The following is a 57671-nucleotide window of genomic DNA, read 5'->3' as shown; positions in this document are numbered from 1 at the left end:
GCGAGGACGCCCACCGCGCCCCGGTGACGTGGCGCACCCGGACGTCGGAGGTGACCGTCGCCGAACTCACCGGTGCCGACGCCCTGGTGGACCGGGACGATCTGGTGGCCGCGCTCGAGCGGCCGGGCGGGCGGCGGCTGGTCGGGAGCACGTTCACGCTGTTCGAGCGCGACGACCTCGGCGGCGCCCTGCCCCCCGGGGACCTGGGCACGCGGGGACTGGCCCACGAGGTGTACCGACTCGTCCTGACGCCGGAGCTGGTGACATCGGCGTTCGGCGCGCGCGTGGACGAGGCGGTGCTGACAGCGGCCGGTCACCGCCAGGTGGACGGCGGTTGGTGGGCGCCCTCGGGCATCGTGCGGTACGCCCCACCGGACATCACGGATGCCGTGGACGTGGCGGCGCACGCGCGGGCGCACTTCGTCATCCCCCGGCAGGCGGTCGACCCGTTCGGCGGGAGCTCCGCCGTGGTGCTGGACCGCTACGACCTGCAGGCGCTCGAGAGCACCGACGCCGTCGGGAACGCCACTACGGCCAGACCCGACTACCGCGTGCTCGCCCCGACCGCGGTCACCGACCCGAACGGCAACCGCGTGGAGGCCCTCGTCGACGCACTCGGCCTCGTCGTCGCGACCGCCGTCGTCGGGTCGACGGCGGATGACACCCTCGACCGGGTCGCGGGCCTGGACCCGGAGCCGACCACGGCAGCGTTCTGGCGCGACCCCGACGCCCAGGCCCAGGCGCTGCTCGGCACCGCCTCCACCCGAGTCGTGTACGACCTCGACGCTTACCTGCGCACCCGGGACGACGCCGATCCGCAGCCGGCCGCCACCGCGACCATCGCGCGCGAGCGCCACGTCCGCGACGAGGCGGCGAGCCCAGTTCAGGTGAGCGTCTCGTACTCGGACGGGATGGGCCGGGAGATCCAGCGCAAGAGCCACGCCGAGCCCGCAGGCCACTGGATCGGCAGTGGCTGGACGGTCTTCAACAACAAGGGCCTCCCCGTCCGGCAGTTCGAGCCCTTTTCCTCCACCACCCACCGCTTCGAGTTCGCCGTGGAGGCCGGCGTCAGCCCGACGCTCTGCTATGACCCGGTCGGACGGGTCGTCGCGACGGTGCACCCCGACCAGACCTGGGACAAGGTCGTCATCGGGGCCTGGCAGCTCGAGACGTGGGACGCGGGGGACACCGCGCTCATCGTGGAACCGGCACGGGACGGGGACGTCGGCCCGCTGCTGGAGGCGCTCCCGCAGGAGGACCACACGCCCACGTGGTACCAGCAGCGGATCACCGGCGGCGCCGGACCCGAGGAGCGCGCGGCAGCGGAGCGCACCGAGCTGTACGCCGGCACACCGACCCTCACCGTCCTCGATCCCCTCGGCCGGCCCGTCCTGACCGTCGCCCGCAACCGCACGCCGGGCACCCCGCCGGTCGACAGCGAGCACCGCACGCACGCCGTCCTCGACGTGACGGGCAACGAGCTCGAGGTCCGCGACTGCACTGACGGCACCCCCGGGCTCACGACCGACACCGCCGAGCGGCTCGTCGCCCGCTACACCTACGACCTGGCGGGAGCCCGGATCGTCGAGGAGAGCATGGAGGCGGGGACCCGGCGGGGTCTCGCCGACGTGCTGGGCATGCCGCTGGCCGGCTGGGACCACACCGACCGACGCACCACCACGGTCTACGACGCCGCTCGCCGCCCGATCGCGGTCATCCTGCGCGAAGGCAACGACGAGCAGGTCATCGGCCGCACCGTCTACGGGGAGACGGCCACCGACGCCTCGGCCAACCTCCGCGGCCGGGTCTGGGAGGTGCGCGACGGCGCCGGGCTGCTCACCCACGCCTACGACCTGGCCGGTAATCCGGCACAGTTGGACCGGCAGCTGACCGACGACTACCGCCGGGTCGTGGACTGGTCGGCCGCGCCTCTCCTCGACCCGACGACCTGGACGGTGCGCACCGTCTTCGACGCCCTGAACCGGCCGACTGGGGCCACTCACCCCGACGGCACGGTGGTGCGGTCGACCTACGACCGGACAGGCCGGCTGCGGCAGGTGCGGGCCCGGCTGGCGCGGGACTCCGCTGACACGTCCTTCGTCGAGGGCATCACCTACGACGCCAAGGGTCAGCGGACGCGCGTTGCCCACGGCAACGGCGTCACCACCCGCTACGGCTATGACGAGCGCACCTTCAGGCTCCGCACCCTCGACACCCGGGCCCCGGCCGGTGAGCGCGTGCAGCAGCTCCGCTACACCTACGACGCGGTCGGCAACATCACCCGTGTTACCGACGCCGCCCAGCCCGACGTCTTCAACGTCAACACGTTGATCGAGGCCAAGGCGGAGTACCGCTACGACGCCGTCTCGAGGCTCGTCGAGGCGACCGGCCGGGAACACCGCGGTAACGACACGGCGACGACCTGGGACGACGCCCTGCGCACGAACCCGGCAGACGGAAACGACCTGCGGCGGTACACCGAGAGCTACGACTACGACGTAGCCGGGAACCTGATCCGGCTCGTGCACGGGGCCACCGTCGGAGCGGGCTGGACCCGGAGCTTCAACTGCACGGAGCCGAGCCAGCTCGAACCAGCCATGTTCAGCAACAGGCTCTCCTCGAGCCGGGTGGGGTCCGGCCAGCCCGAGACCTACACCTACGACGACCAGGGCAACATGCTCACGCTAGCGCCGATGGTCTTCCTCCGATGGAACCACCTCGGCCAGCTGGTTGCCAGCTCTCGTCAGGCGGTCGCCGCCTCCGGCGTCGGTGAGATCACGTACTACGTCTACGACGGCGCCGGTCGGCGGATCCGCAAGGTCACCGACCATGCAGCCGGTTCTCGAGAGGCCGCGACTCGCCGCACCGAACGCGTCTACCTAGGGGGCTTCGAGCTCTACCGCACCTTCGACCCCGGCGGTGCGGTGACGCTTGTCCGCACGACGCTGCACGTCGGTGATGGCGCGGGGCGGGTGGCGATGGTGGAGGACGACGGCCATGAACGGCTGGTCCGCTACCAGTACAACAACCACCTCGGCTCCGTGGTCGCCGAGCTCGACGCCAACGCGGTGCCGATCTCGTATGAGGAGTTCTATCCCTACGGATCAACCGCGCTCTTGCTCTCTCGCTCAGGGACGCCGCCCAAACGCTATCGCTATACCGCACAAGAACGGGACGAGGAGACTGGCTGCAATTTCCATGCCGCACGATACTGCGCGCCGTGGCTCTGCAGGTGGACCTCAGCGGACCCAGTGGGCTTGCTTGCTGGTATCAACCTGTTCCGCTTCGCGGACGCCAACCCAGTGGTCTTGTCCGACCCCACGGGGACCAGTAGCGCATACCCCAATCGTTGCGACGTTTGCGCAGCCGTGGTAGGTGCCAATGCCGCGAGCGCAGCTACACTCCCGAGCAATGCGCCTCTAGTTGCCCCAGAGACGGTTGTTAAGACAAGAATTCCTGCTCTCGCCCTTCCCAGTGATGACGTAGCTGTTCGCTTCAGCGGTCATCCGCATCCGCTGGATGGTTACCCGGTTCCAACGCATGTCGTTGTGGATGTCGATCCGGCCTCCAATGGCTTTGCTCCCTCAAACCCCGCCCGCATCGCATCCCCTGGCCAACATGCGCTAGGACACTTGCGGAGACTTGTTGTCGAGACACTCGATGGCGTGGAGTACAGGTATACAATGCCCGACGGCCCCTATTACTCAATGACTACGGATGTAGAAGGGGCGGCGTTCGGGACAGGGGCAGGGAAGCCGGCCTTCAGCGGAACGCCGTATCTAGTGGACCTCGCTGGTTTTCCGGAAGGCTCGATAATCCGAACCAGTGAGGTAATCGAGGACGTTCGAAGAATTGTACCACCCGAGCGCGCGGACAAGTTCGTAGGGAATCAACCTTTCGAGCAGGAGATTTTGGCAGACATGCAATCGCCGGTGGGGGCAGTCACTCCGCTCGAGGACGCTCGAGTTACCTTGGAGGGAGAAATCGTCTCGCCGCCGAGCAGAACCAGCCGCCTCATCTCGGGGGCGGTGAATGTGGGTGCTACAGCGGTGAAGTGGGCTGGCCGCATCCTCACCGTGTATGGGGCTTACGAGATGGCCACGCGAAACGCTGAGTCCGTATCTGGGCCAGGAGTCTTTGCGGGGACATTCGTCTGGGTCGCGATGGCTGGCGTAGCCGACGACGCACTGGCCGCCTCCACGCTGCACATGGGTGCGGCGCCCGTCTTGGACTCCTGGTCCAAGAATGGCGCCGGTCCGATTCAAGTGATGACAGCGGATGTCCTGCTCGAGTACTACCAGTGGGCGTACCGGTGACTGTCTCGCTTTTCGCAATGAGGAGAATCGATGTCTGCAGCAGCCCTGACACTGCATGCTCGTGGGCCTGAGGTTGAGCGGCTGCAGAAAGAACTGCAGTCGCTCGGACTGGCCATCCCGCCGCAGGAACTTGCAGACGGCAGGTTCGGGCCCGGAACCATGATGTCCCTGCGTGCATTTCAAGGGGCGGCCGGTCTCTCCCGTGCCGGGGTGGTAGACGCTAGAACCCGGTCAGCCCTCGACGACGCGCTGCTGGTCGCAACATACAAACAGCCGTGCATCGAGGGGCGACTCGTCACCGAGCACGGCATTCCGGCTGCACATGTGAAGGTCCAGCTGCGCCGCCAGCCGGTCGACGGGGGTCGCGCGCGGATCCACAACGCGACCACCGACGCTGAGGGCTACTACCGGTTTGACCTGCCGGCAGCAGTTGGGGCCTCGCCAGTCACCGTCGAGTTGCTCGTCGTAGACGCGGCCGGTGGCGTGACATCGATCAGCAAGCCCGCGATCCGGGCGAGCCGGTACGCGCAGCTGAACCTCGTGGCGCCGTCGTCGGCAGCACCACTCGCCCCGGAGTGGGACCGGCTGAAAGCCGATGTCGAGCGCGCGCTAGGCGCGTTCGACGACCTAGTGCGTGACGACGACGGCGACCGCCTGGCCGTGGCGCACGAGCACACCGGCTGGGACGGCCGGCTGCTGGCCCTCGGAGCGGCCGCGGCCGGGATCGCCCGCAGCAGCGGCCTGGACCTGCGGGCCGCGTATGCGGCCGTGCGCTACGGCCTCCCCACCGATCCCGACGAGCTGGCCGTGGTGCCGCCGGCCACCGTGCGGGACATACTCGGCCGGGCCACCGCCGAGGGCGTCGTCGCCCTCACCGCCCGGGAGGTCAAGGCCCAGGCCGAGGTCTTCAGGCAGTTCGCGACAGCGACTCGTCGCGCCGGGCGCCCCCCCGGTGGCGTGTCCACCTACGGCGAGTTCCTGACCGCGACCGGACTCGACCGCGACGCGCGGGACGTCTTCGACGCCCTCGTGGTCCGGCACGCGGGCGACCCGGCGGCGCTGTGGCAGGCGGCGTCGGACGCCCGGATTCCCGAAGACACGATCGGCCGGCTGCGCAGCCAGGGCCGGCTCGCGGCGCTGACGCACCAGAACCTGCCCCTCACGGCCAGGCTCATGACCATCGACGGCGGCGCCGATCCGGGCCCCACCGGCCTCCGCGCCCTGGTACGGGAGAACCTGCACACGGCAGAGGCCTGGCGGGGGATTCTCGACGATCTCGGCGAGGGCGACGACGAGAAGCTGCGGGCCGTCCTCCCGCCCGAGTACCTCGTCGACAGGACTCCGAAGGGTGCGGCCGAGGCGTACGCGCGCGACCTGGCCGAACGCGTGCGGTCCAGCCTGCCGACGGCGGTCGTGGGCCAGATGCTCCGGACCCGGGAGATCGCCCTCGCCGACGGGGCCGGCGAGCCGGTTGCCCGGCTGATCGAGCGGGCGGAGGACCGCGGGTTCTCCTTCGCGTCCGTCCCCCTGGGCCCGTTCCTGGCGGAACACGGTGAGGAACTGACCGCCGGACTCGTGCCCGATGTCGCTCGTCGAGCGGTTGAGCAGCTCCAACTCCTGCAGCGGCTCTACCGGGCAACCCCGTCACATGGGGCCCTGGCCGCTGTGGTCGCCGCCGGGTTCACCTCGGCACACGAGATCGCGAGGCAGGACCGGAAGACCTTCCTGCAACGGCACGGCGGGAAGTTCCCGTCGGCGGCCGAGGCCGAGCTGACCTTTCGTCGCTCGCGGCGGATCGCTGCGATCACGCTGGCGCGCGCGGGTGCGAGCATGCAGCTGGCGGCGCCGCCGCTGTACGCCCTGTCCCGGTTGCCCACGGTGGAGGCACTGCTGGGGGAGCAGGACTTCTGCGCCTGCGAGCACTGCCGCTCGGTCCTCGGCCCGGCGGCCTACCTCGTCGACCTCCTCCACTTCCTCGACATCGACGACGCGAGCTGGCGGGCCATGCCCGCGGCCGTCCGGGGCGAACTCACGCCGTTTCAGGTGCTGGAGGCTCGACGACCGGACCTCATGAACCTGCCGCTGACCTGTGAGAACACCACCACCGAGCTGCCCTACATCGACATCGTCAACGAGATCATGGAGCACCGGGTGGTCAACGAGACGCCGCCGGCTGCCCTCGAGACCGAGCCCGCCGCCAGCGCCGACCTGATCGCCGAGCCACCGCCCCCGCTGGGGGACGCCTACGAGGCACTCGCCGCCGCGGCCTACCCGTTGAACCTGCCGTTCGACCTGTGGCTGGAGACCGTCCGCGCCTACCTCGGGCGTGTCGGCTTGCGTCATGCCGACCTGCTGGAGGCGCTCCGTCCGGTCGAGGCGGCGCCCTACCCGCCGCAGGCCGTCTCCACCGAGCGGCTGGGGCTCACCCCGGGCGAGGTTCAGGTCCTCACCGACCCGTCACGCCTCGAAGACTGGCACCGCCTCTACGGATACGACACCGCCACCGACGCCCGCCGGGAGCTGCGCAACGCCCGCACCCTCGCCCGCCGCCTCGGCGTGACCTATCAGGAACTCGCCGCGCTGGTGCAGACCTGGTTCGTCAATCCCGCTCTCGACGCGGTGGGAGCGCTGCGCAAGATCGACCTGGAGCCCGTGGACGTCATGCGCTCCGCCGGCGCCGACGGTGTGGCGGCTCTCGACGACGACGAGCGTGCCGCCTTCGACGCGCGGCTGGCCGCGGTGACCCGCCGCTTCAGGCAGGAGGGGGCCGTCTGGGAGGACTTTGACGCCGCGGCCTGGGTCGCGTCGGCGTGGAGCCGGATGGGCGACGTGCTCGTTCTCACCGATCCCGGGCCCGGGTGCCGGTTCGACACGACGACGGTGCGCACCGCCGGGTCGGCGGACCGCAGCATCGACACCGAACTGGTCCGGCTGAACCTGCTGGTGCGGCTGTGGCGCCGACTCGACTGGACCCTCGACGAACTGGACCTGGCGCTGCGGGCGCTTCTCCCACACGGCACGACCGGTCTGGACGCCGCCGGGGTCGGTGCCGCTCTGGCAGCCGCGTTGACGTCCCTGTCCCACGTGCAGGAGGTCGCGACTCGACTGGGGGTGGGGCCGCGCGGCCGCGTCGATCTCCTCGCCCTGTGGGGTCCCCTGCCCTCCGTCGGCTCCGGGTCGACCTACGCCAGGCTGTTCCTCTCGCCCCGCCCAGGGCCGGTATTCGACCACCCGGAGGGGAACTACCTGACCTCCGGACAGAGATTGATCACTCACCGGTCCGCGGTCCAGGGCGCGCTGGGCCTGTCCACGGACGACGTGGATGCGATCCTGGCCACGGCCGGACTCAAGACCGCGACCGCGCCACTGACCCTCCAGACAGTGTCGGTGCTCTTCCGGCACGCTCACCTCGCCGGGGCGCTGCACGTCCCCGTCGGCGACCTGATCACCCTCAGCCGGCTGCTCGGCATAGACCCCTTCGCCGCGACGCCGGCCTTCCTCGACGCCTACGACCAGTTCAGGACTACCGGTCTCACCGTCGCCGAACTCGACTTCCTCGTCGCCCACCGGTTCGACGCCACGGGACCGCTGCGCCCTGATCCCGCGGTGGTGCTCGCGCTGGCCGTCGAGGTCGGGAACGGGGTCCGCCGGCTGGAGGCCCAACACGCCGTGCCCTCCGACCCGGGCCTGCTCGGGGACGACGTCGTCGCTCGTGAGCTCGCCCTGGTACTGCCCGCGGAGCTGGCAGGCACGCTGGTCGCGCTGTGGCATCGGCAGGTCGTCCATCGGGCGGCGGCGCCGGGCATCGCCGAGGCCGACCTCGTTCCGTCGGCTGCTGTCGCCCCGTTCCCGGAGGTGATCCTCGAGCACCGGCCCGACCCCGCCGCGCCAGGACGGTTCGTGCAGCTGCTGTCCTACCGAGGGGTGCCTCGCCCGGCCCGGACGGCCGTCATCGCGACCGCCGTCCCGGCGCTCACCGCGCTGCTCGACCGGGTCCTGGCCCAGGCCGCGGAGTGGCAGGCGATGGTGGCCTGGCTCGTCCCGGACGACGCCGTGGAGGAGTTGTTCGGCTGGCCACCCGGCGACTCGCCGGACGCCGAGCGCAGGCGGCGGCGGCGCTTCGCAACCGTCGTGATGCCCACGCTGCTGACCACGCTGCGTCGACGGTTCGCCGTGGCCGCGGTCGGCAGCGCCCTCGCCTCGGCCGCGGGCGACCCCGCCGCAGGCCTGGTCGAGACGCTGGTGGACGACGCTGGGCGGCTGTCGGTTCCCGACGGCGGCCGGCCCGCGTCGGACGTCCTCGCAGGGGTGGCTGCCGCCGGCCTCACGGTATCGGCCTTCGACGGAACCGGGGCGCCGGTCGCCGGTCCGGACACCGTGGCGACGCCGGCGACCCCCGCGGTCGGATCCGCGGCGCGCGTCCTCGTTGAGGGACACCTCCTCGTGCCGGTCACCGGCACGTACTGGTTCGGCCTCTCCGTCACCGGCGACGGCGACACGGGCTCGTTGTGGATCGGGGAGGGCGAAGCTCCGGTGCTGGCGAAGACCTTCCCGGCCGAGGCGCGCCGGGTGCCCGTCGAACTGCGCGCCGGGGTTGCTCATCGGTTCGTCCTCGAGGCCCGACGCGAGGTCGCGGGAGCCGCGGAGCCGCTCGCCGGATCCGTGTCGGTCGAGCTCGGCGACGTGACCGTCGACGGGGCGTCGATCGGGCAGGTGGCCGACCTGGACTGGAGGCCGCGTGCGGCCGTCGACGCCTTCGGGCGTCTTCACTCGCTGCTGGGGAAGGCGCTGCTGATGGCCGGTCGGCTCGGCCTCAGCGCCCGTGAACTGCGCCGGTTCGGCCTGCGCGCGTTGCGGTGTGAACCGGTCCCCGCGCCGGACAGCGACGCCGTGCGAGGCCTGCTCGCCTACGTGGCGCTGCGCGCTGAGATGGCCGGCGGGGGCGACGGGTTGCTCGACGTCCTGGCAGCCGCCGACTCTGATGACGGGGTTTTCGCCCGGGTGGCGGCGCTGACCCGGCGGGAGCCGGCCGTGGTCACGTCCCTCGCCCGTCACCTGGCGCTGACTCCCGCCCGCCTCACCGAGGTCGACGGACTCCGCGGGCTGTGGAACGCGATGGACCTCGTCGCGCGACTCGGGATCGACGTCGAGACGGTCGTCGCGGCGGCGACGCCGGCGCCGGACCGCGCGGTCGCCGACGGCCTGCGGAACGCCGTCCGGGCCCTGCACGATCAGCACACGTGGCGCGCCGTGGCGGCGTCGGTGAACGACCCGCTCCGCCGGCGACGCCGCGACGCACTCGTCACCTTCCTGCTGCACCGGCTGGGGCTGGATTCGAGCCGCCCAGAACTGCTCTACGACGACCTGCTGCTCGATCCCGGCACCGAACCGGTGGTGCTGACCTCCCGGGTGCGGCTGGCGATCTCCTGCGTCCAGCTGTTCGTCCAGCGCTGCTTGCTCAACCTCGAACCGGCGGTCCACCCGGCCACGCTCGACACCATCCGCTGGGCGTGGATGAAGCGCTACCGCGTGTGGGAAGCGAACCGCAAGATCTTCCTGTTCCCCGAGAACTGGTTGATCCCCGAGCTCCGCGACGAACGGACGCACCTGTTCACCGCGCTGACCGGCACCCTGCTCGAGGGCGACGTCACCGACCGGCTCGCTGAGGACGCCTTCGTGTCCTACCTGCGAGGGCTGGCCGACATCGCCCGGTTGGACGTCGTGTCCGCCTGGCAGGAACCCGACGCACTGCACGTCATCGCTCGCGACCACAACGCCCCTCGCACCCACTACCAGCGCCGGCTCACCGACGGCAGATGGACGCCCTGGGAGGCCGTCGGGGTGCAGATCGAGGGGGACCACGTCACGGCCGTCGTGTACCGCGGCCGGCTGCACGTGTTCTGGGTGACCTTCCTGGCGACCGGCGCGACCCCCGACACGGGCAACAAGGACTACAACGAGATCGCCGACGACAGCGTGGCGCCGCCCCGGGTGAACGTGCAGGCGCAGCTGCACTGGACGGAGCTCATCGCCGGCCAGTGGTCCTCCCGCACCTCCAGCGAGCTGCTGCCCGTCGTGGAGGGGGTGACCGGATGGGATCCTCACCGCGTCGTGCTGCACCCGACCCGCCACCAGGACGACGGCGGCGCAGACGGGTCCGTGACCATCACCCTCCACGGCCTGCCCCGTCCGGCTCCTCCGAGGTCCCCGACCAAGCCTGGCCGACCCGCGCGCGGCCGGAGGGAGCCCACCGACCGCGCCATCCGTTTCGTCTCTCGCCACGGGCGGCCCTCGCTCGTCGCGGTGACGTCCGCCGACCTCTCCATCGGGATTGCGGGCCACCAGTCAGCCCATCCGCGGGAGTACAAGTGGCCCCTGGAGGCCCTGGCGGTCGGCGACGTCAGAGGCGGGAAGGTCCTCAGACAGCGGCGGCCGTTCACGGTCGTCGCGCCACCACGACCCGTGGACGCGCGGGGCAGCGCGGTCCGACGTGGCACCGGCCCGTTCTTCTACGCAGACCGTCCCGGAACGGCCGAGGGGACGGCGTTCGACGGGCAGAGCACCTTCTTCGTGGAACGGTCCGTGCACCGCGTCGACTGGACCGGGGACGTCGGGTGGCTGCCCGTGGGCACGGACCCGCTCGTCGACGTCGGCCAGGTCGTGCCGGTGGTGCCACCGCGGGTACACGTCCTGGCCACCGGGAAGCCTGTTCTGGACCCGGTCGACCCGGTCGATCCGCTGTCGGTCCTCGAGCGTGTGCAGCCGAGTGACTGGGCGACTGAGGCGGGCGGCGTCGTCGTGGTCGGCGGCCGGATGATCACCGCCAGCGGGCGGCCGCGGCCGGACGCCCCGGGCGGGGACCCCCTCGTGCAGGAGCTGGAGAGCTGACGTCATGCCCGTGCCGATGTTCAACCGGTCGACGGTGACCTACCGGTTCAGCCCCCACTTCCATCCCCACGTCCAACACCTGCTGCAGACACTCATCGCGGAGTCGGTGGGCGGGCTCCAGGGCGCCGACACGGCGGACCCGCCGCTGCGCCGACAACTGTTCTCCGACAGGGAGTACCAGCCCACCGCACTGGCCGAGGGGTCGCCGGTCGCAGGGCTCGACTTCAGCAGCGCAGGCGCCTACAGCGCCTACAACTGGGAGCTGTTCTTCCACGTCCCGCTCACGATCGCCATCCACCTCAGCAAGAACGGTCGCTTCCAGGACGCGCAGCGCTGGTTCCACTTCGTGTTCGACCCCACCGACGACAGCGACGGGCCGACGCCCGAGCGGTTCTGGAAGTCCGCGCCGTTGCGCACCACCGTGGCCCGATCCATCGAGGACCTGCTGCGGACCGTCGGCGACGCCTCCGACCCGGGGCACGCCGCCGTGATGACCAGCATCGCGGCATGGCAGCAGAACCCGTTCAAGCCACATCTCGTGGCCGGTCACCGCCCGTCGGCCTACATGGTGCACACGGTGATGGCCTACCTGGACAACCTGATCGCCTGGGGGGATGCGCTCTTCGGTCAGGACAGCCCGGAGACCGTCGCGGAGGCCGGCCAGCTCTACGTGCTGGCCGCGAACCTCCTGGGTCCGCGGCCGCAGCAGGTCCCGAGGCGGAGTTCGGTCCTGCCACAGACCTACCGCTCCCTGCGCGCCCGGCTGCGTACCCTCGACGCGCAGGAGAACGCGTTGTCCTACGGAGACCTGACGCAGACCCCGTCCGTGGAAGGCCCCGACGGTGCGCGTCAGCTCGACACGCTCGGCCTGACCTCCTTCTGCACGCCGCCCAACGAGAAGCTGCTCGGCTACTGGGACATCGTCGCCGACCGGCTGTTCAAGCTGCGCAACAGCCTGAATCTCGCCGGTGCGTTCCGGCGCCTGCCCACCTTCGACCCGCCCATCGACCCCGCGATGCTCGCGCGCGCGGCGACCGCAGGGGTGGACGTGGCCGCCGTCGTGTCCGGGGTCAACCAGCCGGCACCGCTGGTGCGCTTCGGGCTTCTCGCGGCGAAGGCCGCCGAGCTGTGCCAGGAGGTCAAGAGCCTGGGCGCCGCGCTGCTGTCGGCGATCGAGAAGCAGGACGGGGAGGCGCTCGCCGCCATGCGGGCCGAGCACGAGGTCGCGACGTTGCACCTGGGCGAGACCGTCAAGTACGCCCAGTGGCAGGAGGCGATCAAGAGCCGCGAGGCGCTGGAGATGTCGCAGGAGATCGTCCGGGCTCGGTACACCTACTACCAGCGCCTCCTCGGCGCCGCAGACCCTCCCGAATTCGCGGACGCACAGGCGCTGGACGCGGAGGGTCTGGAACGGGGCGATTTTGCGTCCACGGAGCCGACGACAAGCCTCGTCGAGGTCGACGTGGACATCGACGACTCACCGATCCCGGCCCTGCTCGCCGAAGGCAGGAAGATCGGCAAGCACGAGTCCCGGGAGCTGGCTCTGCTCGAGCTGTCGCAGCTCGCGCAGGACACTGCCGCCGGCGCCGACGTGCTCGCGGGGACGCTGAACGCGGTTCCGTTGTTCTCCATCGACGTCAAGCCGATCGGCACGGGCGCGGGCACCACCTTCGGCGGCCCGAACCTGGCCGCGATCGTCGCGGCCAGCGCGGCGGCCTACCGCGGCTACGCGGGCCGGTTCGACCACGAGGCCGGTCGGGCCGCGCGCGTGGGCGGCTACGCCCGCCGGGAGCAGGAGTGGCAGTTCCAAAGCAACGCCGCCGCCGGTGAGCTCAACCAGATCGCCAAGCAGCTGCGGGCCGCGGAGATCCGCGAGTTCATGGCCGAGCGAGAGCTCAAGAACCATGCGCAGCAGGTGGTTCAGGCCGAGGACGTCGAGCGGTTCCTCGCCGGGGAGCGGCCGGGCGGCAAGACGACGACCACGGCCTACTACGCGCTGATGCGGCGAGAGGTACGCGAGCTCTACAACCGGTGCTACCAGCTGGCGCTCGAAACCGCACAGAAGGCCGAGCGGGCGCTACGCAACGAGCTCGGCGACCCGGATCTGACCTTCGTCGCGCCCAGGTACCTGGCGGGGACGGAGGGCCTGTTGGCCGGTGAGAAGCTGCACCTCGACGTCCGCCGGATGGAGTTGGCCTACCTCGACCTCAATCGGCGGGAGTACGAGCTGCTCAAGAGCGTCAGCCTCCTGCAGCTGGCGCCCCTCGAGCTGGTGCGGCTGCGCGCCACCGGTCGGGCGACGTTCACCATCCCCGAGGAGCTGTTCGACCTCGACACACCCGGCCACTACTTCCGGCGTATCCGGTCGGTGTCGGTCAGCATCCCGTCCATCACCGGCCCCTACACGGGCGTCGCCTGTACGGCACGGCTGCTGCGAAGTCACGTCCGGACGAGCCCCGCGCTGACGAACGACAGGTATGCCGAGGCCACCGACGGCGACGACCGCTTCGACCACCAGCTGGGAGCGACCGAGGCGATCGTCACCAGCGTGGGCAGCAACGACTCCGGGCTGTTCGAGACCAATCTGCGCGATGAACGGTTGTTGCCCTTCGAGTACCGAGGTGCGGCGGGGGAGTGGCAACTGGAGCTCGCGTCCGATCCGCGGCCATTCGACTACAACACGATCACCGACGTCGTTCTGCACGTCCGGTACACCGCGCGTGAGGGAGGCGAGGCCCTGCGGCTGGCGGCCGCTGCGAACCTCCGCGGGCGTGTCGCGGCGGGTGCCGCCGCAGGGTCGACCCGGCTGCTGTCGGTCCGCCACGAGTTCCCGTCCGAATGGGCTCGATTCGCCGCCGCTCCAGCGGGCCCCGGCACCGCCGAGGACCCGCGAGCGGCTCTCACGTTCGAGCTTCGTCGGGAGCACTATCCCTTCCTCGCCGGATCCGGGCCCTCCTCGTTGAGGGCTGTCGACCTCGTCGCCCAGCCGGCGGACGACGGTGTGGACGCGGTGACCATCGCTGATCGAGCGGTGACGACAGTCGGCGGCGAGACCGCCTCCGCCGTGCTGACGAAGCGCGCCGACCTCGGCAACCTCCGATACGGGACACTCGCTCCTGTCTCCTCCGGGTCGGGTTGGGGGCCGCTGCCCGCGCCCGTGGGGCGACTCGAGCTGTTCGTTGACACCGCACTGACGGACCTACTGATCCTTCTCACATGGTCGTAGCAGCGCCGCTGCTTGCGGGACCCACTCCTCGGAACGGCGCTCTTCCCGCGGGCGACGGAGACAGCGAACGGGTGTCTGAAGCACCCGCGTCAGGCAACCGCCTTGCTCCCCCCGGTTCGTCGACGATGGAGGCCACGTGGCCCGTGGCGCCTGAAGCGCTCGTGTGCAGCCGATCGCCGAAGATCCAGGGCGTGTACCGCAATCCGTGGTGGCCGTGTGCACGAGGCCGCCGGTCGCTGGGGCGCGGACGCCGACCGCAGGGGCACCGTCGAGGACGGTGTGGGATCACCCAGCGCTGACGGCAGCCGGTCTTCTCATCGGCGGGCTGATTCTCGACAGTTGAGTCATGTCGGAATCATTGAACGATGCGGTGCCCTTCGACGAGCAACTCCTGCCCGTCCGCCACATGGACATCGCTCCTGACGGGTCCCGCGTCAGGGTCTTGGCGCGTCTTCCTCGCGGAGGGATGGCGCACTTCGAGTTGGCCGGCGGTGAAGTCTCGCGGGCGCTGCAGCACCGGTCGGTCAGCGAGATCTGGTACATCCTCGGGGGCCTCGGCGTCATGTGGAGGCAGCAAGAAGCTGGTAGTGGGCGCGAGGTCGACCTTCGCCCAGGCGTCTGTCTGACCATCCCGGTCGGCACCTCGTTTCAATTCTGGAACACCGGAAGGGAGCCGCTGGCGGCCATCGGTGCCACGATGCCGCCCTGGCCAGGGGAGGGTGAAGCCATTCCCGTCGAGGGACCTTGGATTCCCACTGTGTGAGCACGTTGCGCGCACAGGTTGGAAGGGCCGCGGGTAGGATGGCCGTTGCTCGCCCCGATCTGGTCGACTGCTGGGGCAAGCGGACAGCAGAGATGGATGCGCGGGAGGCTTGATCCGCTGCGCCGAACCAGGATCAGCGGCAGGTCCGGAAGGCGTCGCGGCGGTGGGCGACGTCCAGGAATGTGACAGTGCGGGCCTCGTCGTCGATGCGGTACGCGACCCGGTAGGTCCCCCGGCGGGCGTTGTGTCGGTCCTCGAGCGGCCGGCGCAGCCGCTCCCAGCGCAGGGGGGGGCGTCAAGCAGCGGCCCGACGATGCACTCGGAGGCCGCTGTCGCGACGGCCGCGGGGAGATGCTCGGTGAGCTGGCGGCGTCCGGTGGGGGTGAGGGCCAGAAAGTAGCGCTCCTGGCCCTCGGTCACTGCGGCAGGCCGTGGCGGGCCCTGGCCGCGTCCAGGTCGTCGCGGGCCTCGACGTCCCCGCGGGCCAGCTTGGCCTCGGAGGCGTTCGGCCGCCGCATGGCACGGGCATCAGCGAAAATCTCGACGGTCTCCTGCAGCGACTCGAAGTCCTCGGTGGCGAGCAGGACCGCGGAGGGCTGGCCGTGCACGGTAGCGTATCCCCGCTCGTGCTGCCGACCGACGCGGGCGATGAGCATCGACAGGTGGGCCGTCGCAGCGGTCAGGGGCAGCGTCGTCATGGTCAGGAGCATGACCAGAGTGGAGGTGGCGATCCAACCGCGACTCAACCTGGAGGCGTGGCGGGTGGAGCGGGTCCGCGTCGCGACGCGACCAATCTACGACCAACAAACCCCCCTCGGTCTTCCCCGCTGGCCAACGCTGTCCAACGACGCGAAGGGCTACTGACCTGTGCATTCGCCGCTGGCCAATCGCTGCCAACTCCATCAAGATCAAATCGCAGGGTTATTGGTTCGAGTCCAATCGGGGGAGCAATACCAAGCCCCTGACCAGCAGAGACGCCGGTCAGGGGCCTGTGTCATCGGCTGGTAGGGTGGCGGATCCGCCACTTACTCGCCACTTTGGTCGTGGCTACTGCCCGATGAGCAGCAGGTCGGCTGCCCGGTCGCTGACCGTGCGACGGCTCATGTAGACGTCCTGGGTCATGCTCGCCCGCGCGTGCCCGAGGTAGTTGGCGATCTCACGGGCCGACAGTCCCGCCAGGTCGAGCAGGGTCGCCACCGTGTGGCGGAACGTGTGCGCGGTGGCCCACTCGTGTCCGGCGGCGGTCAGCAGGTCGGCCACGTCGTGACTGGTGTTGCTCGGGTCGCGCAGACGGCCACGGGGAGAGGGGAACACCACGTCCCACTCGTTTTCCACGGCGTCGACCTGACGCGCCAGCAGACGGGCCAGCAGATCGGCCGGCAGCTTGATCGTCCGCGTGCTGGCCCCGGTCTTGCCCTCGTCCTGGATGTGCAGCCCGACCCCCGTCTCTCGCACCACAACCGGCCCGAGCTGCGCCGCCCCGTCACCCAGGTGAAGCGCCGACCAGCGCAGCGCGCACACCTCCCCGATGCGGGCACCTGTGCCCGCGAGGAAGGCCACGAAGTCGACCAAGTCGCGACGCGCGGCGATGGAGTCGGTGTCGGCGTAGGCCACGACGGCGTCACGCTCTGCCGTCGTGAAGGCCCGTTCGGTGTCGCGAGTGCCCTTTGGCTTAGTGGTCCGTACCTCGGCGGATGACCTCCTGCTCATCAACAACCTTGCGCGCCGGCATCACACCCCCTGGCGCGCACAAACAGCCGTGTAGTCGCCCACGGGCCACCCGGGAAGGCCCTGAACCGCCACGCACAGACCCTCACGACTCGGCCTCATGCGGGAAGAACCCGTACCTGCCGACCCCATCATTCTTGGTGAAGTGGTGTACGCGCGTGGAGTCGTCCTGTCGCAAATTTGGCGGACTGACGTTCTCCATCACAATCACCTGAGCACGCGCGTCGGTTGCCAAGTGTTCATAGAAGCGGTCGAAGACCGTTGCGCTTACGTACTCGTCATCATCTGCGTCAGTCGCCGCCGTCCACGGTGAGTTTTCGTCGGGCGGCCGATACGTCACAACCGGAGAGTCAAGAACGACGAATCCTGGATGCGGCAGTCCTTCACTATTGCAATAGTCTGCAAGTCCGAGTGTGAAACACGCATGGAGGATAGCTCGCATCCCCTTGCCGCGGTCAGCACGTGACTGGCCCGCGATCACAAGGTCGGTGGATGCGGGATTGAACACCAACTCTGACGATCCCGTGACGCCCCAGGAGGTGAGCGTGTCGCGTAGTCTCGCCTCAAACTCCCGTATCGTGACCGGGGAAAGCTCACGCATGGGAGGCTGCTTCGCCAACCCAGGTACCTCGTTAGCCCGCAAAAGCGCCTCTATACTCGCAAGTTGCTCGTGATAAGCGATGAGCCTTTCGGCGACAGACCGAGCCTCAAGTAGACGTGGCAGGTCAGTCCGGAGCGGAGAGAGTTGCCGGTCTAGATCCCTGATTCGCACCCTCAGGGACTCAATATGATCACGCAGCCTCTCTTCTCGTTTGACGAGGCCAGCGACCTCAGTGGCTAGTTCTTCCTGAACCTGCGCCAGGTCGGTGCGGAGCATATTGATGCGCGATTCCTCTGCGCGGGTTACGAGATCGAGTTGGGTGGCTTCGCCTCCGAGGTGCTCGGACAGCTTCTGATGCTCGGGGCTGGCACCACAGAAGGCGCAGACGCCGGTGTCGAAGTAGCCGAGAAGTGTCCCGGCTTCTCGAACGAGTTCTAGCCGGCCCAAGTCGGATTCGTACTGACTTGCGAGTAAGCTGAAACGAGCGCCCAGCTCCTGCCGTTCAAGCCTCTCCCGGCGCCTGACGTCTAGTAATGTCGTCGCTCTTTGTAGAGCCTCGACAATGTCCTGTCTGCGTCGGAGCATGCCTTCAATATCGTCTGTTGTCCCCGCGATCGCCATCGATAGGCGGCCAAGCCTTTGCTCGACCTCTACCCTGCTTTCTTTCGACTGCATTCGGCCAACCAGGTCGGAATGCAGTTGCGCCAGCACCTCCTGTTTGGATCGACCGATGCGAACCTCGTCGTCTGTTGGTACTTCTTGCGCTATTTCCCCATCGTCATCATTTTGGAGCAGGACGCGGAGTGCCGAACGCTCGGCCGTTCGACTCACGTGCTGGCCGGTGAGCGCAGGCGGCACCTCGGACTGCATCTGTGCCTCATTGACAATACAGAGATGCGCGAGGTTGCGAAAGCTGAGCGACTGTGTAGCGCCCTTGGAGTTCTTGATCACCTTCCGACCCTCAAGCCCGAGTCCCCGCAGCAGAAAGTCGGAGATCGACTCCTCGCCCTTCTTAGGCTTCCGATCGGCAAGAGTCTGCCTCGGGAGTGAGGGAGGAAGACTCCTCCAATCGCCCTCATAAACCGCGATCCTGCCACCTCGCAGTGGGCGTGCCAGAGTTACGTTCTCGCCGTTGGGCAAGTCCAGCGAGACCAGTGAGTGCGTGTATCCCTGAGCCTCGGGGATGTCCTTGAGTCGAGCTGCTCCGAGCGTGTAATCTATAGCACTGACGATAAACGACTTCCCCGTGTCCGATGCGCCGAAGATCACAGTCAGGCTCGACCCAAATTCGACACTGGCAGACTGACCCAGGCCAACGAGCGTGAGGTGACGAAGTCGCATGGAGGTCATCCTCCAGCCCCTCGTTGCCCTCTTTGTGTGGCTAAGCTCGATGTAATCCGGCTAACTTCCACGTTGCTTATGTTGCGGTACCGCTCAACGGCCCACTGGGCAGATTCCCTCAGTCGGTCGAAGTATCGTGATTCGAGAAGACTGATGAAGTGCGAGGACGAGTCGGACGCCACGTACTGAAGCCCCTCAGAGCTCTGTGTCATATCTATTAGCTGTGCGCGTAGCATGACTTGGAGCCCCTCCTCGATTCTGGCGCGGCCAACCGATATCTCGCTCTGTCGTTGAGGCAGCGCCGGCAGGATGCTTTCTGGGCCACCAAAGTCACGCGTGTGGAGACTTATGTGGTCGAGCAAGCTTAGCCTGTCGACATCCATGCCGTCAGGATAGGCAGCATCAAGGATGGCGAGCACCCTGAGTCCAACTTCTAGCGGGCCGTTGAGGGGGTCAGTCATCCTGTGTCACCCACCGCAGACGGTCCTCGTTAGCAAGTTGATGGCAAATGCCCTTGCAGTCAGCCTTGTCAAGCACTTGCATCAAGCGGTTGGAGCTGACGTCGATGGACATCGATAGCTGGAGGACGGTCTGGAGCCGGACGTAACCGTCCGCGTGAGGCATCTCGGCCGTTTCTACAACCCCTTGGTAGATGTTCTCTTGCAGGTGCTCATACGTCCCTGGTGGGACCTGGTCCCGAGCGAACCGCCGCAAGGCCTCTGCGGCATAAAAGGACTCGCGCTGCCTCTGAAAGTGAGTGGCGCACTTGCTGGCATGCGCAACGTTTCCAACGTGCACTCCAATACCCTTGAAGTGCTCGTTATAGACCTCGACAAGTTGGGAGACGTAACGCAGTTCCCCCTCATCGATCTCGCTTGGCGGGGGCTCGCAAGGCGGCCGGTCCGCGAGTGGAGTAGAGAATCGTTGGGAGTGGTAGCGGGTGCGACTATGCACTTCCAGCACGTCATGGATAGGAGCTGAGTCGACGAAGCCAAGGTCGCTCGTCTCTACGAGGCTAGCCACAGCCTCTCGTGACTTGCGGCTAGCCCCAGACAGTGGGTAAGTATCATCCGCCATTTTGGCGAGAAACTCTTCTTTCAGCTTGGATGGCGAAGAGAGGAGCCTGTCAAGCGTTCGCCCACAGCCGCGCGGGGCCAAGAAGATATACTTTTGGGGAAGGGTGTAGATTCCCCGTACTGCGCCGTCGAAAATCTTGTATAGCTCCGGCCAAGCATCGTTGCGTTCGAGTGGTCGATTGTAGTGTTTGCACTGAAAGCAGTGCCACGGCCCGTCAAGTCCTGCGTCGCTAAGAAAGGCGGCCACGTCGATTCCCTGATCGCCAGGGCCGCCAAGGCGTTTAATCCGCGTGTAGTCGGCCTCGAGTCCGTGGGCCCACTCAAGGACAAACTCCTCCCATTCATCCGGACTGAGGAATGCTAGGACAGCGTCCGGTCGAAGGAAGGCGCCTGGGCTTGCGGACACTGGCCGAGCGACGACCGGATCCGTCCGCGGGTGCGGAAGGTCGGAGAGTAGTGGGCCTTGCAAGCCGCTGGCCTCTGCTCGTCCCAACTTGCCCCCACGGTGCTGTCTCTGCCGACCCGACCCGGCCTCTGCACACTGTATGCGGTCAAGCACGGGGGGTAGCTCGATTCTCACGGGCGGGCTGTGTTGACCCCTCTGGGATCCAGCGACACGCCGTGATCGAGGACTCCGTGGGGGCACCGCTCTCGACCGCCGGCCGCGATGCTGGGCAGTACAGACACGCCCAGGACGCGGGACAGCTCAGCGTCGACCGCGGTGTGGTGCTCACGAGCGAGGTTCCCATCGCGACGGCGCCGCGGTACCTTTCCTGGGCGCGCCCATCTACCAGCGACGGCTGAGGCTGTGCGATGTCAACTATCTTTGGCCGGCTCGTGCGAGGCATTTCTCAGCCCGCACCGCACGGTGCCTTCATGCAAGCGGTAGCGGCGGCATCCCGAGTGAGCGCGGCGGTCGCGATGACGCAAGCGACCGCACTGACTACGCGGGCTGACATTGACTGCACTGTCGAGTACCCGCCGCGGGACTTGAATGATTGTCCAAATCGACGTCCACGCCCGGGCTACACACCCACCGTCAACGGATGCGGGCCAGCGGGCTTCTTGAACGTCGTTGCGACGCTGATACCTGATGGATGGCTGCACGTTAGTTTTAAGTCGGCTTGTGACCGACATGACGCCTGCTACGGCACCTGCAGCGCAAGCCCGACGAAGAAGGATGACTGCGACCGTCAGATGTACGACAGCGCAGTACTGGCTTGCAATACGGCCTTCACGGTTCCGTTCGGGCCCGGGCGCATCGCCTTTGACTTTGGGGTCTGCCAAGTCGTGGCTCAGACATATTACGACGCAGTCTCTAGCGGAGGAGCCGGGCCATACGATCGTGCTCAGAAGGAGGCTTGCGAGTGCTGCAGGCCGCAAAACAAGGTCTACTGCGGTTGCAATAAGACTTGCTATAGCGACGTTTCTACCTGCTTGAAGGAGTGCAAAGCTGGGTTGGGTTGCTTTACGGATATCTGCGCGCCAGCAAAGGCTGGCCAATGTTAGGTTCAGCAGGACTTGCAGTGCTGGCTGGACTGGCGCAGTTGGGGCTCGCTTTGACGTTTATCGCTGCGGGAGTCATGAAGGCGGTGCGTCCTGGCACTGCAGGGGCCACTGCGGCGGCGCTAGGTGTACCTGAGCGCATCTCCCGTGTCGCTGGCACCCTCTTTCCTGCGCTTGAGATCGTCCTCGGCCTTGCCCTGCTGGTCGAGGCGCTAGCCATACCGGCCAGCGCGGCGGCTGTTGTCTTACTTGCCGGCTTGACGCTGCTGTTGACTAGTGCCATTCACAGGGGCAGACGGCCGCCCTGTCAGTGTTTCGGGTCGTTCTCGCAGCGCCCGATAGGCTGGCGATCGATCGTGCGGAACGTCCTCCTTGCCGGCGCCGCGACGCTCGTTCTCACGTATGAACTGCTCACGAGCGCGTCGTGCGCTTGGAGTTGCTGGTCCATCCTCTGGATTCCCATCCCCGATCGTCTCCTTGCGCTCTTGGTTGTCTTGCAGACAATCAGCATAGGATTCTGCGTCTGGGCCATCGTCAATCTAATGGGAATGGCCGGTCAGGCGGAGAGGCAGCTAGCGGTCATCTCTGCATCGCACAGAAGGGTTGGGCCGCCCGGAGGGACGAGGCGGGACGTTGAGGTTCTTAGGCGGAGGCCGGAAGGTGAGCACGCTGAGTCAGTGGTTCTCTTCACACACTCGGGATGTACAGGTTGCCACCGCCTTCTGCACGATCTTGGCAACAACCCTTCCGTCCGCGGTAAGCGCTTGGTCATCTATTCGGACGACCCGAATATACACGTGACTGGGGCGACGGTTATACATGACGAGGACCATAGTGTGGCGGCCGCCTATGGGGTGACGGCGTTTCCGGCCGTCCTCGACTTTAATCGCCAGGGGGAGGAGCTCTCCCGTGCGTACGGCTATAGCGAATGTGTCGCCTTGATGCAAGGAATTGCTCCAGCGGTTAACAAAGAGCCCGCGCGCCCCTAGATTCGGCCCGCCCATAGGAGGGTGAAGTCAGCGATGGTCGATCTGCCTTCTCCGGAAACGATGAGTCGACTCTTGAGCGACCCCGAAGCAACTACACTCAATATGGCAACCCGCCTTGAGGGTTCCATGCAGGCGATCAGAATCGTCGTCAAGGGTGAGAATGGCGTCTTCTTAGTTGCCGAGCCAGATGCGCGCTATCGGATTGTGTCCGGCCTTGCGGTCACCGCGGGCATGCCCCGGTTAGAGGCTACTGGCGCTGCCGGGATGGTCGTCGACTACGACGGAGTACGGGGTCGAGGCACGGTCCATCTGCCGTCGGAGTCGGGTGGCTTCTACACCTATCAGGTGACCGCGGCGTAACGCGGTCAGCCGATTACTGCAGTCCCGATTGATCATCGGCAACCCCAAGACGCCATCTGCGTGCGCCCCGACCACAGGGGGCAGTCCCGAGCGCCTCCCGCAACCCCCCATACCCACCACATACCCGCCACATTGCTGGTTAAGGTCCCTGAGCACCAGTGACCTCCACGCGCGCTAGTTGCCGCCTGAGCTGGGCATGAGTGATGCGCTGTGAGGTTGCAGTAGTGCCGCAGTGTGAATCGCAGGGTTATTGGTTCGAGTCCAATCGGGGGAGCAACACCGCAGGTCAGCGGGTCGGCAGGCCACCTGCATCGGGCGCCGCGACCACTGAACGACCAACGAACTCGGGCACGGACGACTCGTGGTCGGCTCGTGTCTGGGTCGTCCGCCGAGGGTCAGCGCAGGCGCTGCAGTGCCGAGGCCGCCTCGGGGCTGGCCAGTCCGCGGCCCATGTAGACGTCCTGGGTGAGGCTCGGGCGGTTGTGGCCGAGGTGATCCGCGATCCGGCGGGCCGAGAGCCCGGCCTCGTCGAGGCGGGTGGCCACGGTCTTGCGGACCACGTGCGAGGTGACCCAGGTGAAGCCGGCGCGGTCGAGGGCCCGGCGCAGATCGGTGCTGGTGTTGTGCGGATCCCGCAGCCGTCCGTTGGGACTGGGGAAGGCCACCTGCGACTCCGCATTGGGTCGCAGCAGCCTCCGGCGATCCTGCAGTAGGTCGACGACGAAGGCCGGTAGGGCGATGGTGCGCCGGCCGGCGGTGGTCTTCGGGAACTCCTGGATCGCCAGACCTTCTCCAGGGACGCCGACGAGGGTCGCCTCGATCTTCAGTGAGCCGGCCTCGAGGTCCACGGCGGACCAGCGCAGCGCGCACGCCTCGCCGATCCGCACGTCGGTGCCCAGCATGAAGACGACGAGGTCCGGCAGGTCGAGCCGGATGGCGTCGGGATCGGCGGCCTACGCCGGCCAAGTCATGTCGCACTGATCGATGCGGGAGCGGGACGTGCGGCCGCCGGCATGCGCTGCGCCCGCAGACTCATCCAACGACCTCGACGGGGGTACCTGCTGGCGGGTGCCCGAACATGGCGGCCGCGCTGCTCCCCCTCCGGAACAGCTCGAGGAAGGCGGCCGAACCCCCGGAACGCCGTCGCCATCCAGAGCTCCCCGGCGCGAAGGACGTCTCGCCGACCGGCACCTCGAAGGCACCGTCGCTCACCACGGCGAAACCCCGCTGATCGCCGACTGCGATCCCGACTCGCGTACCGGGTGGGGCCGGCAGCTCGGTCCAGGTGGTCTTGAGGTTGCCGTATCCGTCGGTGTAGGCGACAACGCGCTCGGGGAACGCAGGTACGGCCCCGTTCGGCAGCGGCGGACCCAACGGGCCGACGTCTCCCCGGGCCAGCCGGGCTACGACATCGGGGAACAGGTCCCGCGACCGGAACTGAGAGCCTGACTCCGGCACCTCCACCTCGCGCAGCTCCTCGGCCTCATCCCGCAGAAACGAGAACGTGTACCCCGCGTTCGGTGCCACGACCAGGACGCCCGAGGGCAGCCGGGCCGCGACGAGCCGCTCTCCCGCATTGTCCCGCCGCGGGTCCTCCTCATCCCGTCGTGGAGCGATGTTCGCGTAGAGGACCATGTCCTGCGGGCCGTCGTTGAGCGCGAGCTGCCCGATGCAGAAGCCGGCGCCGAGCGTGTCGAACGGTCCCACGGACGTCACGACGACCGCCGCGTCGGGCAGGAGCATCCCCAGGCGCTGTCGTACCTCGGCGAACGCGAGGTCTCCCATTCCGTAGTCAGCGATCAGGTGCAGCAGCATCGTTGCAGTCTCTCGCTGTCCTGGTGGTCACGGCTGCCTGGCGCCGTTCCTGTGGTGGGCCTGCTCGCCGGGCTCGGCACCCCGGTCCGGTCCCACGACACGACCTGCTTCTGGAGCGGCCGGTGCGAGCTGCGATCCCACTCCTCCGGTGTCCCGGAGAGGGATCCCCTACAGACACCGGCGGTTGGCTGCCCGCTCCGCCCGAACGTCGCCGTTGCGCGTTCCCCTGACGGGACAACGTCTCCGCCCTGTCGCCCCGGGTCCCTCGGTCGCCGCCGGAGTCCTCGACGACCGCGTGAGGCGGGTCGTAGAACTGCTCGGCCCACGTACGCGCCTGCAGGGCGCGAGCGACCGCCACAGCGCGGTCACTGACGCACACAGAGGAAACCCACGCGGGCGGCGGTGCGGACGAATCACCCCGCCCGGTCGCGACAGGAGCCGGCGCTCCTCGTCCCAGGAAAGGCCCATGATCGCGAGGAGAGTGGAGATCAGCGGTCCAGGAAGTCCGTGCCGACCATCACCCGCAGCGCGTTGGCCTCGAGCGCGATCCGCACCGGCGTGCGTCCGCGGATCTCCCCGTCCACGTCGAGCGCGAGGGGCGGGTCGGTCTCCAACCACACCTCGCCGGCCGTGAGGAACCGGGTGCGGTCCAGCGGCCGGCGGGGCCCGATGACCGTCTGGCGGACGGTCGCGAGGCTCAGCCGGAGCCGGTTGACGTCGCCGAGCCGGTACGCCACCAGCTCGCGGTCGTCGAGGCCGGTGTCGGAGGCGATCGCCCGGCCGGCGTGGTGACTGCCGTTGGCGATGTTGAGCTGGTGGGTCGCGAGTTCGTGGACCTCGTCGCCGATGCGCAGGCGCGCGGTGAAGGGCCGGTGGCCGGGCAGCAGGGCGAGCGCGGTCAGCGGATAGGCAGCGCGGCCGAGCACCCGCTTGAGCCGGTGCGGAACGTGCTCGGCGACCTGCACGGACAGCCCCAGGCTGGTCAGGTTGGCGAAGTGCCGCCCGGCCACGTGGCCGAGGTCGACGTCGGCGACCTTGCCGCCGGTGAGCACGCCCAGGGCGGCCGGCAGGCCGAGCGGCAGGCCGAGGCCGCGGGCGAAGTTGTTGGTCGTGCCGAGCGGAACCACGCCGAGGCAGGCGTCGCGGTGGGCGAGCTGGTGGGCGGCCTCGCTCAGCGTGCCGTCGCCGCCGCCCACCACCACGAGGTCAGCGCCGCTGTCGGCCGCGGCGGCGAGCGCCTCGGGCAGACCCCGAGGCTCGGCGACCGGGCGCACGTCGACCAGCTCCACGGCGGCCTGCAGCCACCGGTGCACCGCCGCGAAGTGACGGCGTCCCCGGCGGGACCGGACGTTGACGACCAGCGCGGTGCGGCGCCGGGCGCGGATGTCGGCGTCCAGCGCCGCCTTCGACCGCTGGTGCACAGGTCCCGTCACGACGATCTCCGTCCTCCCGGCGCGGGTGGCTGCCCCTCGGGGGCGCCGCCGGACCGCAGCGGCAGACCCTCGGCGGGACCGTTGACCGGGGGCCGGCAAGACCCGTTCGTAGAAGGATCCTCTCGCGGACGTCGAGGCTCTCGCCTCCTCGGGTGGTTGATGACCCGAGGGGCAGACGAGGGGTGTCCGTGGTGATCACCGTCCCCGGGTAGCGGCTGCCGCCGTCGCTGGTGACCGACGCACCGGAGCGCCGGCGTCGGCCTGCCCGTGGGGGTGCGCCATGACGGCGCTGCTGATCGGCTACACGCGGGTGTCCACCGACGCCCAGGATCTGACCGCGCAACGCGAGGGACTGCTCGCCCTCGGCGTCGAGCCGGGTCGGGTCTACATCGACCACGGCCTGACCGGCACCAACCGCGAGTGCCCCGGGTCGTCGATCTGGACGCTGCGCCAGCCGCCGTCTCGCAGCGCTCGGGTAACCGCGTCGATGTCGTCGGTCGACGTCTCGTCCAAGGCCAGGTCGACGACCGGAAGAGTCTTGTTCAGGTCCACGGGGGCAGCCGCCCTGTGTGCCAGAGCGGTCCTCTCCGGGACGAGGCTCGCCTACCTGTCCCGGTGAGCGGCCCCGACTTCGCCTCGCAGTGCGTGACCACGACCAGGGCGTGACGGTTCGTGCCCTGGTCACGCCGTCCACCACGAGATCCACGCGTTCGTCGAAGAACGTCCGGCGGCCGGCGAGTTCGGCTGCGTCGGGCAGCGGATCCTCATAGGACCAGAGGAGGTCGGGGACGACACGGCCGGCAACCTCGACGGACCAGTACGAGGCCGCCCCCTCGTAGGGACACCACGTACGTGTGTCGCTGGACCGGAGGTCGGCCGTCACGTCCTCCGGTGGGAGGTGGTAACGGACCGGCAAGAGGGTCTTGAAGACGGGGCGGGGATGCGTGGAGTCGGCGAGGAGATCGGCGTCCAGGAACACGTGCACGTGGCGTGCACGGACGTCGACTCGGTGGAACGGATCGCGCGGGTGCCCGACGATCTCCTCCTCCAGCCACCGGTCGCACCCCGCGAAGTCGACAACGACGGAGTCCGCCAGATCGGGGACGCCTGGCCGGAACCCCTCGACGGTCCGCTCGCGTCCGGGTGGACGGATGTGGACGGGCTGCCCTCGGTGCGGCGGACGGCGAACGGAATCCGAGGGTGGAGCACGGGCATGTCCGTGACCTCGGGCATCGCGACACCGACCCGAGCGACGTCATCGACCGGCGGCGACGCGGGGATGTGGACCACCTCGCCGAGCACGTCGTCGACCGGCACGGCGTAGGTGGGGATCACCCGGTGTGGCTCCCAGACCAGGACTGCTCGGTCGCTGTCGACGACGGGTGTTCAGTCGAGGAGCTCGGCTCAGATCCGTCTCTTGACCGGCTCGTACCGCAACTGGTCGAGGGGTCCTGCCATGCGGTCTCTCAACCGCACGCCCATGAGGCCCTCCTCGTCAGTCAACGTCAGCGTGGCCCCCGATGCCTCCCTTGTCATCGGGGATCCGCCGGGCCGGCCTCGACGGGCGCTTCCCGGCGTCATGGACGGGTCGGATGGCCAGGGACCCTGTTCACCCGGCGACATCGACAGCAGGCGTCCCCGGAGCCGCCCTCACGGACACCCCTGTAGGAGCGGTCCGACGGCCTTCTGTGCCCATGGCCGAGTCCGCACGAAGCCCGCAAGCCAGTGAAGACCAGCCATCGAGATCCAAGCCTGATCGCCGCGGCACAAGCCCTGCTCGGAGCTGTTGTTCGACGTTCGTTGACGCCCCAGATCACCCCCACGTCCCCGGTGAACAGGCCGACGCGTCCGTCGCCCGCTGACCCGCTCACATGGGGTCAGCGGGGGCGGGTGTCCACGCATACTCTTCGCGTGCCGCGCCGGAGCTCTCCATGAGGCCCCGCCTGCTCCACCTGCCTCGACCCGCGCGCCCTGCGCAGGTCGTCGTCCTCGCCTTCGCGGTGGCGGTAGCGGTGGGCACACTGCTGTTGCTCCTGCCGGTGTCCCGGGCCGACCCCGGCGGTGCGCCGGTCGTCGACGCGCTGTTCACCGCGACGTCCGCGGTCACGGTCACGGGCCTCAACACGGTCGACACGGCCACCTACTGGTCCGGGTTCGGTCACGTCGTGATCCTGCTGCTGATCCAGATCGGTGGCTTCGGCATCATGTCGTTGGCGACGTTGCTCGGCCTGCTCGTGTCGCACCGGCTGGGGCTGCGGATGCGGCTGACCACGGCGGCCGAGACCAAGATGCTCGGCATCGGCGACGTCCGGCGCGTCCTCGTCGGCGTCGCGCGCACCAGCCTGCTCTTCGAGGCTGCCGGGGCGGTGGTGCTCAGCGTCCGGTTCGCCACTGCCCACGACGAGCCGGTGGGCCGCGCGCTGTGGCTCGGGCTCTTCCACTCCGTCTCGGCGTTCAACAACGGGGGGTTCGCGCTTTTCAGCGACGGCCTGATCCGGTTCGTGACCGACCCAGTGGTGACCCTCACCGTGTGCCTGCTCGTCATCACGGGCGGACTGGGCTTTCCGGTGATGTTCGAGCTCTACCGGCTGTGGCGGAGCCCGCGCCGGTGGACCATGCACACCAAGATCGTGGTGCTCGCGACGTCGGTCCTCCTCGCCGCCGGAACGCTCGCGTTCCTGGCGCTCGAGTGGAGCAACCCCGCCACGCTCGGCCCGCTCGGCGTCGGCGGCAAGGCGCTTGCCGGCTTCTTCCTCGCCGTGATGCCGCGCAGCGGCGGACTGCACTCCGTGCCGACGGGCGAGCTGCACGCCGAGTCCCTGCTGCTGACCGACGTGCTCATGTTCATCGGAGGTGGCAGCGCCGGCACAGCGGGCGGGATCAAAGTCACGACCTTCACCGTGCTGCTCTTCGTCATCCTCACCGAGATCCGGGCGGACCGCAGTGTCGTCGCCTTCCACCGTCACATCCCGTCCGATGCCCAGCGCCAGGCGCTGACCGTCGCACTACTCGCGGTAGCGGGCGTCTTCGGCGGCACAGGCGCGCTGATGGTGCTCACCCCGTTCTCACTCGATCAGGTGCTGTTCGAGGTCATCTCGGCGTTCGCGACGGTGGGGTTGTCGACCGGGATCACCGGCGACCTCGGAACGCCCGGCACCCTGTTGCTCGTCGTGCTCATGTTCACCGGACGCCTGGGGCCGATCACGCTGGCGTCGGCGCTGGCCCTGCGGGCACGTCCCCGCCTCTACGAATTCCCGCAGGAGCGCCCGATAATCGGCTGACACCGACCACCACGAGGGGAACCGACATGCCTGAGCGCTTCTCTCTCGGACGACAGAACGGGTCGCGCGGCGACGAGACCGTCGCCGTCCTGGGCCTGGGTCGCTTCGGCAGCGCGGTGGCGCTCGAACTCATGGCGTCCGACGTCCAGGTCCTCGGCGTGGACTCCAGCGAGCGGACAGTGCAGGACATGAGCACCACGTTGACGCACTGCGTGCGCGCCGACAGCACGCACGAGGACGCGCTGCGGCAGCTGGGCATCCAGGAGTTCGAACGGGCGGTCGTCGGCATCGGGACCAGCATCGAGTCCAACCTGCTCACAGCGTCCCTGCTCAAGACCTTGGGCGTCGACAACGTCTGGGCCAAGGCGATCAGCTCGGCGCACGGGCGCATTCTCGAGCAGCTCGGCGTCGACCACGTCGTCTACCCCGAGAACGACATGGGCCGCCGGGTGGCACACCTGGTCATGGGCTGCATGCTCGACTTCATCCAGTTCGAGCCCGACTACGCGATGGTCAAGACGGCTCCCCCGACCACGATGCTCGACAAGCCGCTGTCGGAGACCGGAGTGCGCTCCGGGCACGGAGTGACGATCGTGGGAGTGAAGCGCCCCGGCAGCGCCTTCACGCACTGCACCGGGGAGACCGTTCTCAGGAGCGGCGACGTGGTGATCGCGTCCGGTCTGCCGCGCGCGGTGGAGAAGTGGAGCGAGCTGGGCTGAGTCGACCGAGGCCCCGCCATTGCCGTACCGGCGGCAATCGCTCGCCGATCGGGATGCCCGGACGCACACCCGAGTTGTTCCGGCCGCTCTGCGTGCAGTCGTCCATCCGATCCTCAGTGCTGGTGGAACGCGGGACTCTCGCCCTCGACGTGGCTTTCGCCGAGGAGAACACGTGACCGACATCGACGCAGCCGCCCGTCCGGGCACCGTCGAAGTCGACCAGTTCGTCGACCCCGCGCCCGCGCGGGTGTGGCAGACCCTCGCCGAGCCGCACCTGCTCGCGCGCCGGTGGGCGCCCGGCGACATCGCTGCGCGGGTCGGGCACCGGTTCTCCCTCGACGTGCCTGGCTGGGGCCAGGTGCCCTGCGAGGTGCTCGAGGTCGTCAAGCCCGAGCGCCTGGGGTACACCTGCAACACCACCTGGACGCTCACCTGGCGGCTCGTCCCCGAAGGCCGAGGCACCCGACTCTTCCTCGAGCACACCGGCTTCGACCTCCAGCAGAAGCGGAACAGGACGCACTCGACCGGATGGGCCCCGGCTGGCGCGAGGTCGTCCTGCCCCGACTGGCCGAAGTCGCCGCGACCCCCAGGTCTGAGGCTGAGCCTTGCGGCGCATGACCACCGACGCGTGGTCGTGCGCCGCAGGCGCATCCCCCAACGGCCACGAAGTCCTTGGGTGGCTCGAGCCCGCGCCGATCCGGGGTCGGTTGTTCACCGCCTGGTCTCGTACCTGGTCAGGAGCACGCCGCCGGGAAACGTCCGGGTCTCCACCAGGGTCAGGCTCACCCAGTCGTCCAGGGCCGTGAGGAACGCGTGCCGCCACCCACCAGGACCGGGTGGGTGACGATCGCGTACCCGTCGATCAGCCCGGCCCGCATGGCCGCCGCGGCGAGGGTGGCGCCGCCGACGTCCAGGGGACCGCCATCCTCGGCCTTGAGCCGTGAGCGCAGTGGTGACGATGGCGGTGTGCCGCCAGGGCCGGACGGTGACCCCCTGCAGTGCTCGCCAGTGGACGAGCGCGATGCCCGACGGGTCAGGCGAGCTGCAGGGCCGGCTCGCGGGTTGTCGCCGACCCCAGTCGAGTGCAGCGCTCAGGCGGTCGGCACCGCCCTCGCCGGCTGGCCCGCTTCGGCAAGCCGAGCGCGGAGGGCTGTCATGGGGAAGTACGCCCGAAGTGCTGTGATGACGCCGTTGGCCACGTCGTAGGACATGGCAAAGGAATCCGGACATGCGCTCCGCTTGCCGGTACGCCCGCGAACTCCCCGGTCTGCCTGCCGTCGAAGACTGCCTCGAGCATCGCGGTCCCATCGCCACAGACCAAGCTCACGAGTTCTGGATGGGCATCGAAGACCTGGGTGTGCAGACCGATGATCAGGTCCCGAACCGCCTGTCGTCCGTGGGTCTCTCGACCGGTCTCCATGGTCGTCCAGACAACGTCCGGGGCGAGGAACCGCTCGAACTCCGCACCATTGACCAGGGCCTGGATGTAGGCCTCCATGACGGCGCGGGTGTCGTTGTCCGTCATCGCCGTCCCCTGCGCGAACTGTGTCCACGCTGCCCGACCCGGAGAGACCGTAGGACGCCGAACGGGGCCTGCCTGCGGTCGTAGGACCCGGCCCACGGAGTGGACGTCCTCGGCCAGTCCGTTGACTTCACGGGTTCGCTGGCTGCAGGCCTGGCCGACTCCGCATCGGCGGATCCGAGACGACATCGCCTTCCTCGAGCACATACCGACAGAAGTCGCGGCTGCACCACTGCACTGACTGCTCCGACGCGAGGGTCACGAGTGAACCGCCCCGGGTTCAGTGAAGGTGGGAGGCGGCTCGATGCGCTGAAGGTCTGTCCGCTGTCCGGGAAGTGCGGTCAGCGGCCGGTTCGGTAGGCATCGCGGCGGTGGGCGACGTCGAGGACGGTGACGGTGCGGAGGTCGTCGTCGATGCGGTAGACGACCCGGTAGGTGCCGCGGCGGGCGCTGTGCCGGTCACCGAGCGGCGGGCGGAGCCGCTTGCCCACGCGGTGGGGGTCGTCCAGTAGCGGGCCGACGATGAACTCGTGGGCGGCCGCGGCGACGGTCTCGGGCAGGTGGTCGGTGAGCTGGCGGCGGGCAGTGGGGGTGATGGCCAGGAGGTAGGCGTCGTGGTCGTCGGTCACCGCTGCTGACTGCGCCGGCGGGCCATGGCCGCGTCCAGCTCGTCGCGGCTTTCGGCCTCCCCGTGGGCGAGCTCGGCCTCGGAGGCGTGTAGCCGCCGCATGGCGTCGGCGTCGGCGAGGATCTCGATGGTCTCCTCGAGCGACTCGAGGTCCTCGGTGGCGAGCAGGACGGCGGAGGGCTTGCCGTGCACGGTCACGTACACCCGCTCATGCTGCCCGCTGACCCGAGCAACCAGCTTGGACAAGTGAGCCTTGGCATCGGCCAAGGGCAACGTCGTCATGGTCAGAAGTATGACCAGAAGTGTGATGCCGGTCCAGCCTCCGTCCGACGGGGGGTGAACCCAATGCGCGTCGACGACGCGACCAACGTACGACCAACGAACGACCCTCGACGCCCGACGATGACCAGCACCGGTCATTGACGCCAACGGCCGCTGACCTGCACGTTCACCACTGACCGACGGTGACCGACACCGTCAAGATCAACTCGCAGGTTCACTGGTTCGAGTCCGATCGGGGGAGCACGACCGCAGGTCAGCGCCTCGTGCGCGAGCCGTGGGTCCTGGTTGCCCATGACAAACCCTGAAATTGCCGACGGCCCACCGCGCGGGATGGAACCCGCCCGGGCATCCGACCCGTCGGGGGTGGACCGCCCGGCTGTGGGCTCCTCCGGCGCGGGTGGGCTACAGGCCGCGGCGGTGCAGCAGGTAGCCGAGGGCCGCCACGGCCGGCACGAGGGTCGCGGGGACCAGGTTGAGCGGCACGCCGGCCAGCCGCGGCAGGTGCCCGGGCTCGTCCTCGACCGCGGTGCCGGGCGTGGCGAGCGCGGCGAAGAACGGCGCCCACGCGACCGCCGGCAGCAGCGCGGCCGTCCTGGCCGCCAGGTCCAGCTCGGCGGTGGAGGACGCCGGTCGCCACAGCAGCCACAGCGCGAGCACCTGAGCGCCGGCGACCGTGCCCCAGCCGGCGGCACCGTGGAATCGGGCGTGTGGGGGCCAGTCGGGGTTGAACACGTGGGTGGCGTTCAGGTCCGCGCGCGCCGTGCCCACGATCGTGCCGACCGCGGCGCCGGTCAGCACCAGCCGGCTCGTCCTCATCGCACCCCTCCCCGCCGCACGCACACAGCGTGGGGCACTCCCGGCCGGGAGACCAGGGGTGTGCGGCCGGGGCGGTGATGGTGGCAGCTGGTCACGGACCGTCGCGCGACGTCCACGGTCCCGGCCGACTCGACCCGGCGTCGGCAACGCGACCGGTACGACGGCTACGTGCTGACCAGTCGCTCCGGTCGGGGCACCGGCTCGCCCTCGGACTCGCGGATGCCGTAGCGGGCGTACAGCCGGCCCAGCGGCCCGGGCGCCCACCAGTTGGCCCGGCCGAGCAGCCGCATGGTGGCCGGCACGAGCACCGTCCGCACGACGGTCGCGTCGACGACGATGGCGATGAGCATCGCGATCCCGACCATCTTGATGAGCACGACGCCGGAGGTCGCGAAGGCGCCGATCACCACGACCAGCAGCAGCGCCGCGCTGGTGATGATCCCGCCGGTGCGCTGCAGTCCTGTCGCCACGGCCGCGGTGTTGTCGCCGGTGAGGTCGTACTGCTCGCGGATCCGGGACATGAGGAAGACCTCGTAGTCCATGGACAGCCCGAAGACGATGGCCAGCACCAGGATCGGGGACGTGGCCTCCAGGAAGCCGGTCGGCGTGAAGCCCAGGATCCCCGACAGGTGACCGTCCTGGAAGATCCACACCAGCGCACCGAACGAGGCGCCCAGCGACAGCACGTTCATCACCATGGCCTTGACCGGCACCACGACCGAGCCGAAGGCCAGGAACAGCAGGACGAACAGCGTGACGGCCACGAGCACGGCCATCCAGGGCAGCAGCGAGCCGAGGCTGTCGAGCAGGTCGGCGTAAAGCGCGCTCGGTCCGCCGACCAGGACCTCGGCGTCGTCGGGAGGGGACACGGACCGGACCGCGGCCACCAGCTCCCTGCTCTCGGGCCCCACCGGGTCGACCCCCGAGGCGATGGCGACCCGTGCCGTGCTCCCGGCCGCGTCGACGACCGTGGCGCCGTCCACCCCGGGAACCGCGCCGACCGCGGTGACGTAGGACTGCAGCGCCGCCCCGCCCTCCGGTGAGTCCACCGCGCCGGGCAGGGTGACGATCGCCTCGACCGGCCCGGCCGGACTCGGGGGGAAGTCGCGCGCGATCGTCTCCGCGACCACGCGGCTCTCCGCCCCCTCGGGCATGGCGCGCACGTCGATGCCGCCGAACTCCGCCCGGGTGAACGGCAGCGCGAGCGTCACCAGCAGCGCAGCCACCGCGACGCCGTAGACGACGGGACGGCGCATCACGCCGTGCGCGATCCGGTACCAGGCCCCGTCGCGGTGGGCGGCGTGGGCCGGCCGCCGCCGCCGGCGGAACAGGCGCCGCACCGAGAGCGCGTCCACCCGGGGGCCGAGCATCGCCAGCAACGCGGGGAGCAGGGTCAGGGCGGCCAGCATCGCGACGAGGACGGCGCTCATCCCGCCGAAGCCCATGGAGCGGAGGAAGACCTGCGGGAAGAGGAGCAGCCCCGACAGCGAGATCGCCACGGTGACGCCGGAGACGGCGACCGTGCGTCCCGCCGTCGCGAGGGTCCGGGCCAGGGCGTCCTCGACGCTGCGCTGCCGGCGGACCTCCTCGCGGAACCGGCTGACCACGAAGAGCCCGTAGTCGATGGCCAGCCCGAGGCCCAGGACGGTCACCACGTTGACCGCGAAGATCGAGACGTCGGTGACCAGAGAGAACGCACGGAGGGCGGCGAACGACCCGAGGATGGCGGTCACGCCGATCGCCAGCGGCAGGCTCGCCGCCGCGACGCTGCCGAAGATCACCAGGAGCAGCACCGCGAGGACCGGCAGGGAGATGCTCTCAGCCAGCGTGAGGTCCTCGCTGACCTGCTCGTTCATGTCCCGGTTGAGGGTCACGTCCCCGCCGAGCCGCGCCGTCAGCCCGGGTGCGGCCAGGTCCTCCTCGATGGCGTCGAGGACGTCCTCCCGCTCGTCCTCGTCACCGCGCAGGGTGAGCACGGCACAGGTGCTGCGCCGGTCCTCGCTGACGAGCGAGGGGTCCGGGGTGTCGAAGAAGGACACGGTCCGGAGCACGTCGCCCTCCGGCAGGGCGTCCAGGGTGGCGGTGACCGCCTCGGCGTAGCGGGGGTCGTCGACCGTCAGGCGGGTGCTGGAGTACAGGACGACGACGTCCGCGGCACTGCGGCCCAGTTCCCGTTCGGCCACTCGGGCGGCGCGCGAGCTTTCGCTGCCCGGGTCGTCGAAGCCCCCGCCGGTCATCTGCCCGAAGACGCCCACCCCCCACACACCCGCCAGGGCGATCAGCGCGAGGGAGAGCGCCACCACCCACCGGCGCCGGCGGTACACCAGACGACCGAGTCGCTCGAACATCGCCCCTCCTGACTCACCGGCCGGGGCAGGGGCACGGGTGTCGGCTGGGAGGACAGCCCTGCACACGGGTCGGTGTCAAGCACCTCGCGCCCGCGACCTGCGGGTTCTCAGCGGCACACGAGCTGCGCGGCCGACCTCGAGGGGACCGTTGTGGCCAGGCGGACGGGCCGAGGACGGCGCACCGGCCCGATGACCGCCACCGCCGGTTCAGCGGCCCACTCAGGGACACCACTGGCCCAGGCGATGAGGCAGGTTCAGCAGTGCCCCGTCAGGAGCAGTAGTGGTCGCCCTTCGTCGTCCTCCCAACGCCCGGCGGTCCACTCGATGTCGCCCTTGCGCCGAGGCTCCTCCGTGGTGACACGGGGGCGGGTGGTCTGCCACTGCTCGTGGGCGTCGATGCCGTCGAGCCGATCGAGCTGGTTGCCGGCCCAGTAGACGAGGACCAGCGGAGCACCGTCGACAACGAGTCGATCTCCTTCCTTCCGCCTGGTCCGCGTAGTGCGCCGGACGTACCGACGCCCGTCCGGGCCGACGAGCCAGCCCTGCTGGACGCCGCGCCAGTGCCCGTCGCTCAACTCCGTGCGCACGCCGTCATGGTGGCGCACCGTCACCGCAGCCCATGAGGACTTCCTCACACCGATCCGCCCGACGCCGGACCTCGTAGCAACGGCAGACGTCCCTCAGGCGCCGACGCCGGTGTCTCTGAGCGGCCCACTATGGGACAGCCGGTGTCGCGCCGTCACCCTGGCATACCGGCCTCGACGGTCGGCGGGTATGCCACCCATCAGGTCACGGAGCCAATCGGTCCTGAGCATCTCCCGCTCCCGGCGGCGGTATTGCGCCGAGCCAGTCATGGCGGCGGGCACGCGTCGGTCGATTTACTACTGTCTCTAAGTCATCAGGAGCAGGGCTCCCGAACCACTAGAGGGGCGGGCGTTCGTCACCTGTGTTCAACTGCTCTGCTTCTCCTCGTCCTTGCATGGCCAGGTGTCGTCGGTGACCCGCAGGATCCCCCACATGCCCTGTCCGAGCGCCCACTTGAGAACTCCCGTGCGGTAGGCGTGATCTCCGGTGTAAGCCGGCGTGAATCTGAAGGTCCGCCCGCTGCCGGAGCTGATGGCCGATTCGGCGGAGACCATGGGCACTTGGCCTTGGAAACGGTGCTCGGGCCAGGTGACGCCGTGAATGGTGAAGCTGTAGGCGCGTGGCTTGTCGAGAGCCCCGACGAGGTGGAACTCGACGTCGCTGCCCCGGGGCACGCACCACACTGGTGTCGCCGGCTCGTCATCGTCCAGGCAGTACTCGCTGTTCTGCGGGTCGAACTGGCCACGCGGTTCGCTGCGGTAGTTGATGCCCTTCTGTCCCTGGTCTTCGTGCTCTGCCTCGCCGGGCTCCTCGCCGGGCGGGTCGGGTAGCGGGAATCGCAGGTTGCCGTTGAGGAAGAGCCGCAGACCGTCCTGGATGAGCGCCACCATGTGTTCCACTCGATCGGGGTCGTCGGCGGAGGAACCGTCGGGTCGAACTGTCACCCGTGTCCCGTGCCAGACCGGCTCCTCGCTCGAGGACGTGCTCTCACCCGGCCCCACCGGGTACGGCGAGTAGCCCCTCGGCACGATGACCAGGGCTCCGATGAGCCCGTGGTGGCGGTGGTTGCGGACGTCGGCCATGTCCTGCAGGAGCACCGGGCCGAGCGTCTCTTCCGCGTCGGGCCGGGGATGGCGGGTGTCCCACGTGTAGGTGCGCGGGGCCGCCCCCGGGGCCGCGGTTTGCACCGGGTTCACCCCGACGTTGGCCCCGTCGGACTCCCGGACGTCGTAGGCGACGAGGTCGGCGTGCATCGACACGTGCCGTGACACCGGTCGCTCGCGTTCGACGGGTACCTCCGGCGCGAACGGCTCGGGCTCCATGTCGTCCGGCAGGTCATTGGTCAGGATCACCCGCACCTGATCACCCTCGCGGCACCACAGGACCAGGGGTTCGACCGCCGCCGTGGGGTCCTCGGGCAGGGACGGCACCTCCACCGGTTCCCCGCCCGGAGGCTGCACGGAGTCGAGCCTGTACACCAACCCGAAGGGATCGACCAGGTCGTCCCGGTAGTACAGCCGGCGCGGTGTGGCCGTGACGCCGAAGGTACGCACCGGCAGAGCGGGATCCGGAGCTCCCGAGTACGCCTCGGGGCGGGGTCCGAAGCCGAGCAGGTCCCGGTCTCCAGCCGCTGGCGGCCGCGGGTGGGCCCGGACGATGCCCCAGCACCCCAGCCACAAGTCGTCGGCCCCTGACAGCTTGTAGAGGTAGTCACCGCGCCTGACAGGTGCGCGGTTGATGAAGGTGAAGGCCTCGGCGATACCGGTCGTCTGCTGGTTGCGGACAGTGGAGTCGAGGTTGTCCCGGAACCGCTGCCACCGCAGGCCGTGTACCTGGAAGCTGTGGGACTCCTCGTGGGAGCCCTGCAGGACCCGGAACCAGATCGGGTCGTCCTCGTAGGCCTGGTACACGGTCGTCGCCGGGTCACCGTGCACCCGTGAGTCGAACCAGTAGGCCGGGTCGCCCGGCCGTTCCCGCAGCGGTGCGTTGCGGTAGTTCAGCGCCATCACACCCTGGTCGCCGTGTCCACCGGGCTGCTGCGGCGGGTTGAGGGGACGGCCGCGGCCGTCCCACATCGGGATGAAGTCGGCGATGCCGATGCAGAACTCCCGGAACCAGTCGGGCGTGGGGCGTTCCTCCCCGTCCGAAGTGTCCTCGGGCGCGGTCTGGGTCTCGGGACCGTCATGGTCCGCCGGGTCGGAGCCCGTCGGTGCTGTCTCCTCCGCGCTGCTGTCCACTTCCACGATCTCGGTGTCGATGACCTCCGGTCGTTCCCCGGACGTGTCAATCGTGGCCGTGAGCGTCAGCAGACCCACGGCTTCGCCCTCCCCCTCGACTTCCGGGTCGTGTCTTGTCAGACGCGACGGCACCTTGATGAGTGCCTGAAGCCCGCTGACGATCTCTCGGTCATCCTCGATGTGGTGATAGAACTTCGACCCCGAGGGCTCGACGATCAGCGCGCCGAACAGACCGTGCTTCTGCCGGTAGTTGGCGAACAGGTGGTCGTGGAAGAAGATTGTTCCGAACTCCTGGTCGGCCCACCAGCGGTAGACCATCTTGCGGCCGAAGCGCGCTCCGCTCATGTAGTTCCAACCGACACTCGCGCCGTCCGCGCAGATCGGGTCGAACTTCACCATGTGCACGTGCGGGGCGCACTCACCCTCCCAGGGCCTGTCCGGACACGGCGGGAAGGGATGGTCGAACTCCGTACCTTCGATGGTCTGGGGCAGGGCGTTGCGGAGCGTCAGGTTGAGGATCTGACCGTGCTGCGCTCGAAAGAACAGCGGCTCGTGCGGCCCCGGTTGCGCCGCCGGATCACCATCCGCTTCGAGGTAGTAGAGGTGACCGTGCTTGTCGTGCCAGCCGTGGTCGTTGTAGTCGATACGACGTTGAGCGACCACCAGGTCGTGGCACACCTCCGCAGAGGTGTTGCACTGCAGCACCTCCGGTTCCGCCTGCTGTTGCTCCGTGAGGCGGTTGCGCGTGAACAGCTCACCCGGGACAGGGAAGTCGTTGAACGCGAGGCGCTCGAGGTCGGTGGGGACCGGTCGGTAGTCGAAGTCCGCCGGCATGTCGTGCCCCCGCAGCGACGTCACGTTGCACGGGAGGCGGTAGCCCTCGTGCTCCACTTCCGCCGCGGTGAGCTCCCGGTCGGGCCACGGGGGGCGTGGCGACTTCTGCCGGACGGTGCCGGGGATGTAGAGCGGGAAGCCCGGGTGCGTGCGCGTCGGATTGGGTGGGGGGTTCTCCGGCAGCGGCAGCAGCTGCTGGATGCGTGTGCCGTCGGGATAGCGGCCGATCTGACGACCTGCGTAGATCGGGTGGTCGCTGTCCAGCGCCAGATCGTCGAGGCCGATCGATTGTCTGAGAGCTTCGTCCGCCGCTTCGTGCGCGTCGTCGCCGTCGAGCCACCAGTGGTACTGGCGCGTCTCGAACGTCCGGAACATCCCCCACATCCCCTCGTGGAAGTGGGGGTACAGGTGGCAGTGCCAGATCACGTCGCCGGCGACCTGGTGGCGGTTGCCCGCTCCCCACGCCGGCTCGATGGTGTGCCCGGTCTGCGGGCTGATCGAGATGGCGTCGATGCGAGGTGAGGTCTGGTCACCGACCACGGCGTGCCACTCGTAGAGGTGCAGGTGGAAGACGTGCGTCTCCTTCACGGCGGCGTGCACGAACCGGATGCGGACGCGGTCGCCGATGTAGGCCCGCAGGACCAGGTGGTCCGACGGGTCCCCGAACATCCAGGAGCTGTGGTGCTGCTCCTCGTTCAGCACGGGTCGCTCGAGCTCGTGCCCAGTGCGGAGCAGGCGCCAGAGGGTGCGCTCCCGGTTGATCATCGGCTCGGCGCGGTAGGACACGGCCATGATCGGCAGGTCGTCGTGCCCTGCGTCTCCGTGGCGCGCGCCATCTCCCGCCGTGTGAGAGCCGTGGACGGCGCCGCCGTGACCCCTGTGGGCGCACGGGTCGGGCTCCAGCACACCGTGCGCGGGGACGTACTCCGGCTCGTCGTGGAAGAAGATGACGAACTCACGGTAGGAGTAGGGGTCAGCCGCCTGGTTCAGGTGCTCGACAGGGTCGGGCCACCGGGAGCCGTCGGCCAGGGTCCTGGTCGACGCCGGGACAGGTTTTCCGGCCTCACCGGGGGCGAGGACGTCGAGGTGCAACCCGTCCAGCTGCGCGAACCCCGGCGTCCCGTCGACGTCGTGCGAACCGCGCCCCGTCACCGGATCTCGCCACGTGGTGCCGGGCGGCTCCACGATCAACGCACCGAACAACCCGTGGACGTTCGTACCGTCCTCACCACCGTCGAAGTTGCCACCGTCGTGGAACGGAAACACCCCTTCGTCGTCGCACCGCCACGTGTACGTGCGTGTTGTTCCGTACTCGGTCAGGCTCGACGGGTTGGCGCCGACCTCCGCGCCGTCATCCGTCTTGACGTCGTAGCCGCCGCCGACGAGGTGGATGCCCACATGCCGGTCACGGATGTCATTGCACAGATGGATTGTTACGGTCTCGTTCACGCGGGCTCGTAGCACTAGCGGCCGGATCGAAGGATGCGGTCCTCTGGCCTGCGCCGGTGTCAGGGGGAGGTCCACCCCGATTGCCTGCGCTCGGATGCGGGCCTCGTCTACGTAGTCGTCGGGGTCGGGCGCCGGCAGGGATCCCGGGCGACGTCGTCCGCCCTGTCTCGCGAGTGCGTCGATGTACTGGAGAATGGGGACGTTCTCCTTTAGAGCAAACAACATCCCGTCGTGGTCGTGGTCGCCCTCGCGGTTGTAGTAGATCGTCATTTGCATCGCGACCACCTCGTAGCACGGTGGTGCGACTCCGACCTGTTGCGTATCCCCCGACATGCTTGAGTGATCGGATTGATCCGTCTCGTCGCGGGCGATTGCTTGACTTTCCGACTGTACGTTCATTCCGCTTCCCTCTCGAGTGCCCACACTGCAACACTTGCGGGGTCACATGCTGAGACCCCGCGACAAGTACTTCGCGGCCTCCACCCTCGCGCGGACGTGTGGCTATCTGCTCCCATTGCGCGGTGAACAGCGTGAGATCTCGCTCTTGTGCGGCGCAGCACCGACGAGATGCTCTGGCCGCCCGATCGCCTTCCTGCTCCGGAAGTACGGACCCTGAGTGCCTGTTGCGCGCTTGCCATTGTCGAAGCGCAACAGTTCTTCGGTGGATGGCAGAGGTTATGGCCACGGGCGTCACCGTTCCGTCACCGACGCATGACTTCTGGCGCTCGTGACGGGCGATTCGCGGCGGCTTCCCCAGCCGCACGCCTGTGGGAGCGCCTCGGCACAACGAGAGATGCCTGCACGCGGGCGCATTGAACGGCTCGAAGCATCGACGCCCCGACACGGAATGCAGCGCAACCGGATCAAGTGTCACTGAAGCCGCCTTCAGGGACAGGGGTGGCGGCGCACATGATCCGCAGGACAGGCCCTGAGCACCGATCGGCGTCTCCGGGGCGGGAAGAGCTACGGCTCGACCCCCGTCCGGAGCGCAACGGTGCCTTCGCAGTGGAGGAGGTCGACGAGGTCGGGACCGCCGAGCAGACCGCGGTCGCGGAGCGCCTCATCGTCCAGGCACGAGCAGTCGACCGAGACATGGCCGCACCGCCGTCCTGGGTCCGGCCGTCGAGATCTGTTCCGCCGGGCTCGGCGTAGTGGTCGGGCGCTTCGCGGACCGGGTGTCGATCGTCGCCGTGGACGTCGAACGGCTTGGGCACGAGCTCCGCCGTTCGCGGGTCAGCCCGCTCTCGGCCAAGGACGTGCGAGGGCCGTTGACCGCCGCCGATGATGAGCCGGTCGTGCCGGACGCCGATCCCGGATCGAGACGACAGCAGGTCGACACGAGGCACGGGCAAGATGCGCCAGGGCGCTCGGTCCACGGGGAGCCACGGAGTCCAGCACGGGTGGGTCGGGGGAGCGCAGGGAGCTCGTTGCTGTCCGCAGATGTCCTGGGAACACGCTCTAGCGTCGCGGTCGTGGAGATCGGTCCTCTGCTTGCTTCAGGCCGCGATGCGGACGTCTTCGAGTACGGGCCGGGACGAGTGCTGCGGCGCTATCGCCGCGGTGGCGACACCGCCCACGAGGCCGACGTGATGCGTCATGTCGCTGCGTACGGCTACCCGGTGCCGACGGTGCTCGGGTCCGGCGGTCCGGACCTCGTACTGGAGCGGCTGGACGGGTCAACGGCGTTGCACGCGCTGCTCGACGGCACGGTGGGGCCCGAACCGGTAGCAGCGCAGCTGGCGGACTTGCACCGGCGACTACACGTCATCCCGGCGCGGACCTCGCCCGCGCCGGGACGTGTTGTGGTGCACCTCGACCTGCATCCGGACAACGTCGTGCTGACCGCGCGCGGGCCGGTCGTCGTGGACTGGCGGAACGCGGACGACGGCTCAGCTGACGTCGACGTCGCGCTGACCGCGGTGATCCTCGCCCATGTCGCGGTCGACACCCGCCAACCGCGGGCGCCGTTGGCGCGCCGCTGCCTGCTGGCGTTCCTGGAGCAGACCGAGCAGTGGCCTGCGAGCGCACTCACCGCTGCTGCCGCCTTCCGAGCCGCCGACCCGGCGCTCGCCTCGGACGAGCGCGCCATGCTCGACCAGGCAATCGACCTCATCGCGAACTCCTGCCGCCACTGACCCGGTCCACCTCACGAAGCTGCTACAGCGACGCCGCCGCCGCCGGGTGGCCAGCTGCGAATGGCACGCAAGGGGACCCGCGAGAGGACCGGCGATCCTCGGGCGCGCAAGGGCATGAGCAGGGCTCGAGGTGCTCGCGTTCCGCTTTCGTGATGGCGGTGTCCATCAATCCCGGCGCGGTTCACGGCTCGCCGGCTCGCCGTGGCTGCCGGCGAGGACTCCGGGTGGATCGCGCCAGAAGTCGGTGATGATCTGCGCGAGCAGCGGGGCCGACCGGAGCAGCGGCTCGACGTGCCCGCCTCCTGGAACGGTGATCGCGGCTGCCCGGGGCATGGCGCGGACGGCGGCTCGCGCCTGCTCGGGCCGCCACAGCGGGTCGTCGGCGGCGGCGATCATGAGAGTGGGAACCCCCACCGCGGGCAGCGTCGGCGTGAGATCGACGCGTCGGAGCGAGACGCACGTCATCGCCCGAGCCATTCCTCGGCGGTCGGCGCGCCGGAACGCATCGGCCACCACCTGCGCGTCCTCGGGGTCGGGGTGCGGGCTCAGCAGTCCGCCGTGCGTGAGGGTCTTGACGAAGGGTCGGATCGGCCCGAGGAGTCGGTAGACCGGGATGCTCGCACGCATCTGTCGCCGTACCGCCGGCTCCAGGGCATGGACGGGGGCGCAGACAGCGGTCAGGGTTCGGCAGCGATCCGGCTCGGACGCGGCGAAGGCGGCACCGACGTGACCACCCCAGGCGTTCCCGAGCCAGTCCACCGGCTCCGTGACGCCCGACTGGTCGAGCACGTCGGATGCGGCGCCGGCGCAGTCGTCGAGCGTGTAGTCGCGACCGGCATCCCCGCTCGAGCCGTGGCCTGGACCGTCGAGGACGATGAGCTGCCGCTCCGCGCCGAGTCGGCTCTCCATCCGCTGCCAGGTCGTGGAGTCGACGAAAAGGCTGTGCCAGAGCACGGCCGGCGGGCCCGAGCCGACTTCCCGCACACGGAGGGCTCCCAGCCGCGTCGTGATCCTCCGGCCGTTCGGCGTCTCAGCGTCGGCGCGCGACATCCTCACCATCTCCTTCGGGAACCGAAGTTTCGGTGTCCGAACTATCCTGTCGAACCGTGCCGACGTCAAGGGATCTCCCGAGCGACCGCCCGGCCATCGGCCAGCTGCTGGTGAAGCTGCTGGGTGAGTTCCGGAAGGAGCTGTCCGCCGCTGGCGAGGACCGGGGCTACACCGATCTACGGGAGCCGCACATGCACGTCTTCGGCAATGTGGGCATCGACGGGATCCGGCTGACCGAGCTCGCCGCTCGTGCGCAGCTCGGCCTTGCCACCATGTCGGAACTGGTGACGGAGCTGGAGCGATCGGGATACTTGGAGCGCCGTCCCGATCCCGCCGACGGCCGCGCCCGCTTGATCTACCCGACGTCACGCGGGCGGCAACTCCTCGACGACGCCGGTGACCGGGTGGCCGAGATCGAGCAGCACTGGGCGGCGGTGGTCGGACCAGAGGAGTTCGAGCGCACCTGCCGCGTCCTCGCCCAACTACTCGGCACGCTGACCCTCGCCGGACGAGAAGCGAAGCCCGGAGGAGACCCCACGGGATGATCGGCACCAGCCTGTCCGAAGCCGTGGAACATGCGGGCAGGTGCGACCCCGTGCCACCGTGACGTCAGCCCGAACGCTGCCCCGGAAGCCGACTCCATGCCCCTGAGCGACCAATCATGGGAGCCCTTCAGGGCTGGCGCTGGCCGCCGAGCCGCCGCCGCCGCCGCCGCCGCCGCAGGAGCGGACTTCCGGACGCTGATCAGCCGCCGCAGCGGCTCCCGCGGGGGCTGCCGCACTCAGGCCCCGCCGGTCGAACACCGCGGGCGGCGGCCCCGGCCAGGCTCAGGACCAAGCCGCACAGTGTGAGGACCAGCACGGCAGCGATGATGCTCGCGATCCTGCCCTTGAATCGGCCGCTCAGGGAGTTCGCTGCTGGCCAGCTGTGGGCCGGAGCGCTTCAAGCGCGACTGCCGCGCCGGTAGAAGCGACCTGATGACCGAGGTACACGTCCTGGGTGAAGCTGGGCCGGGTGTGCCCGAGGCCGTCGGCGATCTACCGGGCCGACACACCCGCCTCGTCCCGCTGGGTCGCCGCGGTCTTGCGGAACAGGTGCGAGGTCACCCGGTCCGAGCCGGCACGGTCCAGCGCATGGCGCAGGTCGCTGCTGGTGTCGAACGGATCGCGCGGCATCCCCTTGGGACTGGAGAAGACCACCGGCGACCACGTGGCCTGGGACGACCAGCAGCGCCTCGGCCCTTTCCCGTTCGCTCAGGCCGGAGCGACCCATGCCGATCGAGCTGTCGTCCGCCAACCGGCAGGCTCACGAGAGCCTGAGGGTGCCGGAAACCCGGAACGCCTCCGCTCGGATGAAGCGGAGCCGCACGGGACCGATGAACGCGGAGGCCGGCGGAGGTCTCCACCGGCGGAAGGCAGCCGAACAGACGGAGTGAGCAGATGACACGGACCCGCATCCACAACCTCTCCATGTCGCTGGACGGATTCGCCACCGGTGAGGGCCAGACACTCGACACCCCCTTCGGCCACGCCGGCCAGCGGCTGCACGAGTGGATGATCGCCACCCGCTTCGGCGCCCCGATCGTGGGACGCACAGGCGGCACCGTCGGCGTCGACGACGCGATCGCCCGGCAGCACGAGCCGGGTATCGGCGCCGAGATCATGGGCGCGGGCAAGTTCGGGCCCCCGGGCTGGCAGGAGGACGCCGAGTGGAAGGGGTGGTGGGGCCCGAACCCGCCGTTCCACACACCGACCTTCGTGCTGACCCACCGGCCGCGGTCGCCGATCGAGATGGCCGGGGGGACGACGTTCTACTTCCTCGACGCCTCGCCGGCCGAGGCCCTCGACGTCGCGCGCGAGGCGGCAGCCGGCCAGGACGTGCGCATCGGTGGCGGCCCGACCGTCGCACGGGACTTCATCGCGGCGGGGCTCGTCGACCACGTCCACCTGGTCCAGGTGCCGATCGTGCTCGGCCGCGGAGTACGGCTGTGGGACGGCCTCGAAGCCCTGGAGGCGGACTACGACATCGAGGCGGTCTCGACACCCAGCGGCGTCACCCACCTCACGTTCACGAGGTCGTGACGGCGCGGATCGTCCTGCCTGCCCAGGACGCGCGATCGCGCAGCAGTCCTCGGCCATGACCGGCTGACGGACGAACGGCGTCCGGCGCTCGACCGCTCCCTGCACGTCCGCGAGGGCCGGCGTCAGCGATGCGAGGTCGTGGACACGGCCGTCGTGGACCTGCTCGGTCAGCCCTCGAGCGTCCGCAACCAGCCCTGGCGGGTGCACGTGGCCGGCACACGTACCTGGACTCGGCGCTCGACCACCTCGACAGCTGACCGACCGGACGCCGCCGCGCGGCCTTGCTCCCATGACCGGCGGCGGCAGCTCACTGAGCACCACTTGGGGATGGGACCTCGGGACCGGGACGTGATGGCGCCACCGCACCAGGCGCAGGACGAAGCCGCTGTGCGTCGCACCCTGCCTTCGGGGGTGGTGCGTTCCGACGCGTCAGCTCGAGCGGACTCCGGTGGTTCCACTGCGCAGATCCCGCTCGGGGCGCCGCCTCTCAGCCTCCCGCCGGCGAGCTCGGTGACCGGCGCCCCTGCCACCTGCCGTGCGTCCAGCCTGCGGAGGTAGCTCCTCGGACCCGTCCGACGGATCGGCAGCCGCCTGGTGGACGAGGTGTGGCATCTGCTCCAGCTCTGTCTCCGGTAGCGACCAGGAGCAGGATGGCTCGGTGGAGCAGAGCAGGACGATCGACGTCGCGGCCTCGGTCGAGCAGGTCTGGGAGGTGCTGCGCGACGTGGAGCGGTGGCCGGAGTGGGCGCCGACGGTGACCTCGGTGCGACGACTCGACGACGGCCCGCTCGCCGTCGGGTCCCGGGTCCGGGTGGAGCAGCCCCGGATCCCCCCGACCGAGTACGTGGTGACGGAGCTCGAGCCGAGCCGCTCGTTCACCTGGGTGGCCACCGGCCCGGGTGTGCGCACCACTGCTCGGCACCTGCTCGAGGAGCTCGGCGCCGGCGGCACGCGCGTGACGCTGGCGGTGGAGCAGGCCGGGCCCGTGGGCAGGGTGATGGGACGGTTCTACCGCCGCCTCACCGATCGGTACCTGACCGCCGAGGCGGAGGGGATCAAGGCGAGGAGCGAGGGACGGGTGTGACGTCCGGCAGTGCGCGAGTCGCCCACGGTCGACCGCCCCGTCAGGCGACCAGGGCCCCAACACCGACCCTCGTAGCCGCCCGACGTGGGCGTCGGACGCGTCCTCCTCGGTGACCAGGACGTCGGAGCGGGACCTCCAGGTCCACGCCAACGGGAGTCGACGCCCATGCCGGGCATCGCAGGGTTGTCGGTTCGAGCCCATTCGGGGGGAGCGACACTGCAGGTCAGTGGGTCGGCAGGCCAGCCGCATCGGGCGCCACGACCACTGGACGACCGACGAGATCCAGCACGTCCGACCCGTTGACGAGGGCTGTCCGATCGCCCCGCGGGTGCTCGACGCCGGCTCGTCCGAGCGTCTCCTCGACCGTGCGCACGCGGTCGACTCGCCTTCTTCGCGACCAGGTCGTCGCTGCGTGCTCCTCGAGGCGGCGCCCGCCGAGCGCGTCGGCCCGGCGGCTGAGTGCCGGACCGCGCAGCTCCTGCCGCGAAGACGAGGCGCTGGCCGCGAGATCCCCGGGGCGCGACGGGACCTCGCTCACGGCCACCCGCGCCTCGTCAGGCCAGCGTGGCCATGTCGATCACGAACCGGTAGCGCACGTCGGAGGCCACGACCCGCTCGTAGGCCTCGTTGACCTGCTCCACGCCGATGGTCTCGATCAGGGTGGCGATGCCGTGCTCGGCGCAGAAGTCCAGCATCTCCTGGGTCTCGCGGATGCCGCCGATGTTCGAGCCGGCGTAGGAGACGCGCCGCATGAGCAGGGAGGAGGCGTTCAGCGACAGCGGGTGCTCCGGGATGCCGAGGTTGACCATCGTGCCGTCCACGGCGAGCAGGGACAGGTGGGCGTCGAGGTCGATCGACGCGCTGACCGTGTTGAGGACGAGGTCGAACGAGGCCGCCAGGCGGGAGAACGTGTCCGGGTCGCTGGTGGCGGCGTAGTGGGTGGCGCCCAGCCGCAGGCCGTCCTCCTGCTTCTTCAACGACTGCGACAGCACGGTGACCTCGGCCCCCATGGCGGAGGCCAGCTGGACCGCCATGTGGCCCAGTCCGCCGAGGCCGACGACGGCGACCCTCGTGCCGGGGCCGGTCCTCCAGTGGCGCAGCGGTGAGTAGACGGTGATGCCCGCGCACAGCAGCGGCGCGGCGACGTCGAGCCCCATGCCGTCGGGGATGCGCAGGACGAAGTCCTCGGTGACGACGATGGCCTCGGCGTAGCCGCCCTGGGTGGGCCGGCCGTCCCGGCCGGTGCTCGAGTAGGTCTCGACGTAGCCCTCGACGCAGAACTGCTCGTCCCCGCGTCGGCAGTACGGGCACTCGCGGCACGAGTCGACCAGGCAGCCGACGCCGACGCGGTCGCCGACCCGGAACCCGGTCACCTCCGAGCCGACCTCGGCGACGATCCCGGCGATCTCGTGGCCGAGGACGACGGGGTAGTCCGTGGGACCCCACTCGCCGCGGGCGGTGTGGATGTCGGAGTGGCAGATGCCGCTGTACCGGATGTCGATGCGGACGTCGTGCGGGCCGACGTCCCGGCGCTCGATCGTCGTCAGCGTCAACGGCTCCGTGGCGGACGTGGCGGCGTAGGCCTTGACGGTGGTGGGCACGGGCTCCTCCTGCGGGCGTCGGATGCGTCGGGGAGGACCGCTCCACCGGGGGTCCCACGCTACGGACGCCTCCCGGCGGCGGGAGGGGGGCCCGGGCCGACGGGCAGCCGGCCATCCCGCTCCGGCGGTTGCCGGGCCGGACCGTGGGCCGGCGTCTGGACAGTCCACCCCCGGCGGCGGTGGACTACCAGTCCGCACAGGAGGCGCCATGACTGCGGAGCACGTTCCCGAGCCCTCCCTCGCCGGTGCGCGCGGTGTCGCGGACTCCTCCGGATCACCTCGCGCCTCCGGCGGCATCCGGAGTCGGACCTCCACGCTCACCGACAGGAGGACGTCCCGTGGACACCTTCTTCCCGACCGACCTCACCGGCCTGCCGGAGGCCCTCCGACCCGAGGTGCTGGAGCTGGCTGACGGCGAGGAGCTGCGGCTGCGCCCCGCCCCGGTCGCCAAGCGGATCGGCGACAGCACGGTGCGGATGCTGGCCTACAACGGCTCGATCCCCGGACCCACGCTGAAGGTGCGGCAGGGCTCGGAGATCGTCGTGCACGTCGCCAACGGCACCGACCTCGACACCACGGTGCACTGGCACGGGCTGCGGCTGGAGAACCGCTTCGACGGCGTGCCGCACGAGACCCAGGCGCCGATCCCGCCGGGCGGGGAGTTCACCTACCGCATCCAGTTCCCCGACCCGGGCCTGTACTGGTACCACCCGCACGTCCGCGAGGACGTCACCCAGGAGCTGGGCCTCTACGGCAGCATCCTGGTCACCCCGACCGAGCCGGACTACTGGCCACCGGTGCACCGGGACCTGGTGCTGACCCTCGACGACCTGCTGCTCGAGGACGGCACGATCGCCCCGTTCAGCCGCACCGAGACGAACTACGCGGCCATGGGCCGCTACGGCAACCTGATGCTCACCGGCGGGGAGACCGACCCGACGTCCACCGTGAGGACCGGCGAGGTCGTCCGGCTGTGGTTGACCGACACCGCCAACAGCCGCGTCTTCCGGGTCGGCGTGCCCGGCGCCCGGATGAAGCTCGTCGGCGGTGACAGCGGCCGGATGGAGCACGAGGAGTTCGTCGACGACGTGGTGCTCGGTCCGTCGGAGCGCGCGGTGGTCGACGTGCTGTTCGACCGGGCGGGGGCGTTCGTGCTGGAGCACCGCACACCGGACCGGAGCTACCGGCTGGCGGCGTTCACCGTCACCGGCGAGGTCGCCGAGCCACCGCTGGCACCGCAGTTCGAGGTGCTGCGCACCGCGCCGGAGCTGGCCGCGGAACGGGAACGGCTGCAGGCGTGGGTGGACGCGCCGCCGGACAAGGTCCTGGCCATCGTCGCGGAGATGGACGACCCGGGCGCGTCCGCGGCGGCCGGACCGGTCACCTACGCCTGCCCGATGCACCCCGAGGTGGTCAGCGACCAGCCCGGGCGCTGCCCGGAGTGCGGCATGAAGCTGATGGTGACCGCCCCGGCCGGCGCGGTCGGCCATGACATGACCCACGACGACGACGACATGGGCCACGACAGGGGCCACGGTGCCGCCGCCCCGGAGGTGTCAGCGAGCGACCACGACGCCGCGCACGTGCACGCCCACCCCCACGGTTCCGCCACCGCCGACGGGATCGAGTGGGAGGACGAGATGGCCGAGATGAACCGGGCCACCACCACCGAGACGATGCGCTGGGAGTTCCGGGACCGCACCGCCGGCCACGACGGGCCTCCTGTCGGCTGGCGGTTCACCGTCGGGCAGCGGGTCAAGATCCGGCTGGTCAACGAGATGGACTCCGACCACCCGATGCACCACCCGTTCCACGTCCACGGCGCCGGCCGTTTCCTCGTCCTCGCCCGGGACGAGGTGCCCGAACCCGACCTGGTGTGGAAGGACACCGTCCTCGTCCGGACCGGACAGACCGTCGACCTGCTGCTCGACGTCACCAACCCCGGCCTGTGGATGGCGCACTGCCACATCGCCGAGCACATGCACGCGGGGATGATGTTCAGCTTCACCGTGGACCGCGGAGCGACGCCGTGACCGCCCCTGCCGGACCGTTCGACGTCGTCGTCGTGGGCGCAGGACAGGCCGGTCTCGCCGCCGCCTGGCACCTGCGCCGGCAGGGGCTGCGGTTCCTGGTCCTGGAGGCGGAAGGCGAGCTCGGGCACTCCTGGCGCACGCGGTGGGAGTCGCTGCGGCTGTTCACCCCGGCCGAGCACGACGCGCTGCCCGGTTCCCCGTTCCCGGCGCCGGCCGGCACCTACCCGGGCAAGGAGGCGGTCGCCGCGTACCTGCGGGACTACGCCGCCGCCTCCGACCTGCCGGTGGCACTCGACGCCCGGGTCACCGCCCTGCGCCGCAGCGAGGCCGGGTTCCGGCTCAGCACCGACGACGGCCGGGAGTTCGCCGCCGGTCAGGTCATAGTGGCGACCGGTCCCTTCCAGGTCCCGTTCGTCCCCGCGGTGGCGGCCGGGCTGGACGACTCGGTGACCCAGGTGCACAGCGGCGCCTACCGCAGCGCCGCCGAGCTGCCGGACGGGGACGTGCTGGTCGTCGGCGGCGGCAACTCCGGCTTCCAGATCGCCGAGGAGCTGGCCGCGATCCGGCGGGTGGAGCTGTCGGTCGGGTCGGCCTACCCGGCGCTGCCCCAGCGGCTGCTGGGCCGGGACCTGTTCTGGTGGCTGACCCGGCTGGGCCTGATGCGGGTGACCGCCGGATCCCGGCTCGGCTCCCGGATGCAGGCTCGCGGCGAGTTCCTCATCGGCACCGGTCGGCGGCGCCTGCAGCGGTCCGGTGTCCGGTTCCGGCCGCGACTGGTCGGCGCGGCCGGCCGCACGGTGCGGTTCGCCGACGGCAGCAGCCGTGAGGTCGACGTCGTCGTCTGGGCGACGGGCTACCGGTCGGACCACTCCTGGATCGACGCTCCCGGCGCGTTCCGCGGCGGCCGCGTCGCCCACGACCGCGGCATCACCGCGGTCTCCGGGCTGTACTTCCTCGGCCTGGCCTGGCAGCACACCCGCGGCTCGGCCCTCCTCGGCTTCGTCGCCGACGACGCCGCCCACGTCGCCGCCCACGTCGCTGCCCATGTGGCCCGCACGGCCACGGCGACGGGCGAGGAGACTCCACGGCCGCCGTCGCGAGCAGCGCGGACCTAACCCGCCGAGCTCGGGAGGAGACCGCTGTGAGTGCCCAGTCCGGCTCCGGGCGTGCCCCGGACGCGCAGCGCCGCGACCCGGCAGCCGCCGGTGCGCGTGGGCTGCGCATCCCGATCACCTGGGGCGTGGTCTGGGGCTGCCTGCAGGCGGCGTCGCCGCTGGCCTTCCCCTGGCTCGACGCCGCCACCGTCTACGCGCTGGGGCTCGCCCTGATCGCCGCGATCTACATCGGGTTCAGCGTGGCCGACGGGCGGGGCGAGGTCATCGCCGTCGAGACCTGCGTCGCCGCCGTCTTCGTCGTCCTCGCCGCGGTGGCGGTGACCGGCTCGGCCTGGCTGCTCGTGGCCGGCCTGGCCGGGCACGGCCTGAAGGACCTCTGGCAGCACCGCACCGGGTTCGTGGCCAACACCCGCTGGTGGCCGCCGTTCTGCGCCACCGTCGACGTCGTCGCCGCCGCGCTCATCGCCGCCGGGATCCTGGCTGACGTGCACCTCGGGTGGTGAGCGGCCGGCGCGGGGTGGTCCGTCGTCCCGCGCCCACCACGGCCGGTCGTGGGGCAGAGTCGCGTCACCGGACCGCCGCCCGGCGGCTCCGACGACCCGCGGGAGGTCAGCGCACGTGACCAGCTCGGTACCGCTGTGGCAGGACGAGCCGTACGCCGCGCGACCGCCGCTGGAGGGGGAGGCGCGGGCGGACGTGTGCGTGGTCGGCGCCGGCATCGGCGGCCTCGCGACGGCCCGGCGCCTGCTCGACGCCGGCCTCTCGGTGGTCGTGCTCGAGCGGTCCGAGGTGGCCTCCGGCGCGAGCGGCCGCAACGGCGGCTTCTTCATCGCCGGCGCCGCGCCGATGTACCACGACACCCGCCGGCTGTGGGGGCGCGAGCGGGCGGCGGCCGTCCACGGGGCGACGCTGGCCGCCCAGCGGGAGATGCTCGAGGTGGCCGAGGCCGTCGGCGCGCGCTCGCACTTCCGCCGCGACGGGCTGCTCCGGCTCGCCGTCGACGCGAGCGAGGCCGACGACGTCCGGAGGAACGCCGCGGCGCTGGCCGAGGACGGCTTCCCGGGGCAGCTCGTGGCCGAGGACGACCTCCCGGCCCCGCTCGCCCGGCCGGGACGGGCCGGGCTGTTCTTCCCCCACGACGGATCGGTGCACCCCGTCCGGTGGCTCCGGGCGCTCGCCGGTGCCCTGGAGTCGCGCGGGGCGCGGGTCCTCGAGCACTCGCCGGTGGTCGGGCTCCCGGTCGCCGACGGCGACGGCGTCGGCGTGACGACCGCGTCCGGGGTGGTGCGGTGCGACCGGGCGGTCGTGGCGATGGACGGTGACCTGGCGGCGCTGGTGCCGTCGGCGCGGTCCGTGCGCCCGCGGCGCCTCAACATGGTCGCCACGGCACCCCTCGGCCGGACGGTCCTCCCGTTCCCGGTGTACGCGCGCCACGGCCACGAGTACGTGCACCAGACGGCGGACGGCCGGGTCGCGCTCGGTGGCTTCTCCGACCTCGACGGCGACGCGAGCTGGACGGCCAGGGCCGAGGTCTCCGCGCCGGTGCAGGAGCGCCTGGACCGGTGGCTGGTCGAGGAGCTCGGGGTGGACGCGCCGGTGACGCACCGGTGGGCGGGCGTCGTGGGCTTCGCCGAGGACCCCCTGCCCCGGTGCGGACCCGTGCCGGGCACCGCCGGTCGGGTGTTCGCCCTGGGCGGCTACAACGGGACCGGCCACGTGCAGGCCTGGGTCGCCTCCGGCGTGGTGGCCGACCTCCTCGTCACCGGTGCGAGCCCGGCCGCCGGGCTCTACGCGACCGTGGACGCCTGAGGCGTCAGGACGCCCGGCCGCCGAGCAGCCGGCGGTGGACGACGGCCTCGGGGCCGAGCGCGAGCAGCCCCTCGGTGAGCGCGTCGGCCGCGGCGTGCGCCTCGTCGTCGGTCATCGGGTCCAGCACGTCGAGGATGAACAGCGCGCTGCTGGTGGCGGTCGTGATGCGGGTGCGGACGCCCTGACGCCAGTTCCAGCGGCGGCAGGTGACACCGGCCTGGTCGCGCCAGACGACCTCGCCGGGCTCCGGGTGCTCGACGACCGTCTCGCCGGCGGTGGTGTCGAACGGCTCGGTGCCGTCGGCGCGGACCAGCCGCGGCGGCCCGGCGTAGGCGGCGCGGTCCTCGCCGCCGAGCGGCAGCACGGAGGCGATGGAGACGGCGTTGTAGACGTCGGTGATCCGGTCGATGCGCGGCAGCCCGTCCGGGTCGAGCCGGCGCATCAGCGCCTCGACGCTGGGTCGGGTGCGCTGCGGCTTGGCACCGAAGGCCCGGTACGCCTCCCGCCACGCGGCGAGGTGCGGCAGCTCCTCGGGCCTCCGCCCGTCGAGCCGCTCCCGGGCGGTGGCCTCGGCGGCGGCGAGGACCCGCTCGCTGACCTCGTCGCTCGGGCCACCCTGCAGGCCGTCGGCGGTCAGCAGCAGCACCCGGTAGTCCGGCCGCAGCGCGAACACCGCGTCGTCGATCGTGGCGGCGGCGAGCCACGCCTGTGGGTCGGTCACGAACGGCTCCCGGGAACGTGGGGCTGGAACACGCTGAGGGCGAAGCGGGCGGGTGCGGCCGCGTCGGGGGTGGCGTAGCCGTGGGCGACGTCGCCGGCGAAGGCCGCGGAGTCGCCGGTCTGCAGCCGGTCGGTGCGTTCCCCGACGCGCAGGTCGACAGCGCCCTCCAGGACGAGCACCAGTTCCCGGGTGCCGGCGCTGTGCGGCTCGCTGGTGTGCGACTCGCCGGGCTGCAGCGTCCAGTCCCACAGCTCGACGACGTCGGGTGGCTCGGTGCCGGCGACCAGCCGCGCCTGCCCGCCGCGCGGGCCGCGCCACAGCACCGGCGCCTGACCGGCCGCGGTGACGGTCAGTGCAGGCGGGCGTTCGACGTCGACCAGGACCGGCAGCCCGACGCCGAGGGCGTCGCTGATCCGCAGCAGGGTGGCGATGCTCGGGTTGCCCTCGCCGTGCTCGATGGTGATGACCTCCTGCGGCTGATGCCGGAGCGGTCGGCGAGCTCGTCGAGGGTCCAGCCGCGGGCGGTCCGGTGCTGTCGGACCCGCGTCCCGATCAGCTCGTTCACCGCCGGCGCCTGCGCCATGCCGTTGTCCCCTCGCCCGTTGCCCGCCGTGGTGCAACACAGTGCATCACGCGGTGAAGTGACGGCCGTGCAGTACGAGCAGGGCTGCGGGTGGACCGATCCGGTCGTAGCGCGCTCGGCGTCGTGCCGCAGCCGGGACACGGCGTCCGGTCAGGCCGGGTCCCGCCACATGGGGAACACGGTCGGGCCCGCGGCGGTGAGCGGCAGGGGGTCGCGCTCGACGAACCCGTGCCGTGCGTACAGGCTCCGGTTGCGCTCGCAGGAGGCCTCGAGGTACGCGGGCGTCCCGGTGCGGTCGCACCCCGCGAGGACGGGGCGCAGCAGCGCACTGCCGAGGCCCCGTCCCTGCCGACCCGGCTCGATGCCGACGTAGAGCAGGTACCAGTGGTCCGGCAGCAGCCGGTGGTGGGACTCCATGACCGACCCGGCCTCCTGCGCCGGACGCAGCTGCCGGCCGAAGAGACGCACCCAGCGCGGCCCGTCCCGCACGTCCTCCCAGGTCGTGGACCGCCACCGCCCGGGCGGGAACCACACCGCCGCGCCCGCCCCCTCGGCGAGCCAGGTGCCGTCGCGGTCCTCGCTGCGGCGGGCCTCCAGCGCGAACATGCGCTGCACCCTGGCCTCCCGCCGCGGCATGACCGGAGGGAACAGGAAGGAGAAGACCGGGTCGTCGGCGAAGGCCGCCGTCAGGATCCGGGCGAGCTGCGCGCGATCCGCCGCGGTGGCGGGCCGGACCGTGGACCCGCTCTCGTGCACCATGGCGCGACCGTGGCCCGTGCTGCTCCTCGACGGGCGACGCCGTCCGCCCCGCTGGGTCCACCCGGCGTGGCCGTGGCCGAGCGCGACGCCGTGACCGCGGTCGTGCGGCCGGCTCCCGTCAGCCGGCCGCGGGCCCCAGGGCGGTGTGCCGGCACCGGATGGTCACCGTCGTCCCACGGACGCCCGCCGTCACGGTGGTCTGGGCCAGGGCGTCCATCATCGCCAGTCCCCGTCCCCGCACCGTCGGGACCCGGGGCTGCCGCCACGTCCCGTGGTCCCGGATGGTGACGGTCACCGCCTCGTGGTCGACCTCGACGCACACGTCGAAGAACGGCTCCGTCGGTCGCTGGGCGTGCTCGACGGCGTTGTTGGCCGCCTCGCTGGCGGCCAGGACGAGGTCGCCGACCAGGTCAGCCGACAGTGCCGTGTCGTCGAGGACGTCGTGCAGGTCCTGGCGCATCCCGCGGACCGAGCTCGGGAGGCTGATGAAGCGCCACTCACAGCGCCGCCCGGCGAGCACCGGACCTGGGTGGGCGGAGACGACGGTGCGCGGGACGGGCTCGGACGGTCGCCGGCTCATGACGCGGCCGCGGCGGGACTCGCGTCGGTGTCAGCGGCAGGTTCGCAGAGCATGGGCCCACTTCCGGACGGCACGTCGAGGTCGCCGGGGCCGGGGCTACCAGAACAGGGAGACTGGATTCCGGGACTACCCGGGCCGTCATCGGTGGAAACCGGTGGTCAGGGCCCGGGCCCGCGCCCGCGCCCGCCGCGTGCGTCCGGTGGCCGCGGGTCCCGGGGTGCGTCGGAGGCCTCGCTGAGCGTGGAGTCCACCCGGGCCCACACCACCTTGCGGCTCCCGTCCGCGGTCCGGCCGTGGGCAGCGGAGATCGTGGCGACGAGGGGCAGGCCCAGGCCGCCGAGCGCGGGGTCGCGGTCGGCCGCCAGGGTCGGCGGGTCGTCGCCTGCGGCGTCGCCGACCTCGAGCAGCCAGGACCGGCCGGTCCGGGTGACCGTGACCTCGACGGGCAGGCGGCCGTGCCGCAGTGCGTTCGACGTCAGTTCCTCGAGCGCCAGCAACGATCGCTGCACCCCGCCCTCGACGGCAGCGGCCGGTCGGGCGCCGTCGTGCAGGGCGGCGTCGAGCGCGCGACGGGAGACGGTCAGCTCCGCCAGCGTCCCCGGGGTGCCACCGCCCCACGCGGGCGGACTGCGCGCTCCTCGGTGGGAGTGCTCTGAGTGTCCACGGCGACACGGTCATCGGCCGATCTCCACGGTCCGAGCCGGCGGTTCGACTCGGGCCATCGTGCTCGCCGGGGCCCGTCGGGCCCGCCTTGCCCCGAACGCCACGCGCAGGGTCAGGAGGCGGCCCGGTGGCCGCCGGACCCGCGTAGGCTCCCGACAGGTGCCGGGGACGACCCGACGCCGGCCGTCCGTCCAGCAGCGGCGTGCCCAGCCAGCACGGACCTCCAGACCGGGGGTCCGCGGCCGAGGTCACCCGCGCCCGGTGCATCCCAGACCGGAGGCCGCGTCATGGCCGACCCCCAGGACCGGCGACCCGCCGGTGCCGCCGAAGTGCTCGAGCGCCTCGGCCGGTTGTCCCTGCGGGAGCTGTCGATGGAGAGCCTGCTGCAGACCGTGGCCGACCTGGCCACGACGGTGCTGCCCGGCGACCTCGAGGCATCGGTGTCCCTGCTGGTCAGGGGCAGCCCCACCACCGTGGCCTCCACCGGCCAGCTCGCCGTCGACCTCGACGAGCGGCAGTACGAGCGCGGTCACGGACCCTGCTTGCACGCCGCCCGCACCGGTGAGCTGACGATGATCGCCGACGCCCGCACCGACGACCGGTGGCCGGACTACACGCCCCGGGCAGCCGAGCGCGGGGCCCTCAGCTCGCTGTCGGTCCCGCTGGACATCGACGTCGACGAGCAGGTCTCCGGCGCGCTGAACATCTACGCCC

General features: G+C 70.3%; 45 protein-coding genes and 2 pseudogenes (1 of these 47 running past the window's edge). 20 read left to right on the top strand and 27 right to left on the bottom strand.

Features of this window, described 5'->3' with window-relative positions:
* From BM414_RS23120 to BM414_RS23115, 3 genes and pseudogenes are all read left to right on the top strand, one after another.
* On the top strand, positions 1–4316 hold the 3' portion of the coding sequence (locus tag BM414_RS23120; RefSeq protein ID WP_175551758.1) for a SpvB/TcaC N-terminal domain-containing protein. It extends 3004 nt beyond the left edge of the window; only the last 4316 of its 7320 coding nucleotides appear in the window; its start codon lies beyond the left edge, outside the window; the stop codon is at positions 4314–4316.
* A 30-nt stretch (positions 4317–4346) separates the two neighbouring features.
* Positions 4347–4544: pseudogene (locus BM414_RS31925) on the top strand (peptidoglycan-binding domain-containing protein); the annotation flags it as partial.
* A gap of 255 nt (positions 4545–4799) precedes the next feature.
* The gene (locus tag BM414_RS23115; protein ID WP_245784929.1) at positions 4800–11204 is read left to right on the top strand and encodes a neuraminidase-like domain-containing protein; all 6405 of its coding nucleotides are present in this window, start codon (positions 4800–4802) and stop codon (positions 11202–11204) included.
* A gap of 249 nt (positions 11205–11453) precedes the next feature.
* On the opposite strand, the gene BM414_RS28675 is transcribed toward BM414_RS23115, so the two are convergent.
* A complete protein-coding gene (locus BM414_RS28675) occupies positions 11454–11705 on the bottom strand; it encodes a hypothetical protein (protein WP_139246001.1) in 252 nt (83 codons plus the stop codon).
* Between BM414_RS28675 and BM414_RS23110 the strand changes: the two genes are divergently transcribed.
* Together BM414_RS23110 and BM414_RS23105 are read left to right on the top strand one after the other, a co-directional pair.
* On the top strand, positions 11695–14430 hold the full coding sequence (locus tag BM414_RS23110) for a Tc toxin subunit A-related protein (protein WP_139246000.1): 2736 nt from the start codon (positions 11695–11697) through the stop codon (positions 14428–14430). The genes BM414_RS28675 and BM414_RS23110 overlap by 11 nt on opposite strands.
* Before the next feature lie 466 nt (positions 14431–14896).
* The gene (locus tag BM414_RS23105; RefSeq protein WP_217644896.1) at positions 14897–15193 is read left to right on the top strand and encodes a cupin domain-containing protein; all 297 of its coding nucleotides are present in this window, start codon (positions 14897–14899) and stop codon (positions 15191–15193) included.
* A 133-nt stretch (positions 15194–15326) separates the two neighbouring features.
* Here the strand turns inward: BM414_RS23105 and BM414_RS31920 are convergent, their stop codons facing one another.
* From BM414_RS31920 to BM414_RS31915, 6 genes are all read right to left on the bottom strand, one after another.
* Entirely contained in the window at positions 15327–15464 is a 138-nt protein-coding gene (locus BM414_RS31920) for a type II toxin-antitoxin system RelE family toxin (RefSeq protein ID WP_425432373.1), read from the bottom strand.
* Between the two features lie 145 nt (positions 15465–15609).
* On the bottom strand, positions 15610–15891 hold the full coding sequence (locus BM414_RS23095) for a type II toxin-antitoxin system Phd/YefM family antitoxin (protein ID WP_093583449.1): 282 nt from the start codon (positions 15889–15891) through the stop codon (positions 15610–15612).
* 349 nt (positions 15892–16240) lie between these two features.
* Entirely contained in the window at positions 16241–16903 is a 663-nt protein-coding gene (locus BM414_RS23090) for a tyrosine-type recombinase/integrase (protein WP_093583382.1), read from the bottom strand.
* 103 nt (positions 16904–17006) lie between these two features.
* The gene (locus BM414_RS28670; protein WP_139245999.1) at positions 17007–18791 is read right to left on the bottom strand and encodes a ubiquitin family protein; all 1785 of its coding nucleotides are present in this window, start codon (positions 18789–18791) and stop codon (positions 17007–17009) included.
* Positions 18792–18868: 77 nt separating this feature from the next.
* On the bottom strand, positions 18869–19324 hold the full coding sequence (locus BM414_RS28665) for an ABC-three component system middle component 2 (RefSeq protein WP_139245998.1): 456 nt from the start codon (positions 19322–19324) through the stop codon (positions 18869–18871).
* Positions 19317–19940 (bottom strand): ABC-three component system protein, encoded by a 624-nt coding sequence (locus tag BM414_RS31915; RefSeq protein ID WP_425432372.1) that lies wholly within the window; start codon positions 19938–19940, stop codon positions 19317–19319. The genes BM414_RS28665 and BM414_RS31915 overlap by 8 nt, the downstream gene beginning before the upstream one ends.
* A 1501-nt stretch (positions 19941–21441) precedes the next feature.
* Between BM414_RS31915 and BM414_RS31910 the strand changes: the two genes are divergently transcribed.
* On the top strand, positions 21442–22434 hold the full coding sequence (locus BM414_RS31910) for a MauE/DoxX family redox-associated membrane protein (RefSeq protein ID WP_093583373.1): 993 nt from the start codon (positions 21442–21444) through the stop codon (positions 22432–22434).
* Between the two features lie 33 nt (positions 22435–22467).
* The gene (locus BM414_RS23060; RefSeq protein ID WP_139245996.1) at positions 22468–22794 is read left to right on the top strand and encodes a hypothetical protein; all 327 of its coding nucleotides are present in this window, start codon (positions 22468–22470) and stop codon (positions 22792–22794) included.
* 395 nt (positions 22795–23189) lie between these two features.
* On the opposite strand, the gene BM414_RS23055 is transcribed toward BM414_RS23060, so the two are convergent.
* The 3 genes from BM414_RS23055 to BM414_RS23045 form a co-directional block, all read right to left on the bottom strand.
* Entirely contained in the window at positions 23190–23696 is a 507-nt protein-coding gene (locus BM414_RS23055) for a site-specific integrase (RefSeq protein WP_093583369.1), read from the bottom strand.
* 130 nt (positions 23697–23826) lie between these two features.
* Positions 23827–24609, bottom strand: a complete 783-nt coding sequence (locus tag BM414_RS23050) for an SAM hydrolase/SAM-dependent halogenase family protein (protein ID WP_093583367.1) — start codon at positions 24607–24609, stop codon at positions 23827–23829.
* A gap of 488 nt (positions 24610–25097) precedes the next feature.
* Positions 25098–26042, bottom strand: coding sequence for a diacylglycerol/lipid kinase family protein (locus tag BM414_RS23045; protein WP_245784928.1), 945 nt, complete (start codon positions 26040–26042; stop codon positions 25098–25100).
* A gap of 280 nt (positions 26043–26322) precedes the next feature.
* On the opposite strand from BM414_RS23045, the gene BM414_RS31055 reads away from it, so the two are divergent.
* Positions 26323–26661 carry a recombinase family protein gene (locus tag BM414_RS31055; RefSeq protein ID WP_245784927.1) on the top strand — a complete coding sequence of 113 codons (339 nt, stop codon included), beginning with the start codon at positions 26323–26325 and terminating at the stop codon, positions 26659–26661.
* A 105-nt stretch (positions 26662–26766) separates the two neighbouring features.
* On the opposite strand, the pseudogene BM414_RS31905 reads toward BM414_RS31055, so the two are convergent.
* Positions 26767–27021, bottom strand: a pseudogene (locus BM414_RS31905) (DUF427 domain-containing protein); the annotation flags it as partial.
* Positions 27022–27913: 892 nt separating this feature from the next.
* Here BM414_RS31905 and BM414_RS23030 point away from each other — a divergent pair.
* From BM414_RS23030 to BM414_RS31900, 3 genes are all read left to right on the top strand, one after another.
* Positions 27914–29323 carry a TrkH family potassium uptake protein gene (locus BM414_RS23030; protein WP_342716305.1) on the top strand — a complete coding sequence of 470 codons (1410 nt, stop codon included), beginning with the start codon at positions 27914–27916 and terminating at the stop codon, positions 29321–29323.
* Positions 29324–29349: 26 nt separating this feature from the next.
* Positions 29350–30042 carry a potassium channel family protein gene (locus BM414_RS23025; protein WP_093583361.1) on the top strand — a complete coding sequence of 231 codons (693 nt, stop codon included), beginning with the start codon at positions 29350–29352 and terminating at the stop codon, positions 30040–30042.
* Positions 30043–30214: 172 nt separating this feature from the next.
* Positions 30215–30886, top strand: coding sequence for an SRPBCC family protein (locus BM414_RS31900; RefSeq protein WP_217644895.1), 672 nt, complete (start codon positions 30215–30217; stop codon positions 30884–30886).
* Here BM414_RS31900 and BM414_RS31895 read toward each other — a convergent pair.
* The 8 genes from BM414_RS31895 to BM414_RS22980 form a co-directional block, all read right to left on the bottom strand.
* Positions 30825–30956 (bottom strand): dihydrofolate reductase family protein, encoded by a 132-nt coding sequence (locus BM414_RS31895; protein ID WP_425432371.1) that lies wholly within the window; start codon positions 30954–30956, stop codon positions 30825–30827. The two genes, BM414_RS31900 and BM414_RS31895, sit on opposite strands and share 62 nt — an antisense overlap.
* A gap of 239 nt (positions 30957–31195) precedes the next feature.
* A complete protein-coding gene (locus tag BM414_RS29660; RefSeq protein WP_175551753.1) occupies positions 31196–31567 on the bottom strand; it encodes an ester cyclase in 372 nt (123 codons plus the stop codon).
* Between the two features lie 338 nt (positions 31568–31905).
* Complete coding sequence (locus BM414_RS23005; RefSeq protein ID WP_093583357.1) at positions 31906–32193, bottom strand: type II toxin-antitoxin system RelE family toxin; 288 nt, start codon at positions 32191–32193, stop codon at positions 31906–31908.
* Positions 32190–32474: a type II toxin-antitoxin system Phd/YefM family antitoxin gene (locus BM414_RS23000; RefSeq protein WP_093583355.1), complete on the bottom strand. Its 285-nt coding sequence runs from the start codon at positions 32472–32474 to the stop codon at positions 32190–32192. Before BM414_RS23000 ends, BM414_RS23005 begins: the two co-directional genes overlap by 4 nt.
* Before the next feature lie 402 nt (positions 32475–32876).
* The gene (locus tag BM414_RS22995; RefSeq protein WP_139245995.1) at positions 32877–33290 is read right to left on the bottom strand and encodes a DUF6640 family protein; all 414 of its coding nucleotides are present in this window, start codon (positions 33288–33290) and stop codon (positions 32877–32879) included.
* Positions 33291–33454: 164 nt separating this feature from the next.
* The gene (locus BM414_RS22990; RefSeq protein WP_093583351.1) at positions 33455–35638 is read right to left on the bottom strand and encodes an MMPL family transporter; all 2184 of its coding nucleotides are present in this window, start codon (positions 35636–35638) and stop codon (positions 33455–33457) included.
* Positions 35639–35892: 254 nt separating this feature from the next.
* Positions 35893–36225, bottom strand: coding sequence for a hypothetical protein (locus BM414_RS22985; protein ID WP_139245994.1), 333 nt, complete (start codon positions 36223–36225; stop codon positions 35893–35895).
* Positions 36226–36588: 363 nt separating this feature from the next.
* Positions 36589–41013, bottom strand: coding sequence for a multicopper oxidase domain-containing protein (locus BM414_RS22980; RefSeq protein ID WP_175551752.1), 4425 nt, complete (start codon positions 41011–41013; stop codon positions 36589–36591).
* A 1157-nt stretch (positions 41014–42170) separates the two neighbouring features.
* Between BM414_RS22980 and BM414_RS22975 the strand changes: the two genes are divergently transcribed.
* Positions 42171–42878: a phosphotransferase gene (locus BM414_RS22975; RefSeq protein ID WP_217644894.1), complete on the top strand. Its 708-nt coding sequence runs from the start codon at positions 42171–42173 to the stop codon at positions 42876–42878.
* A 165-nt stretch (positions 42879–43043) separates the two neighbouring features.
* Here the strand turns inward: BM414_RS22975 and BM414_RS22970 are convergent, their stop codons facing one another.
* Complete coding sequence (locus BM414_RS22970; protein WP_093583445.1) at positions 43044–43928, bottom strand: alpha/beta fold hydrolase; 885 nt, start codon at positions 43926–43928, stop codon at positions 43044–43046.
* A 56-nt stretch (positions 43929–43984) separates the two neighbouring features.
* Here BM414_RS22970 and BM414_RS22965 point away from each other — a divergent pair, with 56 nt between their 5' ends.
* Positions 43985–44473: a MarR family winged helix-turn-helix transcriptional regulator gene (locus BM414_RS22965; protein WP_175551751.1), complete on the top strand. Its 489-nt coding sequence runs from the start codon at positions 43985–43987 to the stop codon at positions 44471–44473.
* Positions 44474–44965: 492 nt separating this feature from the next.
* Here BM414_RS22965 and BM414_RS31050 read toward each other — a convergent pair whose 3' ends face one another.
* Complete coding sequence (locus tag BM414_RS31050; RefSeq protein ID WP_245784926.1) at positions 44966–45103, bottom strand: hypothetical protein; 138 nt, start codon at positions 45101–45103, stop codon at positions 44966–44968.
* 264 nt (positions 45104–45367) lie between these two features.
* On the opposite strand from BM414_RS31050, the gene BM414_RS22955 reads away from it, so the two are divergent.
* Both BM414_RS22955 and BM414_RS22950 read left to right on the top strand, forming a co-directional pair.
* Complete coding sequence (locus BM414_RS22955) at positions 45368–46009, top strand: dihydrofolate reductase family protein (protein WP_093583345.1); 642 nt, start codon at positions 45368–45370, stop codon at positions 46007–46009.
* Positions 46010–46667: 658 nt separating this feature from the next.
* Positions 46668–47093, top strand: a complete 426-nt coding sequence (locus BM414_RS22950) for an SRPBCC family protein (protein ID WP_093583343.1) — start codon at positions 46668–46670, stop codon at positions 47091–47093.
* A gap of 554 nt (positions 47094–47647) precedes the next feature.
* Here the strand turns inward: BM414_RS22950 and BM414_RS22940 are convergent.
* Positions 47648–48694 (bottom strand): NAD(P)-dependent alcohol dehydrogenase, encoded by a 1047-nt coding sequence (locus BM414_RS22940; protein ID WP_245784925.1) that lies wholly within the window; start codon positions 48692–48694, stop codon positions 47648–47650.
* Between the two features lie 338 nt (positions 48695–49032).
* Here BM414_RS22940 and BM414_RS22935 point away from each other — a divergent pair, with 338 nt between their 5' ends.
* From BM414_RS22935 to BM414_RS22920, 4 genes are all read left to right on the top strand, one after another.
* The gene (locus tag BM414_RS22935) at positions 49033–50727 is read left to right on the top strand and encodes a multicopper oxidase domain-containing protein (protein ID WP_093583338.1); all 1695 of its coding nucleotides are present in this window, start codon (positions 49033–49035) and stop codon (positions 50725–50727) included.
* Entirely contained in the window at positions 50724–51842 is a 1119-nt protein-coding gene (locus BM414_RS22930) for a flavin-containing monooxygenase (RefSeq protein ID WP_093583336.1), read from the top strand. Before BM414_RS22935 ends, BM414_RS22930 begins: the two co-directional genes overlap by 4 nt.
* Positions 51843–51868: 26 nt before the next feature.
* On the top strand, positions 51869–52345 hold the full coding sequence (locus BM414_RS22925; RefSeq protein WP_093583334.1) for a hypothetical protein: 477 nt from the start codon (positions 51869–51871) through the stop codon (positions 52343–52345).
* A 115-nt stretch (positions 52346–52460) separates the two neighbouring features.
* Complete coding sequence (locus tag BM414_RS22920) at positions 52461–53651, top strand: NAD(P)/FAD-dependent oxidoreductase (protein WP_217644893.1); 1191 nt, start codon at positions 52461–52463, stop codon at positions 53649–53651.
* 4 nt (positions 53652–53655) lie between these two features.
* On the opposite strand, the gene BM414_RS22915 is transcribed toward BM414_RS22920, so the two are convergent.
* The 5 genes from BM414_RS22915 to BM414_RS22895 all read right to left on the bottom strand — a co-directional run bounded on the left by BM414_RS22915 (position 53656) and on the right by BM414_RS22895 (position 56878).
* Positions 53656–54372, bottom strand: coding sequence for a B3/B4 domain-containing protein (locus BM414_RS22915; RefSeq protein WP_093583330.1), 717 nt, complete (start codon positions 54370–54372; stop codon positions 53656–53658).
* Complete coding sequence (locus BM414_RS22910; RefSeq protein WP_217644892.1) at positions 54369–54995, bottom strand: cupin domain-containing protein; 627 nt, start codon at positions 54993–54995, stop codon at positions 54369–54371. Before BM414_RS22910 ends, BM414_RS22915 begins: the two co-directional genes overlap by 4 nt.
* A gap of 110 nt (positions 54996–55105) precedes the next feature.
* Positions 55106–55714, bottom strand: a complete 609-nt coding sequence (locus BM414_RS22905) for a GNAT family N-acetyltransferase (protein WP_093583328.1) — start codon at positions 55712–55714, stop codon at positions 55106–55108.
* A gap of 118 nt (positions 55715–55832) precedes the next feature.
* Positions 55833–56294, bottom strand: coding sequence for an ATP-binding protein (locus BM414_RS22900; RefSeq protein ID WP_093583326.1), 462 nt, complete (start codon positions 56292–56294; stop codon positions 55833–55835).
* A 158-nt stretch (positions 56295–56452) separates the two neighbouring features.
* On the bottom strand, positions 56453–56878 hold the full coding sequence (locus BM414_RS22895; RefSeq protein ID WP_342716306.1) for an ATP-binding protein: 426 nt from the start codon (positions 56876–56878) through the stop codon (positions 56453–56455).
* Between the two features lie 366 nt (positions 56879–57244).
* Here BM414_RS22895 and BM414_RS22890 point away from each other — a divergent pair.
* The coding region (locus BM414_RS22890) for a GAF domain-containing protein (protein WP_139245992.1) at positions 57245–57671 on the top strand (427 nt) is incomplete at its 3' end.

Source organism: Geodermatophilus amargosae (genome assembly GCF_900116515.1).
In the GTDB taxonomy this organism is placed as follows: Bacteria; Actinomycetota; Actinomycetes; order Mycobacteriales; family Geodermatophilaceae; genus Geodermatophilus; species Geodermatophilus amargosae.
This window is presented reverse-complemented; position numbering and strand designations above follow the sequence as displayed.

What these genes read in the sequence shown, in the direction of transcription:
- BM414_RS23110 (WP_139246000.1), top strand. Translation starts at nt 11,695, where the DNA reads ATGACCAGCATCGCGGCATGGCAGCAGAACCCGTTCAAGCCACATCTC.
- BM414_RS28675 (WP_139246001.1), bottom strand. Translation starts at nt 11,705, where the DNA reads ATGCTGGTCATCACGGCGGCGTGCCCCGGGTCGGAGGCGTCGCCGACG.
- BM414_RS23105 (WP_217644896.1), top strand. Translation starts at nt 14,897, where the DNA reads ATGGCGCACTTCGAGTTGGCCGGCGGTGAAGTCTCGCGGGCGCTGCAG.
- BM414_RS23095 (WP_093583449.1), bottom strand. Translation starts at nt 15,891, where the DNA reads ATGACGACGCTGCCCCTGACCGCTGCGACGGCCCACCTGTCGATGCTC.
- BM414_RS23090 (WP_093583382.1), bottom strand. Translation starts at nt 16,903, where the DNA reads ATGAGCAGGAGGTCATCCGCCGAGGTACGGACCACTAAGCCAAAGGGC.
- BM414_RS28665 (WP_139245998.1), bottom strand. Translation starts at nt 19,324, where the DNA reads ATGACTGACCCCCTCAACGGCCCGCTAGAAGTTGGACTCAGGGTGCTC.
- BM414_RS31915 (WP_425432372.1), bottom strand. Translation starts at nt 19,940, where the DNA reads ATGGCGGATGATACTTACCCACTGTCTGGGGCTAGCCGCAAGTCACGA.
- BM414_RS31910 (WP_093583373.1), top strand. Translation starts at nt 21,442, where the DNA reads ATGTTAGGTTCAGCAGGACTTGCAGTGCTGGCTGGACTGGCGCAGTTG.
- BM414_RS23060 (WP_139245996.1), top strand. Translation starts at nt 22,468, where the DNA reads ATGGTCGATCTGCCTTCTCCGGAAACGATGAGTCGACTCTTGAGCGAC.
- BM414_RS23055 (WP_093583369.1), bottom strand. Translation starts at nt 23,696, where the DNA reads ATGCTGGGCACCGACGTGCGGATCGGCGAGGCGTGCGCGCTGCGCTGG.
- BM414_RS23050 (WP_093583367.1), bottom strand. Translation starts at nt 24,609, where the DNA reads ATGCTGCTGCACCTGATCGCTGACTACGGAATGGGAGACCTCGCGTTC.
- BM414_RS31055 (WP_245784927.1), top strand. Translation starts at nt 26,323, where the DNA reads ATGACGGCGCTGCTGATCGGCTACACGCGGGTGTCCACCGACGCCCAG.
- BM414_RS23030 (WP_342716305.1), top strand. Translation starts at nt 27,914, where the DNA reads ATGGGGTCAGCGGGGGCGGGTGTCCACGCATACTCTTCGCGTGCCGCG.
- BM414_RS23025 (WP_093583361.1), top strand. Translation starts at nt 29,350, where the DNA reads ATGCCTGAGCGCTTCTCTCTCGGACGACAGAACGGGTCGCGCGGCGAC.
- BM414_RS29660 (WP_175551753.1), bottom strand. Translation starts at nt 31,567, where the DNA reads ATGACGGACAACGACACCCGCGCCGTCATGGAGGCCTACATCCAGGCC.
- BM414_RS23000 (WP_093583355.1), bottom strand. Translation starts at nt 32,474, where the DNA reads ATGACGACGTTGCCCTTGGCCGATGCCAAGGCTCACTTGTCCAAGCTG.
- BM414_RS22995 (WP_139245995.1), bottom strand. Translation starts at nt 33,290, where the DNA reads ATGAGGACGAGCCGGCTGGTGCTGACCGGCGCCGCGGTCGGCACGATC.
- BM414_RS22990 (WP_093583351.1), bottom strand. Translation starts at nt 35,638, where the DNA reads ATGTTCGAGCGACTCGGTCGTCTGGTGTACCGCCGGCGCCGGTGGGTG.
- BM414_RS22980 (WP_175551752.1), bottom strand. Translation starts at nt 41,013, where the DNA reads ATGACGATCTACTACAACCGCGAGGGCGACCACGACCACGACGGGATG.
- BM414_RS22970 (WP_093583445.1), bottom strand. Translation starts at nt 43,928, where the DNA reads ATGTCGCGCGCCGACGCTGAGACGCCGAACGGCCGGAGGATCACGACG.
- BM414_RS31050 (WP_245784926.1), bottom strand. Translation starts at nt 45,103, where the DNA reads ATGCCGCGCGATCCGTTCGACACCAGCAGCGACCTGCGCCATGCGCTG.
- BM414_RS22955 (WP_093583345.1), top strand. Translation starts at nt 45,368, where the DNA reads ATGACACGGACCCGCATCCACAACCTCTCCATGTCGCTGGACGGATTC.
- BM414_RS22905 (WP_093583328.1), bottom strand. Translation starts at nt 55,714, where the DNA reads ATGGTGCACGAGAGCGGGTCCACGGTCCGGCCCGCCACCGCGGCGGAT.
- BM414_RS22900 (WP_093583326.1), bottom strand. Translation starts at nt 56,294, where the DNA reads ATGAGCCGGCGACCGTCCGAGCCCGTCCCGCGCACCGTCGTCTCCGCC.